Consider the following 55468-nt stretch of genomic DNA (forward strand, 5'->3'; position numbering starts at 1 on the left):
GCCACGATTATGCCATTACTTAGGCGCTCGGTTGATCCAGATCGAACGCTTTATGCAGTGCGCGCACCGCAAGTTCCATGTATTTTTCGTCGATCACGACCGAGGTCTTGATTTCGCTGGTCGAGATCATCTGGATGTTGATGCCCTCTTCGCTCAGCACGCGGAACATCTTGCTGGCGACGCCCACGTGGCTGCGCATGCCGATGCCCACGATGCTGACCTTGCAGATCTTGGTGTCGCCGACGATCTCGGTCGCACCCAGCGAAGGCATGACCTTCGACTGCAGCAGGTCGACCGTCTTCGCGTATTCGTTGCGATGCACGGTGAAGCTGAAGTCGGTCTTGCCGTCCTTGCTCAGGTTCTGGATGATCACGTCGACTTCGATGTTGGCGTCTGCCACGGCACCGAGGATGTGATACGCGATGCCGGGCTTGTCGGGCACGCCGAGCACCGAGATCTTGGCTTCGTCGCGGTTGAATGCGATGCCGGATACGACGGCTTGTTCCATGTTTTCGTCTTCCTCGAAAGTGATCAGCGTGCCGGACTTGGCCTCTTCATTGATGTCGATGTCCCACGGCGTGAAGCTCGAAAGCACACGCAGCGGCACCTTGTACTTGCCGGCGAATTCCACCGAGCGGATTTGCAGGACCTTGGAGCCCAGGCTCGCCATTTCGAGCATTTCCTCGAAGCTCACGGTCGTCAGGCGGCGCGCGTCGGGCTCGACGCGCGGGTCGGTCGTGTAGACGCCGTCGACGTCGGTGTAGATCAGGCATTCGTTCGCCTTCATGGCCGCGGCAATGGCCACGGCAGAGGTGTCGCTGCCGCCACGGCCGAGCGTGGTGATGTTGCCGTCGTCGTCCACGCCCTGGAAGCCGGTGATGACCACCACCCTGCCCGCGTTCAGGTCGGCCATGACGCGCGCATCGTCGATGCTTTCGATGCGGGCCTTGGTGTAGGAGTTGTCGGTGCGCACCGAAACCTGCCAGCCGGCGTAGCTGACCGACTCGACGCCCTCTGCCTGCAGCGCGATGGCCAGCAGCGCCGACGACGCCTGCTCGCCGGTCGAGGCCAGCATGTCGAGCTCGCGGTTGTGCGCCACGCCGGGCTTGCTGGGCGCCAGCTCCTTGGCCAGGCCGAGCAGGCGGTTGGTCTCGCCGCTCATGGCACTCGGAACCACGATCATCTGGTGGCCTGCGCGCGCCCACTTGGCGACGCGCTTGGCGACATTCTTGATGCGCTCGGTCGAGCCCATCGACGTACCGCCGTATTTGTGAACGATCAATGCCATGGGTGAAATCAGAGAAAAGAAAAGGGCCGCTTGAAAGGCGGCGCCCTGCAAGCTGTCAGAGCAAAGTCTTCGGCGAGGGCGGGGCATTGTACCAATGCAGGAAATCGCCCTTCCGCTCGATGAATCCCGCGGCCACCTTGAGGTGGATCCGGTGGCCGCGCGTGGTGCAGGCGCGGACCTGGCTGAGCAGCTGGTCGAGCTGCGCCGCACTGGGGGCGCCGCCGTGGGCCTGCATCAGCCAGTGGCGCAGCACATTGGCCTGCCGGGCATGCGACAAAGTCTGCAGCGTCGCGATGCGCGGCGGGTTGCCCACCGTCTCCATGTCTTGCGCTGCGAGCTCGTCCAGCAGTTCCTGGGCCTGGGCGGCATGGCCGATGCTGCGGGCGAAGGTGGCGCGAAACTGCGGAAAAGCCTGCGCCAGCGCCGGGAGCACCACGGCGCGAATCCGGTTGCGGGTGTAGCGCGCGTCGCCGTTGGTCGGGTCTTCGATCCACGGCAGGCCGCGCCCGGCCAGCCATTCACGGATGTCAGCACCTGCCACGGCCAGCAGAGGGCGATGGATTTCCAGCCCGCCCCGCTGCGCGCGCGCCGGCATCGCGGCCAGCCCCGGAAGACCCGCACCGCGCGAAAGCGCCAGCAGCAGGGTTTCGATCTGGTCATCGGCATGGTGGCCCAGCGCTATCGATTGGATAGCCGGCGAGCTCCCGTCCATGCGCACCATCTCGGCAAACGCGCTGTAGCGGGCACGGCGGGCGGCATCCTCCGGGCTGTCTCCGCGCGCATGCCGCGCATCGACGCGATGCACGCGCAGCGGCACGGCCAGACGCTCGCAGACGTTCCGGCAATGCCGTTCGAAGTCGTCGGCCGCGGCCTGCAGCCCGTGATGCACGTGGAAGGCAACAACCTCGCCCGGCCGGCGCGTCGCGCAGGCGGCCAGCAGGGCCGTGGAGTCGGCACCGCCGCTGAAACCCACCGCCAGCGGCCAATGCGCCGGCTCGAACGCGGCCATGGCGCGTTCGAAAGCGGAGTCCATGGCGGAGGCTGCGTTACCTGCCGTTGTCGGCCTTGGTGTCGTTGAAACGGCCGTAGCTCTGCAGGCGCTCGTAGCGGCGCTCCAGCAGTTCCTTCGGCTTCAGGTCGCTGACCTGGCGGAAGGCGTCGTTGAGCGCGCGCTTGAGGAACGCGGCCATCTGGCGATGGTCGCGGTGCGCACCGCCGACGGGCTCGTTCACGATCTTGTCGACCAGCCCCAGCGCCTTGAGGCGGTGCGCGGTGATGCCCAGTGCATCGGCCGCTTCCTGCGCCTTGTCGCTGGTCTTCCACAGGATGGAAGCGCACCCCTCGGGGCTGATCACCGAGTAGATGGAATACTGCAGCATCACCAGCTGGTCGCCGACCGAAATGGCCAGCGCGCCGCCGGAGCCGCCCTCGCCGATGATGGTGACGATGATCGGCACCTCGAGCTGCGCCATCTCGAAGATGTTGCGGCCGATGGCTTCCGACTGCCCGCGCTCCTCCGCGTCAATGCCGGGGTAGGCGCCGGGCGTGTCCACGAAGGTGAACACGGGCAGCTTGAACTTCTCTGCCGTCTTCATGAGGCGCAGGGCCTTCCGGTAGCCCTCGGGCTTGCTCATGCCGAAGTTGCGCGCGGTGCGCTCCTTGGTGTCTCGGCCCTTCTGGTGGCCGAGCACCATGCACGGCACGCCGTTGAAGCGCGCCAGGCCGCCCACGATCGACAGGTCGTCCGCAAAGTGCCGGTCGCCATGGAGCTCCACGAAATCGGTGAAGATTTCGTTGACGTAGTCGAGCGTATAGGGGCGCTCCGGATGCCGGGCGATCTTGGTGATCTGCCAGGGCGTCAGGTCGCTGTAGATGTCCTTGGTGAGCTGCTGGCTTTTCTTGCCGAGCTGATCGATTTCTTCAGAAATGTCGACCGCCGATTCGGTCTGCACATAGCGCAATTCTTCGATCTTTGTTTCGAGTTCAGCAATGGGCTGCTCGAAGTCGAGGAAGGTTCGTTTCGCCAACGTCTTCTCCTGTGTTCAATATGCGACTGGAACCGGGTCCAGTGATCGCCAAATATACCAAGTCGCCACGCTGCAATACGGGGCCCAGGCCACGGCCACGTCGCGGGCATCGCTGCGGCTGACCGGATCGCCCGAAAAATAATTGACGCTGATGCCGTTGAGCAGCCCCAGGTCGTCCACAGGCAGCACGTTCGGGCGCATCAGGTGGAAGATGAGGAACATCTCGGCGGTCCAGCGGCCGATGCCTCGGATGGCCACGAGCTCCTCGATGATGAGCTCGTCCGACATGTCTTTCCACGAATCGACGTGCACCAGGCCCGAATCGAAGTGCAGGGCCAGGTCGACCAAGTACTCGATCTTGCGTGCCGAGAGGCCCGCACCGCGCATGTCGTCGACCTTGAGCTTGAGCACGTTGGCCGGCGTCAGCTTGCGGGGCAGCGCCGCGAACTTGTCCCAGACCGTCTGCGCCGCCTTCACCGAAATCTGCTGGCCGACCACGCTGCGCGCCAGCGTGGTGAACGCGTCGCCGCGCGACTCCAGGCAGGCGTCGCCGAACTTCGGGATCAACCGCTTCATGACGCGGTCTTTCTTGGAAAGGTGCTTGCACGCCTCCTCCCAATAGTCCGGCGTATAGATCTGTACGCTGGACTTCTTGGTGGCGGGCATGGGGTTCGTCGTACCGTTCACTGCGCGGCCGCCCAGGTGGTTCCCGTGGGCGAGTCCTTGAGCACGATGCCCTGCTCGAGGAGTTCCTGGCGAATGCGATCGGCTTCGGCGAAATTCTTCGCCGCCTTGGCAGCGGCACGCTCGGCGATGCGGGCCTGTATGGCCGCGTCGTCCAGCGTGCTGCCGGCCTGCAGGAACGCCCGCGGATCGCCCTGCAGCAAGCCCAGCGAACCGGCCAGCGCCTTCAGCAGGCCCGCGGTCTCGGCGGACTTGGTGCGGTTGACTTCGCCGGCCAGCTCGAACAGCACGGCAATGGCTTCGGGCGTGCCGAAGTCCTCGTCCATGGCCGCCTTGAAGCGCGCGGCATAGGGCTGGGTCCAGTCGATGGCGACTTCGGCCGGTGCGACGAGATCGAGCGCGGTGTACAGGCGCTTGAGCGAATTGCGGGCGTCGTCCAGGTGCGCGTCGCTGTAGTTGAGCGCGCTGCGGTAATGCGTGCGCACCAGGAAGAAGCGCAGGCTCTCGGCGTCGTACTTCTGCAGCACTTCGCGGATGGTGAAGAAGTTCCCCAGGCTCTTGGACATCTTCTCGTTGTCCACGCGCACGAAGCCGTTGTGCACCCAGAAGCGCGACAGCGGCTTGCCGTTGGCGCCTTCGCTCTGGGCAATCTCGTTCTCGTGATGCGGAAACTGCAGGTCGGCGCCGCCGCCGTGGATGTCGAAGGTCTCGCCCAAGGTCGCGCAGCTCATGGCCGAGCACTCGATGTGCCAGCCCGGCCGGCCGGTGCCATAGGCGCTTTCCCATTTGGCGTCTGCGGGCTCAGTCGGCTTGGCGGCCTTCCAGAGCACGAAGTCGAGCGGGTCCTGCTTGCCGTCGAGCACGGCCACGCGCTCGCCCGCATGCAGTTCGTCGAGCGACTTGCCCGACAGCTTGCCGTAGCCCGGGAACTTGCGCACCGCGTAGTTCACGTCGCCGTTCTCGGAGCGATAGGCCAGGCCCTTCTGCTCCAGCTTCTGGATGATGCCGAGCATCTGCGGCACGTACTCGGTGGCGCGCGGCTCGATGGTGGGCGGCTCGATGCCGAGCGCGCCGATGTCCTCGTGCATGGCCGCGATCACTTCGTCGGTCAGCTGGCGGATGGTGATGCCGCGCTGCACGGAGCGGGCGATGATCTTGTCGTCGATGTCGGTGATGTTGCGCACGTAGGTCACGGCATAGTCGCTGGCGCGCAGCCAGCGCTGCACCACGTCGAACGCCATCATCATGCGGGCGTGGCCGATGTGGCAGAAATCGTAGACCGTCATGCCGCAAACGTACATGCGCACCTGTCCGGGTTGCAGGGGGGAGAATTCCTCCAATTCACGCGACAGCGTGTTGTAGATGCGCAGACTCATGAGATTCGGAAAACGTCGCTTCGCGCACGTGCGGCACGGGCGAACGACGATGTTTTTCAGGGGTGACGGGGGCTGTGGTCGCGAGGGGTTGGACATGGCCCCTCGGCTACAATGCAACCTAGTATAAACGGCTGCTGCCGAGTATCTCCCGGGTGTTCCCCAAGCCCGCACTTCCCACTCCGAGGCTTCATGAAGCACGCCGCTTTCTCCAGACTCTCCCTTGCTTTCGTCCTGCTGTTCAGCCTGTGGGGCGCCGCGCACGCCAATGAGTATGACGACGTGAACACGCTGCTGCGCCAGGGCAAGCCGGCCGAAGCGCTCGCCAAGGCCGACACCTACATTGCCGGCAAGCCGCGCGACCCGCAGATGCGCTTCCTGCGCGGCGTGATCCTCACCGAGCAGAACAAGCAGGACGAGGCCATCGCGGCCTTCACCCAGCTCACACAGGACTTCCCCGAACTGTCCGAGCCCTACAACAACCTCGCCGCGCTCTATGCGTCGCAAAGCAAGTTCGACCAGGCGCGCTCGGCGCTCGAACAGGCCATCAAGCTCAACCCGAACTACGCCACCGCGCACGAGAACCTTGGCGACGTGTACGCCCGCCTCGCGGCCCAGGAATACGTTCGCGCCCAGCAGTTCGCCAGCACCAACCCGAGCGTCGCGCCCAAACTGGCGCTGATCCGCCAGATCTTCACGCCCAAGACCGAAGCCGAGGCCGCCGCGCTGCCTGCGGCGCCGGTGGTCATCCGCAAGCCGGTCGGCCGCACCAGCAAGTAAGCGAGCGAGGTCTCCCGCGCGACGGCGACCGATTCGTCGTGCGCCCCCCGCTCTCCCCCATCCGCACACGGAGCATCACTTGACGATCCACGCACTCTCCCGATTCAGCCGCCGCAGCGCCCTGGTGCTGGCCGCCGCACTCACGTTCGCCGCCGCGGGGCATGCTCAGACCGCCTCCCCGCGCGTCAAGCTCGCCACCTCGGCCGGCGACATCGTGGTCGAACTCGACGCCGCCAAGGCACCGAAGTCGGTGGAGAACTTCCTGCAGTACGTCAAGGACAAGCACTACGACGGCACGGTGTTCCACCGCGTCATCGACGGCTTCATGATCCAGGGCGGCGGCTTCACCGCCGACCTGAAGCAGAAGCCCACCCGTGCGCCCATTCCGCTGGAGGCCGGCAACGGCCTGAAGAACGACAAGTACACCATTGCCATGGCCCGCACCGGCAACCCCGATTCGGCCACCTCGCAGTTCTTCATCAACGTGAAGAACAACGACTCGCTCAACGCACCCAGCCCCGACGGCTACGGCTACACCGTGTTCGGCAAGGTCGTCTCTGGCACCGACGTGGTCGACAAGATCCGCGCCGTCCAGACCGGCAACAAGGGCGGCATGCAGAACGTGCCGGTCGAGCCCGTCACCATCAAGTCCGCCACCGTGGTGGCGAAGTAATCCGTTTTCCGAAGAAGGAGTCCCTCATGAGCAACCCACAAGTCGAACTGCATATCAAGAACTACGGCGTCATCACGCTCGAACTCGACGCCGCCAAGGCGCCCAAGTCGGTCGAGAACTTCGTCTCGTACGTCAAGAAGGGCCACTACGACAACACGGTGTTCCACCGCGTGATCCCCGGCTTCATGGTGCAAGGCGGCGGTTTCGAGCCCGGCATGAAGCAAAAGCCCACCGGCGCCGAGATCGAGAACGAAGCCAACAACGGCCTGAAGAACGACAACTACACCGTCGCCATGGCCCGCACCAGCGCGCCCCACTCGGCCACGGCCCAGTTCTTCATCAACGTGTCGGACAACGGCTTCCTGAACCACACCGCGCCTTCGGCCCAGGGCTGGGGCTATGCCGTGTTCGGCAAGGTCATTGCCGGCACCGAAGTGGTCGACAAGATCAAGGCCGTGAAGACGGGCCGCAAGGGCTTCCATGACGACGTGCCGCTCGAAGACGTCGTGATCGAGAAGGCCGTCGTCACTGCAGAGTGATCGCGAGCCCCCGGTGGCGGCAGCGATGACGGTGTTCAATGAACTGGTGGCGCCCGCCACCTGGCGCACTGTCGACCTGATCTCCGACCTGCACCTGCAGGCCGGCGAGCCCGCCACTTTCGAGGCTTGGCAGGGCTACCTGCAGACCACGCCGGCCGACGCGCTGATCATCCTCGGCGACCTGTTCGAAGTATGGGTCGGCGACGATGCCGCCGCCCAGCCCGGCTTCGAGGCGCAATGCGCCGAACTGCTGCGCCGCACGGCGCAGCGGCTGCCGGTGTACTTCATGCACGGCAACCGCGACTTCCTGATCGGCCCCGCACTCGCGGCACGGTGCGGCTTCACGCTGCTCGACGACCCCACGGTGCTGGTGCTGCATGGCCAGCGATGGCTGCTGAGCCACGGCGACGCCCTCTGCCTCGAAGACACCGACTACCTCAAGTTCCGCGCCCAGGTGCGCACGCCCGCGTGGCAGGCCGCGTTTCTCGCGCGCCCGCTCGAGGAGCGCCGTGCGCTCGCGCGTTCGATGCGGGTGCAGAGCGAAGACCGCAAGCGCGATCCCTCCGTCGTCTGGGCCGACGTCGACACCGCCGCCGCGCGCCAATGGCTGCGGCAGGCCCAGGCCCACACGCTGGTGCACGGCCACACGCACCGCCCCGCCGACCACGACCTGGGCGAAGGCATGCGCCGCATCGTGCTGAGCGACTGGGACGCAGCCGCGCATCCGCCGCGCGCGCAATTGCTCTGTCTTTCCCCCGCCGGCGCCCAGCGCGTCGACCTGCGCTAGCCGCGCCGCCGCCGCCGATGTTCAAGTGGCTGCGCCGGTTGCGCGCCCTGCCCCCGATTCCCGATGCCGCATGGCAGGCGGTGCTCATGCGCTACGCCTTCCTCGCCGATCGCCCCGCCGCCGACCTGCAAAGGCTGCGCGCCCTCACCGCCGAGTTCCTGCGCGACAAGGAATTCCACGGCGCCCGCAACTTCAGCATCACCAATGAGGTGGCGCTGGCCATCGCCGCGCAGGCCGTGCTGCCGGTGCTGCATCTCAAGGGCGGCCTGGCCTGGTACGACGACTTCGTCGGCATCGTGGTGCACCGCTCCGAGGTCGTGGCCCGCCGCAAGGTGGTCGACGACGCGCAGGTCGTGCACGAGTACAACGAAGTCGTGGCCGGCGAGGCCATGGACCGCGGCCCCGTCATGCTGAGCTGGGACGACGTGCTCGCGAGCAGCATCACCTCGGACCGCGGCTACAACGTCGTGATCCACGAGTTCGCCCACAAGATCGACATGCGCAACGGCGACGCCAACGGCTGCCCGCCGCTGCCCGCCGGCTTTGCCGGCAAGCGCAGTGCGCGCGAGGCCCGCGCGGCGTGGATGGCCGTGATGAAGCCCGCCTACGAAGACTTCCGCGAAAAAACCATCCTGGCCGAACGCTTCGGCGCCGAGCCACCCTGGCTCGACGCCTACGGGGCGACATCGATCAGCGAGTTCTTCGCGGTCGCCTGCGAGGCCTATTTCGTGAACCGCCCGAATTTCAGCCGGGACTTCCCCGAAGTGCTCGCGATCTTCGATGAATTCTTTCTGCCTAAAAGGCCCCAATCCCAAGCCTGATCTCGATTGCTTGCTATTTATTTGATAGCGCTCCAGCCTTTACCATTGACGGGTTATCAACTCGCAAAAAAGGTAAACAACATGAGGGATTGGCTCTATCAACTCACTGGCAAGGCATGGCTCGCGCTGGTGATCGGCATCGGGATTCTGGGGTGGGCGGGCTACGCGCAATTCAAGGCCAACGCTGACACGCACGGCACCGCGGTCGAAGACCTGGTGGCCAGGAGCGGCACCATCGTCAGCGGCAGCGAAATCACGGAAACCACCAAGCGCCGGCGCGGCGGCAGCACCACGCGCCATTACTTCGTGCTCGATGCCAAGCTGGCCGACGGCAGCACCGAGAAATGGCGCGTGGACTACGCGGTCGGCCGCAGCAAGCTCGAGCCGCTGATCGACGAAGCAGTCGACGTACGCGTCGATCCCTCGGACAACAACCTCGTCTACGAGGTCAAGCTCAAGGGCCAGCCCGTGGTGTCGCTGGCCGATGTGCAGAAGATCATGGAAAACAAGGACAAGGCAGCCGCATCCAGCGCCACCGACAAGGGCACGCTGATCGTCGGCGCCGTTGCCCTGCTGCTGGGCATTGGCGGACTGCTCCTCCGGCGCCGCATCGCCAGCGGCCATGCGGCCGAACAGGCGGCGGCGGTGCAGACGCCAGTGATCGGCGAGAAAGTCTGACCCTCCCCCTGTCTGGCTCGCAGCCCAATGAAAAAGACGCCCGAGGGCGTCTTTTTTCATGGCCGAAAGAAAAGGCCGGCCTTACTTGCGCAGCAGTGCCTTCAGCGCATTCTGCAGGCGGCGGGCGCTCGCGGCGTCGTGCGCGGCGGCCAGCACCTTGCCGGCATCCTGGCCCCAGGTCTGGGCCGGCGCCGGATCGCCGCGCTTCGTCAGCAGCTTGAGCTGCAGCGCACGGCGTGCGTCGAGCTGCTCGGCGGGCGTCGGCACTTCGGCTGCCATTTCGAGGCGCAACAGCGCTTCGGCGGCATCGCTGGCGGCAGCGGTCGGCGCGGAGCCGATGGCCTGCGACCAGCCGGTGCGCACCGCCGGCGTCACCGCGCGGCCCAGTTCCTGGACGCTCGGCAGACGCGCCGCATCGCGCTGCTCCCAGGCGCCGAGCACCTGCGTCAGGGCTTCGCCGTGCGCCTGGGCGGCAAGCTTGCGCAGCGCCATGTCGGCGCGCTCGAGCGCTTCGCGCTGGGCGCGGAAGGCCGCGTCGCCGAGGCGCGGGCCGCGATCTTCACGCGGCGGACGGTCGCCGAAGCGGCCGCCAGGGGCGCCGCGATCACCGCGGTCACCGGAACGCGGCGCGCCGCGGTCGCCACCGGGGCGACCCGGGCCGCCCGCACCCGGCCGGCCGGCATCGCGCCGGTCACCGAAGCGGCCGCCGGCACCGCGAGCGGCGGGTGCCGCCTCGGCCTTCTTGCTGCTCGGACGGTCGTCGCCGCGCATGGCCACCACCGGCTTGGGAGCGGGCTTCGCCGCGGCGGCAGGGGCTTGCGCAGCGGCGTCGGTGCGTGCCGATGCATCGGCGCCATCGGCGGGCGCCACCAGATCGGCCGAAGCAGCGGGCGCCTCGGTGTGCGTGCCGGGCGAGGCTTCCGCGTCGCTCGGGCTGGGTGCCTGTTCGGCGCTCTCGCCGAATTCGGCGGCGGCCTGGCCCGGAGCCACGACCTCGGTCGCGCCGACCGACGGGCCGTCGCTCGCGGCGGCTGCCTGCTCGGCCTTTGGAGCCGGCGGCGGGGCTTCGCCGCGCAGCGCCGCTTCCAGGCGGGCGATGGCGGCGCGGATCTTCTGCACGTCGCCGCCGGCGTTGGCGGCATCGAGCGCCTTCGAGGCGTCGAGAACATGGCGGTCGTGCTCGCTCATGGCGGCCGACGCCTTTTCGCGCTCGGCCGTCTTGCGGTTGAAAGCCTCGTCGATGGGCGCGCGGAAAGCGTCCCACAGCTTCTGTTCGTGGCGGCGGTCGAGCGGCACGCTCTGCGCCTCGGCCTGCCAGCGCTGCTGCAGCGCCTTGACGGCGTCGATGCGCAGCATCGGCTGGGCGCCGAGCTCGGTCGCCTCGGCGATCATGGCCTGGCGGCGCTCGACGCTCGCCTTCTGCGCGGTCTCGAACGGTGCGCGGGCGGCGCCGAAGGCTTCGTTCCATTGCGGCTGCAGCTCGGCGAACACCTTCTCGCCCACATGGCCGGCATCGCGCCAGCGGTCGGCGAACTGGTGCAGCGCCCGGTTGTGGGCCTTCAGATCGGTGGCGCCGGCGTGTTCCGCCGCCCAGGCCTTGACCTCTTCGATCAGCGCCACGCGATGGGCGCGGTGCTCGGCGGCGTCGGCGCGAACCTTCTCCAGCCAGGCCTCGACCACCTTGTGGGCCTCGTTGCAGGCTTCGTCGAAGCGCTTCCACAGCGCGTGGTTCGGCACGCCGCCCTGGTCGGCCTGCTTCCACTGGTCGCGCAGGGCGCGCAGCGTTTCCTGCATCTTGCGGCCGCCGAGGGCCTGGCCTTCGGGACGCTTGAGCAGGCCTTCGGCCTTGGCGACGAGGTCTTCGCGGACCTTGTCGGCGCTCCAGCGCTGCCAGCCTTCGAGTTCGCCGGCGGCCACGAGCGCGGCATGCACGCGGGCTTCGAGCGGCGCCTCGACCAGCTTTCCGTGTTCCTTGAGCACGGCGCGCAGCGCGGCTGCGGCGCCGGCGCTGGCCTTGCCGTGGCCTTCGGCGGTTTCCTGCTCGAGCTTGGCGAGCGCGGCCTGCACCGCGTCTTGGGCGGCGGCGCGCACGGCCGGATCGACCTTGGGCGCGGCAGGGCGTGCCGGAGCGGCCACCTTGGGAGCCAGGACTTCACCGCGCGCGGCGCGCAGTTCGTCGGCCCACACGGGCACCGGCGGCAGCGGCGCCGCTGCGTCGGCGGAGGCGGCAATGGCCAGGGCCAACGCGCTATGGAAGGAATCGGACACCACCAGCAGCTGCGACTTCGACGATTCGAGTTGCGGCGCGAACTTGGCGTCCAGGCTGGTCCAGTTGGCATCGCCGGTGATTTCGGTCGCCTGCTGCTGCCAGTGGGCCACGTCGGCGCGCAGCGATTCCTCGGCGGCCTGGGCGTCCTGCCAGCCCTTGGTCGACAGCACTTCGAAGCGCTGGGCCAGCAGCACTGCGGCTTCGCGGTGCACCTGCGCGCGGTGCTGCAGGTCTTCGATGCCCTTGACGCGCTCCGCCAGCTTGAGCTTCAGGCCGGCCAGCGGTTCGCGCGACAGCGGTGCGCCGGCCTTGGCGGCGTCACGCTGCCACGCCAGCGCGTCCGCGATGTTGAGCTTGGACTGTGCAAGCAGCGCCTCGGCCTTCTGCGCCCATTCGGCGGCGATGGCCTCCTGGCCCTTGGCGCGCTTGAGTTCGTCGAGTTTTTCGCGCAGCAGGCGTGCAGCGCCCTTGTCGCGTCCGCTCAGCTCCTTGAAGACCTCCTGCATCTGCTCGGGCGCGGGGTTGCCAGCGAGCCAGTCGCGGATGCGCGCGGCGCGCTCGCCGGAAGTCGGCGCGGTGAAGGCGCCGCCGGTCAGCGTGTCGAGGGCCTGAATGTCGTGTGGCTTGGAAGAAGTAGAGGTCACTGCGCGAAATCGTTGTCTTAGTAGAGAAAGCGAAGGCGCCGGCAAAGGCCGGCGCACATCGACATTTTCACCCACTTGCGGCCGGCCGCCGAATTCCGCCCTGGAAACGTGGCGAGCCCGGGGTTGCTGGCTGGGAGATTGACGGACTACATATATAGCAAGCCGTGGAGAAAAACCAAGTCCCGAAGCGCTTGCGCCGCGTCACTTCATGGTGAGGCTGAGCTCGGCGCCCGGCTTCCAGTCGGCGCCGCTGGCGGTGGTGCGCACCGCGCCCAGGAACAGGCGCTCGCTCGGCACGCTCTTCGCAAGCAGGTAGTCGCGCACGGCCGCGCCGCGCTCGACCGCCAGCTGCCGCATCGACTCCTCGTCGACCGGCACGCTCGCGAACAGCAGGTTTTCCATGTCCTTGAGCGGCAGGTCCTTGGCAAGGCCGACGAGATTGCGCGGCTTCGTGATGTCCGCGCGCTTGTAGACGGCGGTCAGCAGCTCGGGGTATTCGGCATCGGTGACGGGCGGCACGTCGGTGCCGGCCTGGCCGCCGCGCACCGCGACGCGGCGCTTCTCCGCCAGGGTCAGCTGGCGCACGCGCTGGCGCTGGTAGGCGTCGCGCTCCTTTTCGAGGCTGGCGGTGCCCGCGACCGTCATCTGCAGCGTGGGCCGGTCGGTCAGGGCCTTCGCGACCTTGTCCAGGCTTTCCTTGGCGGCGGCGCTCAGGTCCGAGCTGCCGGCGTCGAAGGTGATGGCGCTCGACTCGCCGCTGCCGCCGCCCAGGCCACCGGTCAGCAAACTGAACGGCGCGGTCACGGCCTTGACGATCAGGTTGACCACCGCCTTCCAGATGAGCGGGCCGACGCTGAACTGCGGGTCGTTGAGCGAGCCGCTCAGCGGCAGGTCGACGTCGATCACGCCGTTGCGGTCGGCCAGCAGGGCCACCGCCAGCTTCACCGGCAGGCTGGCGGGCGCGCCCGCCACTTCGTCGCCGAACTGCAGCTGGTTGAGCACCAGCTTGTTGGTGGCCGTGAGCTGGCCGTCGGCCGCCACCTTGTAGTTGACGTCCATGCTCATCTTGCCGCGCTCGATGCCGTGGCCGGCGTAGCGCACCGAGTACGGCGACAGCGGCGCGAGGTCGAGGTCGCGCATCTTGGCGGTGATGTCGAGTTCGAGCGGCTTGACCAGCGGATTGAGCTTGCCGGTGATTTCCAGTGCCGCGGTCTGCTGCGCCTTGCCGCGCAGTTCGAGGTCGGCCAGCGCGGGCCGTCCGCCCTCGCCCTTCGGCGGATTGGACGAGAACGAACTGAGCTTGCCGGTCAGCTCGCTGAGGTCGGCCGAGTAGTTGGGCTTGACGAACAGGTCAGTGAAGTCGATCTTGCCGTGCACCAGGCTCATCGGGCCGAAGTTGATGACCGGCGCCAGGCCCGTATCGACCGCTGCCGACGCTGCCGGCGCCGCGGCGATTGCCGCCGGCCTGGCGGGTTCGGGCGCGCCGCCGACCATTTCCTCGGCCGATACCGAGCGACCTGCGGGCTTCTGCGCCGCCGCCCGGGCCGCCGTTGTGGTGGTGGTCGTTCCGCCCGGCCCCTTGCGGGTGCTGGCCTCGCCGGCCGCGGCGGCCGCGGCGTTGGCTTCCGCCTCGCCCTTCTTGGTAAGGCTCAGCAGGTTCAGCCGGCCGGTCGGGTCGACGATCACGCGGGCGAAGAAGTCCGTCAGCGTGGTCTCGCGCACATCGACCGCCGGGGCCGTGTTTGGCGCCATGCTGACTTGCAGGCCGCGCAGGCTCAGCGTCTTCCAGCTCAGCAACTGGTTGTTGTTGCGGTCGAAGCCCGGCGACTGCGTGAGAGAAATGCTGTTGGCCCGGAAGTCGTCGAGCGCGGAATCGCCGGCCAGCTTGATGCTCATGCCGGCAGGCGTGGCCGCGTAGCGCACGGTGCCGCGATAGCTCGCGAAGGCGCGGCGGATGTCGACGTTGAGCGCGTCGGCGTAGTAGGCCTTGAAGGCATGCGCCGGGAACGACGCCACCTCGAGCCGCCCCTCGGCCGCCAGCGGCTTGAGCACGACGTTGCCCCTGTAGTCGAAGCGCCCCGGCTCGGAGCGCCCGGAGCCGATGCGGCCCGACACTTCCAGCGGCGAAGTGGCGTTCGTTTCGGGGGCGAGCTTCTGGGCGAGCAGCTTGAACGCGGTGACTTCGATCGTCACCGGGGTCGCGGAAGCCTTGTCTGAATAAGAGAGCGCCCCGTTGTCGACGGCCAGCTTGCCGATGGTCAGCGCCCAGGGCTTGGTGTTGGCGCCGGGCTGCGGCGCCTCGGCGGCGGCGGGCTTCGGCGCCGCCACCTTGGCTTCGGCTTCCTTGGCGCCGTCGCCGGCCGGCGTCTTGAGCCAGCGCTCGAACATCCAGCGCTTCTCGTTGTCGCGCTCGATGCGCACCTTGGGATTGGTGGCGGTGAACGAAGCCACGTTCAGCGTGTGGTTCGTCATGTCGGCCTCGGCGTCGACCAGCTCGAAGCGCCCGACGCTGGCCAGCGCGGTCTTGGCCTGCGTCAGCGCGAGCCCGTCCGCGGCCAGGCGGCGGGCCTTGAACTTGAGGTTGGGCTGGGCCCAGGCGATGTCGATCTGGCCGCTGAGCTTGCCGTCGAGCGTGGGCTCCAGGCTCTGCGCCAGATAAGGCGCGGCCAGCGACAGCGGCAGCGCATCGACCTCGGTTTCCACGTTGGCCACCTTGTCGGTGGCGCTGCCCTTGAACTTGAGCGAGGCGCCGGCAATGGCGGTGCTGCCGTTGAACTGGGCCGGCTTGTCCATGGGCCAGGTGACGCCGGTGACATCGAATCCGAGTTCGGTCACGTCGATGGCCGCGGCGGGTTTGACTGTTTCGTCGCGCCAGCCGATACGGCCGCCGCTCAGCGCGAACTTGTCGACCTGCACCTTCAGCACCGGCTTCTCGGCCGGCTGGCCGGCTGGCGGGTTCGCGGGCGCCGCCGGAAGGGGCGCGGCCTTTTCGGTCGCGCCGGTGGCGGGGTCGGTGGCCAGCAGGTTGAGCTGGCCGGCGGCGTCGCGCGCCACCGCCAGCTGCGGATTGACCAGCGCGATCTCGCTCAGGTGGAACACCGACTCCAGCGGCCGCACGTCGTCCAGCGCGAGCTTGAGCGACTCGAAGGCCAGCAGGTCGCGCCCGCGAGCGTCGGCCACCTTGGTGGTGTGCGCCTCGACGGTGCCGGTGATCTTCAGTCCGTTGGTGGCGCCGTGCTCGAAGCCGATCTTCAGGTCGGCGTCGAGGCTGCCCGCCTGCAGGCGCACCGGCAGTCCGCCCGGGATGTAGCCGAGGTACGGCACCAGGTCGAGCCCCTTGAACTGCACGTGCGCGTCCGTCTTGCGGCTGTCGGCGAAGGGGGTGGTGAGAGCGGCGGAGTCGAACTTGCTGCCGTTGAGCACGAACGCCAGCTTGGGCTCTGTATTGATGTCGCGCTTCGAATCGAGGTTGCTCAGGAAAGGCACCTTGAGCACGAAGTCGCGCAGCTCATGCTTGCGCTTGACGGTCTGGTCGTCGAAGTCGACCGAGCCGCCATTGATCGCTATGTTGTAGACCGCGAAGCGCGCCGGCTTGGCCTTCGGGTCGGCGGGCGGGCCGGCCGACAGCCTGGCAAGGATGTCGTCGATGTCGTACTTGCCGTCGGCCTGGTGCGTGAGCAGGACGGACGGCGCGTCGATGGCCACGGCGTCGATCACCGGTGCGAGGCGGAAGATGGATTGCAGCTCGGCATCGGCATAGATGCGCTGGACGGCCAACTGCGACCTGCTGCCATCGGCGGTGGCTATGCGCAGATCGTTCAACGTGAGCTCCAGCGTCCAGGGCTTGAAGTCGACCTTGCCGACGGTCACTTGCCGGCCAAGCTTCTCGCTTGCGATCTTCTGGAGCTGGCTCTTGGCGATCGGCGGCACCGCCAGCCAGGCGATGACCCAGAAGGCCAACAACGACAGCAACGCGACGATCCCACGCCGCACCCATTTGTTCTGTTTGATCGAAGCTACGTCCATCGCCGGAGTGTGCCGCAAAGACGCTTCAACTCCCCGTTGGCGCAGCAACCGCAGCCGCGCTTCGGAAGAAATACCGCAAACACCGGAGAAGCTGCTGCGCAGTGCGCAGAAAAAGAAAGCCCGATGGCTCGACGAAGGTCTTGCCACCGGGCTTGATGGCGGGCGCTAGACCCATGCCATCGTTTCGCGCGACCGGAAGTCAATGGTTCCCGCCGTGCTGGCAGCAAGAGATTGCCACCGTGGATCCTCGGTCGTTCGAGCCCTCGACTTACACCTCAGGCTGCCTGACCTCGGAAAAATGCCTGAAAACCTCAGGCCCGTTCAGATTAGGCGCCGCACCCTTGCTTTGCAAATGCAATTTACAAAGGGATTTCACCTAAGACAAAACACCTCGAAACCATGAACTTTTTAAACAACTATTAGCATAAAGATGCAATTCCTTATGCTTGACCAGGTATTAACCCACGCTAGAATCCGGCCTGCCCTGACTGCCTGACGCAGAGGGGCCTCCCTGAATCCGCTGCCGAATCCCAACCGGCTTGATCAGGTCGCCGCGCTCCCAACCCACCTCCACTCCATGCGCGGAGCCTGATTCGTACCAATCCAAGCGCCGCTGCCTTCATCCATCGCCCTCACCGGCTTTGCGTATCAGGTGCCGCACAGAAAGGAAGAGCGATGAACAAGGCGTTCGATGCCACAGCCCGCGGGCTAAGGACCTTCGTGTCCGATGTGGCAGACGGCTTTTTTGAAATCACCCACAACGGGTTTGCACTGGTCGGCCTGGCCATCGTGTTCGCGGCCCTCGCCCTCGTGGCGCGGCCCGACCTGCGCAAGACCGGCGAAGAGCAACTGATGGGCTGGCTGCAGTCGCGCAAGCCCGCGCCTGAAGCCACCGACCTCGAGCCGACCGCCATCGAGCGCACAACCGCCGCGAGCCCCAGCGACCTGCCCAAGCAGCAGGCCGCCGTGGCTTACTGGCTGAGCAAGAAGTACAGCGTGGCGCCCGAGCCGCTGAGCGTGCTCGTCGCCGAGGCCTACAACATCGGCAAGCGCACCAAGCTCGACCCGACGTTGATCCTGGCCATCATGGCCGTGGAATCCAGTTTCAACCCCTTTGCCCAGAGCCACGTCGGCGCCCAGGGCCTGATGCAGGTCATGACCCGCGTGCATGGCGACAAGTATGAAAGCGCGGGCGGCACGCTCACCGCCTTCGACCCCGTGACCAACATGCGCGTCGGGGTCAAAGTGCTGCAGGAATGCATCGCCCGCGCCGGATCGCTCGAAGGCGGCCTGCGCTACTACGTGGGCGCGGCCAACCTCGAAGACGACGGCGGCTACGCCGGCAAGGTGATGGCCGAGCACGAGCGCCTGCTGCAGGTTGCCAGCGGCCGCGCGCCGTCGGTGCTGCCGCCCCGCACGACCGTGCGCGCGCAGCCGATTCCGGTCGTGACGCCCGCACCCGCGCCGGTCAAGGCCGATGAAGGCTCCGAACCCGCCAAGGTCGCCCTGCTTTCCGGCGTTTCCTGAAGCTGTCCTGGCCGGGTGTGAGCTACACTCGGCCTCGTACGCGACTGGCGATAGGCGCAGCACCCGAAAAAGGTGCCCCGCGCTGACGTGGAATACCACTGGGAAGCGTACCGCCTGGCCACAACAGGCGTTCAGCCGTTCGCCTGGGCAGCCCTTGTTTGGTTGAAGAACAAGGACCTCGTCTTCAAAGGACTGCCATGTACCAACGCAATATCCTGGTCGAACAGACCGATCCCGAAATCTGGGCCGCCATTCAAGCCGAAAACGCGCGCCAGGAACACCACATCGAGCTGATCGCCAGCGAGAACTACGCCTCGCCGGCCGTCATGGCCGCCCAGGGCTCGCAGCTCACCAACAAGTACGCCGAAGGTTACCCGGGCAAGCGCTACTACGGCGGCTGCGAGCACGTCGACGTGGCCGAGCAGCTGGCCATCGACCGCGTCAAGCAGATCTTCGGCGCCGACGCCGCCAACGTGCAGCCGCATTGCGGCGCTTCTGCCAACGAAGCCGTGATGCTCGCCTTCCTGAAGCCCGGCGACACCATCATGGGCATGAGCCTGGCCGAAGGCGGCCACCTGACCCACGGCATGCCGCTGAACATGAGCGGCAAGTGGTTCAACGTGGTGAGCTACGGCCTCGACGCCAACGAAGCCATCGACTACGACGCGATGGAACGCAAGGCGCACGAGCACATGCCCAAGCTGATCATCGCGGGCGCTTCGGCCTACTCGCTGCGCATCGACTTCGAACGCTTCGCCAAGGTGGCCAAGGACGTCGGCGCGATCTTCATGGTCGACATCGCCCACTACGCCGGCCTCGTGGCCGCGGGCGTGTACCCCAACCCGGTGCCGCACGCCGACATCGTCACCTCCACCACCCACAAGAGCCTGCGCGGCCCGCGCGGCGGCATCATCCTGATGAAGTCGCAGCACGAGAAAGCCATCAACAGCGCGATCTTCCCCGGCCTGCAAGGCGGCCCGCTGATGCACGTGATCGCCGCCAAGGCCGTCGCGTTCAAGGAAGCCATGTCGCCCGAGTTCAAGGCCTACCAGCAACAGGTGGTCAAGAACGCTCAGATCGTGGCCGACACCCTCACCGAGCGCGGCCTGCGCATCGTGAGCGGCCGCACCGAAAGCCACGTGATGCTGGTCGACCTGCGCGCCAAGGGCATCACCGGCAAGGAAGCCGAAGCCGTGCTGGGCAGCGCCCACATGACGATCAACAAGAACGCGATCCCCAACGACCCGGAAAAGCCGATGGTCACCAGCGGCGTGCGCATCGGCACTCCCGCCATGACCACCCGCGGCTTCAAGGACGAAGAGGCCCGCATCACCGCGAACCTGGTCGCCGACGTGCTCGAGAACCCGCGCGACGCGGCGAACATCGACGCCGTGCGCGCCAAGGTGCATGCGCTGACGAGCCGTTTCCCTGTCTACCGCTGAGCCGGAAGTCCTGACCGCATGAAATGCCCTTTTTGCGGTCATCTTGAAACGCAGGTCGTCGAGACCCGCGTTTCGGAAGACGCCGACTTCGTCCGCAGGCGCCGCCAGTGCAGCGCCTGCGACAAGCGCTTCACCACCTACGAGCGGCCCGACGTCAACTTCCCGGTCGTCGTCAAGAAGGACGGCAGCCGCGCCGACTTCGATTCGTCGAAGGTGCGCGCCTCGATGATGCTGGCGCTGCGCAAGCGCCCGGTGAGCATCGAGCAGATCGACAACGCCCTGCTTCGCATCGAACAGAAGCTGCTGGCCAGCGGCCTGCGCGAAATCGACTCGACCAAGGTGGGCGAGCTCGTGATGCGCGAACTCAAGAAGCTCGACAAGGTCGCCTACGTGCGCTTTGCATCGGTGTACCGCAGCTTCGAGGACGTGGACGAATTCAGGCAGTTGCTGCGCGACATCTGAGCCGCGACGGCAACCGCCGCAGCACTCTCACAGGCACCTCAACGGTTCCAGCAAAGCTGCACCAGCGCACTCGATGCGTCGGTGCTATTGCCGGCCAGCTTGACGCCCTGGTGGTTGACCGTGAGCGTCCCGCACTCGTCGTTGCGCGAAGCCCGCGCAGGAACGGCTTGCAAGGTGTAGCTGGTCTCGTTTCTTGAGACAAAGCTGATGGCATAGTTCGCCGTGCCGGACGGTGGCGACTGCCCCAGTCCTGCCGGCAGCGCGACGGTCGGCGGGGGGTAGCGTCCATTGGCGGTCATGTAGCGCTCGGTCCACTGCGCCGCCTGCAACAGCTGTTGCTTGGCATCGGCGCGCTTGGCCCGCAGCACGTAGCGCGTGTAGCAGGGGTAGGCAATGGCGGCGAGGATGCCGATCACCGCCGTTACGATCATCAGCTCGATCAACGTGAAGCCGCGCGAGCGGATCTGTTTGCGGCGCGGCGGCTTGGAATAGCTGTTCATGGTTTGCCTCGGCTGCGCCATCAGTTCGACGGCGACAGCAGATTGCGCCAGCCGAAACGGCGCACGATGTCAGGCCTTATCGGCGCCTTGCACTCGCCGGCCGCATTGCAGATCACGTCCTTGCCCTTCTCCCGGCCCTGCGGCTCGAAGACGATGTCGTCCTTGCCCGAGCTGTTACGGAAACCGAGATAGCTGGTCGTGGTGGTGGTGGCTGTGCCGTAGTCAATGCCGTCGGGCGCGGAGCCGTCGAAGAAGTCGACCACCATCGACCATCCGTCGTCGTTGGTGCCCGCAGTACAGTCGAGCGCGTTGCTGCCGGAGCCGGGAACGGTGCTCGAGAACAGGCCGGCGCTGCTGCTCAAGGCGTCGCCCGGATAGACGATGCGCTCCTTGGCGGCCGGCAGCTGAAAATACCAGCCACGCTTGGCGCGCGAGCCGCTGTAGCTCACGCTGTTGTTCGAGACGTTGCGGAACTCGCCACCGTCTGTCTCGACAGTGGTGCCACCGACGGTCTGCGCCACCAGGTCGGTCAGCACGGCCGTGCCTGTCGTGCCGTTGGCCCCGTCCCGGATGCCGTAGAGATACTGGTTGGCGGTATTGCTGTCGTCACCGACGGCGAACAGCCTTCCCGTGCCGAACACCACCATGTAGCCGCCGAGCGGATGGCCGGCGACCACCGGCGCCGCGGTGATCGGCTGCGTGGCGCCGGCCGCGAACAGCGGCACGTTGTCGAGGCTCGATGCAGTGGGTGCGGAGCCCAGGGTCGCTTTCCACTTGCTGCCGTCGCGGTCGCTCAGGTCGAAGCGCCACATGTTGCCCAGCAGGTCGCCCGCATAGGCGAGGTCGACCTTGCCGTCGCCGTCACGGTCGATCACCCGCGGAGCCGACAGTCCGTTGCCGGTGCCCGCGCCCTGCGTGACGGGCGCCGGGATCTTGAGGATCGATTGGTCGCCGTCGAGATACTGGATCCACAGCATCGCCTTCTCGCTCGTGCTGTTGTAGCCGTTGCCCAGGATCACGGCCTTGCGGCCGTTGTTCAGCGGGGCCAGTTGCAGTGCGCGCCTCGAGAAGGAGTCGAGCGCGGGTTGCTGAAACTGATGGCCCAGGTCGTCGTCGGAAAGCGCGGTCGTGTCGATGAGTGCCGTTTCGCGGGCCATGGTCTCGTCGATGTCCTGGGGCTTGGTGACGTCGAGCACGAAGTAGCCCTTGCCGCCCGCCCCCAGCGTGCCCACGAGGAAAGACTTCCATGCAGCCACTTTCTCGGCATCGGTGGTCGAGGCGGTGGCGGTCGCACCCATGTAAATGTCAGCCACGAAGGGGCTGCCGTCGACGTAGTACCTGTGCGAATAACTGCCTTCGCTGAGCCGCTTGAGCTTTGGCGCGGCCGCCGTGCCGTAGAGCCCTTCGGGCACATAGGCGAACGCTTCCTGTCCAGAGCCCGCGTCGAAGGCGTGCAGCATGCCGTCGTTGGCGCCCACGTAGACCATCGGCGTGCGGGCGATCGAGGCAAATTTGGCATAGGCATCGCTGGTGAAGCCGCTGTTGGGCTTTCCCGCGTACCAGACGCCGGAGCCCACGATGTCGCCAAGCACATGCCCGCGTTTGCGCAGTTGCAGGCCCGCGCCCTCGTTGCTGCGGTCTCCGCGCAGGAAGTCGAGCACGGCCCGCCCGAGCGCGGTGTCTTTGTCATCGGTGCTGGTGGTTCCCTTGAGCGCGGCTTTTTGCGTGTCGCTCAGGTTGGCCCAGCGGAACGGAATTCCGGTGCCCCTTGTCGCAGCGCTGGTAGCCGTTGCAGCAGCGGTGCCCGAGAAGCTGAGCACCTTGCGGTTGCTGCCGTGCGCGCCCGCCGCCGCCATGCGGGTGTCGAGCAGGTCGCGTGCGGACCATTGGGCCACGCTCGCCAGCCGGCCGTCGGCGCCGAACCTGGTAGCGGTGAGCGTGCCCGACCAGTTGGCCATGTCGTAGCCCGCCCTGTAGACCGCCGTGCCGGTCGAAACCCTGGAGGCGCTGGCCGAAATAGAAACAGCCGTGATCGGGCGATCCACCGAGCCGGGGTAGCTTACGCTGCAGCTTAGCCTCGGCGCCGGTGCCAGCGGGTACTGCGCTGCGTAGCCGACGCCCTGCGCCAGCATCAGGCCGGACACTGCGGCAGCCCTCAAGAAACATTTGATCTTCATGCTTCGCCCTGCCACGCTGTTCAATTCATCCTGGCGGCGACCGGATCAGGATCGAAGGCCATCTGCAATTCGACCTGCGTGCCGCCCGCAGTGCTCGCGCTGCGAGTGCCCGTGGCGACCGCAGTGATCCGATACAAGGGATATTTGCCGTTCTTGCGGTCGATGACCTCGATCCAGTACTTCGCATTGCGCAGCGCCGGATTGCCGGCGTGGGGTGCCCCGGTGAATTGCCCATATGACGCGTGCTCGCTCGCATACGGATTGCGGCTCCAGAACCGGTAGGCCTCGCTCCCGGACGCCGCCGCGACCGAATCGGGCGCGGCGAAGTAGCAGATACCTTGCTCGCAGCTGTTGGCGCCGTCGTTCATGTAGACGGTCACCCAACCGGTGTCGCGGTCGGGAAAGACGCGGCCGTCTTCGGCCCTGCGGCAGGGCGACTTCGGGAGTCCGGCGCAGGCAACGTAGGTCTCGGTCGAGTCGGCATAGGCCAGCTGCCGGATGTCTCGCTCGGCGTCGAGCAGCGCCGCCTCGGCAGCCTCGAAGGCCCGCTGATGCTCGCGCTGGTTGCCCGCCACCGACTCGAGCAACAGGGCGGTCCGCGCACCGGCCAGCGCCAGCAGGGCCGAGAGCAGCAGCATGGTCAGCACGATGAAGAGCGAAAACCCGTGCTGCGCCGCAGGCGTGCGGCGGTCGACGAGGTGCCTCATGGCGCCTCCAGGTTGTTGCGCAGTGCGAAGACAGCCGTGTAGACGCGTCGCAGCTTGCCGTCACGGGTGGTTTTCGCCGCGCCGTCGCAGTCGGTGTAGTCACCGCCCGGATTGCTACTCGAGTTGCCCGCAAGTTGCAGGCAGACCCGTACCGTGCGGACCCGGTTGAAATTCTCGACGCCGGCTGCCGTCACGTAGCGCACCACTGCTTCGTTTCCCGCGCCGGCGCTCACGCCGTACATCACATCGAAGCGCTCCACGCCGTCGATGAGCGGCTGCGGTGCGGCATTGCCGCTGCCCCGACATCTCAGCGTCCCATTCTCGACCGCGAACTCGCTGGTGATCAACCGCACGTTTTCCGGGTCGGCGGGATGGGCCGCGTCGTAGGTGACGCCCGCCGCGCTCTTGGCGCGCTGACCCAGGCAGTCCTTGAAGTAGTCGGGGCTCGGCGCGTAGCCGACCTTCAGCGTGTCGTTCCCCGAACCGCTCTTCGACTCTTCTCCCTTGATGGCGAAGAACGCCGGTTCGTTCTTGAAAAGGGTGTCCTTGTCCGGGTTGACGTTGAAGTAATACAGCGGCTGCGTGGCGTCGAGAGGCGTGTAGCCGGCCTGCCGTATCTGCTGGCCCAACATCCTGAACGCCAACGCAGAGGACTGGTTGAGCACATGCACGTCGTCACCCGCCATGGCTGCGGTGCGGGTGCCGAGCATGCTCGCAACGGCGGCCAGCACCACCACCGAGCCGATGACCAGTGCGACGAGAAACTCGACCAGCGTGAAACCGGCATGCCGCGCGCAAGGGAAGAACGCCTTGCCGTTCATGGCTGCGGCGCCGCTACGACGAGTTCGATACACGCCTTGCGCTCCGGACAGTTCCACTCCGGGTCCGGCGCGATCGGGTTGGCGACGGCAGGCTCGTCCCAGGCGATATGCACGAACAGCAAACCGCCGGCCGTCGCCTTGCTCTGTATGTCGGCCAGTCCACCCGGTAGCGCGTCCGCCGCCGCGCGCTTCCAGCGCCACAGATCGTCGGCCGCGAGCTGGGTGGCGCTGCAATGGGCGCCGGCCCCGACGCATGAAGGCTCGGGACCCGTTGGGTCCGCTGGCGACCAGTCGGTCACGTAGGGGCTGTCCGCTACAGCGCCTGGAAAGCGGTTGGCACGTATCCGGTCGGCGATGTCGCCTGCCAGTCGCACCACGATGCTCCGGTTGCTGGCGCCCGCGCTTTCGGAAAGCACGCGCAACTGGAAGCCGGCCAGCACGAGCAGGCCGAACGAAAGCACGACAACGGCCACCATGACCTCGATCATCGAAAAGCCCGCTTGCCTCAAGCCCTGCCCATGCGGCTTGCGAGTCGGAGCGCTCAGCACTTGTCGCGCCCCTTGGCCACTCGAAGGCGCCCGGCACGCGAAACGCACAACATCACGGCGCGGGACGATCCGGCCTTTCCTGTCGGGTAGAGGCGGAAGCTGTCACCGCCGTCGGAGTCGCCCATGGCGTCGAACGACATGACGCCGGGCGCGGTTTTCCTCACCTCGACCCGCGCATCGGGCTCCTGGCGCCTGAGGGTTTCCACGGCGTCGCCGCTTCCGACCAGGGTGTCCCAGCCACAACTCCAGCCTTTGTCGACGCACCCGGGACGCGCCCGGATAGTCACGGTCTTTCCGCGCCGGGCCGCCTCGAAGCGCGCGTGGCCCACGCTCGCCGTCAGGGCCGAGGCCATGCCCTCGACGCGATACTTTTCAACCAGGCTGACGAAACTTGGCAGCGCCACTGCCAGCAAGATGATCACCAAAGCAATTGCAACCATCATTTCGACGAGGGTGAAGCCCCGTCGCCTACCGCTATGGCGCGCATGCGCCCGCGAGGACGCGCAAAATCCGTTGTTCATGTTGTACGTTCCGCCGCGTCGCATTCCAGTGCTCCGGCGGATAGCTCCCTGACTCTTCGATATTCGGAAAATTCTATTTTTCAATTCCTGCCGACGCGCCAATTCGATGACGGACGGTCAAGAAAAATGGACAAATGGCTTCCCGTTTTCAATTGCCTTGAAAATTCAATACTCAGGCAATTCAAGTTAAAAGAAATGACAAATCAAACCGCGAATTTCATGATTCAGGCGCTGAATCTCGCGCGCCAGGCCGGCCCCGAGACCGATCCCAATCCCCGCGTCGGCTGCGTGCTGGTCGCCGCGAACGGCGACGTGATCGGCCAGGGCCACACCCAGCAGGTCGGCGGCCCGCATGCCGAAGTCATGGCGTTGCGCGATGCTGCGGCGCGGGGCAATTCCGCCGTTGGCGCGACTGCCTGGGTCACGCTGGAGCCCTGCGCCCACCATGGCCGCACCGGCCCTTGCTGCGACGCGCTGATCGCGGCGGGCGTGAGCCGCGTCGTCGCGTCCCTCACCGACCCCAACCCGCTGGTCGCCGGGCAGGGATTCGAGCGGCTGCGCGCCGCGGGCGTCGAGGTCGAAACCGGGCCGGGGGCGCAGGAGGCTAGGGAACTCAACATCGGCTTCCTGAGCCGCATGGTCCGCAAGACCCCGTGGGTAAGGATGAAAGTCGCCGCGTCGCTCGACGGCAAGACCGGTCTCGAGAACGGCGTGAGCCAGTGGATCACCTCGGAAGCCGCCCGCGCCGACGGCCACGCCTGGCGGGCCCGCGCCAGCGCGGTGCTGACCGGCGTCGGAACCGTGCTTGAGGACAACCCGCGCCTGGATGTGCGCCTGGTCCGGACCCCGCGCCAGCCGCATCTGGTCGTGGTGGACAGCCGGCTGCAGACGCCGCCCGACGCGAACATCTTCATCGAAGGCCGCGCCGTCTGGATCTACGCGGCCAGCCACGACGACGAGAAAGCCAAGGCGCTGAAGGCAAGGGGCGCCACCGTCACCTGCCTTCCCGATGCCAATGGCAAGGTCGACCTGGGCGCCATGCTGAAAGACCTGGCGGCGCGCGGCGTGAACGAACTGCACGTCGAATCGGGCCACAAGCTCAACGGCTCGCTGCTGCGCGAAGGCTGTGTAGACGAATTGCTGGTCTACCTGGCGCCCAAGCTGATCGGCAGCGGCCTGGACATCGCGAGCCACCTGCATTCGGACGGTCCGCTGACTTCGCTGGCCGGCGCCCTGCCCCTCGAATTCAAGTCCGTCGACATGCTCGGCCCCGATCTGCGCATCGTGGCCCGGATCGCCGGGAGGGACGCGTTCTAGCCTCCGGCGCACGAGCGGCCGCCGCCGGGCCGCCCCAAGGCGGACCGCGCCTCCCCCTCGGGGGGTGGCGAATTACATGGCGCAAAGCGCCATGAAGAGCCGGGGGGCTCACGATGTCTGCGAAAATGCCGGGATGTTCACCGGAATCATCACCGGCGTGGGGCGCATCGCCGCCATCCACGACCTCGGCACCTCCTCCTCCTACGGCAAAAGACTCAGCATCGAGGCGCCCGACGGCTACCTCGACGACGTCGGGCTGGGCGACAGCATCGCGCTCAACGGCGCCTGCATGACCGTTACCACCCTCGTCCCCGAAAAACGGCAGTTCACCATCGACATTTCGGCCGAGTCGCTCGACAAGACGGCCGGCCTGACCGACGAAGGCAGCCGCATCAATCTCGAGAAGGCCCTGCGCGCCAGCGACCGCCTCGGCGGCCACATCGTGTCGGGCCACGTGGACGGCATCGGCAGCGTGAGCTTCTTCGAGCCGGTCGGCGAAAGCTGGGAGCTGCGCGTGGTCGCGCCGCAGGCGCTGGCCCGCTTCCTGGCCTACAAGGGCTCGATCACCATCAACGGCGTGAGCCTCACCGTCAACAAGGTGGCCGACATCGAAGGCGGCGCCGAGGTCAGCATCAACCTGATCCCGCATACCGTCGACAACACCTCCCTCGGCGGCCTGAAGGCCGGCTCGAAGGTCAACCTAGAAATCGATACCGTGGCGCGCTACGTGGAGCGCATGCTCCAGGCCGGCGTGCTGGTGCCCCCGTCTTCCACGTATTCCAAGGACACAGCCGAATGAACGCCTCCGTCACGCCGATCGGCGTCCCCCGCGCCGCGCGCGCCCCAGCCCCGATTTCGCCGGTAGAGGACATCGTGGCCGACCTCGCCGCCGGCCGCATGGTGATCCTGGTGGACGAGGAAGACCGCGAGAACGAAGGCGACATCGTCATCGCCGCCGACCACATCACGCCCGAAGCCATCAACTTCATGGCCCGCCATGCGCGCGGCCTGATCTGCCTGACGCTCTCGCGCGAGATGTGCGAGCGGCTGCAGCTGCCGCCGATGGTCCAGCGCAACGGCGCCAAGCATTCGACCGCGTTCACCGTGTCCATCGAGGCCGCCGAAGGCGTGACCACCGGCATCTCGGCCGCCGACCGCGCGCGCACCGTGCAGGCCGCCGTGGCGCCCAACGCCGTGGCCGCCGACCTGGTGCAGCCCGGCCACATCTTCCCGCTGCAGGCGGTGGACGGCGGCGTGCTCATGCGCGCCGGCCACACCGAAGCCGGCTGCGACCTGGCCGCGATGGCCGGCTGCTCGCCCGCCTCCGTGATCTGCGAGGTGATGAACGAAGACGGCACCATGGCCCGCCTGCCCGACCTGCAGATCTTCGCGGCCGAGCACAACATGAAGATCGGCACCATCGCCGCGCTGATCGAGCATCGCAGCCGCGTCGAGTCGCTGGTCGAGAAGGTCGGCTGCCGCGAGATCCAGACCAACTGGGGCGCCTTCACCGCCCACGCCTTCATCGACAAGCCCAGCCGCGGCGTGCACCTGGCGCTGGTGCGCGGCAAGTGGGCGCCCGAAGACACGGTGTCGGTGCGCGTGCACGAGCCGCTGTCGGTGCTCGACGCGCTCGAAATCAACCGCTCGCTGCACTCGTGGAGCCTGGACGCCAGCCTCTCGCACATCGCGAACGAGGGCAAGGGCGTGGCCGTGCTGCTGAACTGCGGCGAAACCGCCGGCGAGCTGCTGGCCCAGTTCGACGGCACGGCGCGCCCCGCGCAAGCCCCCGAGCGCGGCCGCATGGACCTGCGCAGCTACGGCATCGGCGCGCAGATCCTGCGCGAATGCGGCGTGCACAAGATGAACCTGCTGGGCACGCCGCGTCGCATGCCGAGCATGGCGGCGGGCTACGGCCTCGAGATTGCCGGCTACCTCACGAAAGACTGACCAGACCATGCAAGGCGCAAATAAAGGCGAGAACACGCCACTCAACGGAAAAGGCCTGCGCATCGGCATCGTGCAGGCGCGCTTCAACGCCGACATCACCGACGCGCTGGCCTCGGCCTGCCTTTCGGAACTCGAGGCGCTGGGCGTGGCCGCCAACGACATCCACCACCTGCAGGTGCCCGGCGCGCTCGAAGTGCCGGTGGCGCTGCAGGCGCTCGCCGAGCGCGGCGGCTACCACGCGCTGGTGGCGCTGGGCTGCATCATCCGCGGCGAGACCTACCACTTCGAACTGGTGGCCAACGAATCGGGCGCCAGCGTGAGCCGCGTCGCGCTCGACTACCGACTTCCCATCGCCAACGCGATCCTCACCACCGAAAACCTCGAGCAAGCCGTTGCCCGGCAGACCGACAAGGGCCGCGACGCGGCCCGCGTGGCGGTCGAGATGGCGCAACTGCTGGCCACCCTTTCATGACCGAAGACACCTCCAAGCCCCTCAAGCCCGCGAAGCCCGCCGATGGCGCCAAGCCGCGCCAGTCGCGCGTCGGCCTCACGAGCACCGGCGCGCGCAAGGCTTCGGCCAAGTCGAACCGCAGCCGCGCACGCGAGTTCGCGCTGCAGGCGCTCTACCAGCACCTGGTGGGCCGCAACGACCCGACCGACATCGACCACTTCACGCGCGACCTCGCCGGCTTCCACAAGGCCGACGCCCTGCACTACGACGCGCTGCTGCACGGCTCGATCGAAGGCGCCGAGCAACTCGACGCGCTGATCCGCCCGCTGCTGGACCGCAAGTTCGAGGAAATCTCGCCCATCGAGCACGCGGTGATGTGGATCGGCGTGTACGAGTTCCAGAACTGCCTCGACGTGCCGTGGCGCGTGGTGCTCAACGAGTGCATCGAGCTGGCCAAGGAATTCGGCGGCACTGACGGGCACAAGTACGTGAACGCGGTGTTGAACGGCCTGGCGCCGCAGCTGCGCCCGCTTGAAGTGGAAGCCGACCGGGCTTCGGGGAAAGCGAAGGCATGAGGAGTGCCGCCCGGCCGCCCGAAGGCGCTCGCCCCCTCGCTTGCGAGGGGGTAGGCGAAGGCGTGCAACGCCGCAGCCTGGGGGTGCGATGAGAATTTCTACGCGCGCGCAGCGCATCGAGCCCTTCTATGTGATGGAAGTGGCGAAAGCCGCCGGCGCGTTGGCGCGCGAAGTCGCCCACACCGACCGGCCGATGATCTTCCTGAACATCGGCGAACCCGACTTCACCGCCCCGCCGCTGGTGCAGGAAGCCGCCGCCCGTGCGGTGCGCGCCGGCGCCACGCAGTACACGCAGGCCACCGGGCTGGACCATCTGCGCGAACGCATCAGCGCGTGGTACCGCCAGCGCTTCAACATCGACGTGCCGGCCCGGCGCATCGTCGTCACCGCCGGCGCATCGGCCGCGCTGCAACTGGCCTGCCTCGCGCTGATCGAGTCGGGCGACGAAATCCTGATGCCCGACCCGAGCTACCCGTGCAACCGCCACTTCGTGAGCGCCGCGGACGGCAAGGCCGTGCTGGTGCCGACCACGGCCGAGGAGCGCTTCCAGCTCACCGCCGCCAAGGTCGAGGCCGCCTGGACCGACAAGACGCGCGGCGTGCTGCTCGCCTCGCCGTCCAACCCGACCGGCACCTCGATCGCGCCCGACGAACTGCGCCGCATACACGAAGTGGTGTCGACGCGCGGCGGCATCACGCTGATCGACGAGATCTACCTCGGCCTGTCCTATGACGACGCCTTCGGCCAGACGGCGCTGGCCATCGACGACAACGTCATCAGCATCAACAGCTTCAGCAAGTACTTCAACATGACCGGCTGGCGCCTGGGCTGGCTGGTGGTGCCCGAAGTGCTGGTGCCGGTCGTCGAGCGCCTGGCGCAGAACCTCTTCATCTGCGCGAGCACGGTGTCGCAGTACGCCGCGCTCGCCTGCTTCGAGGACGCGAGCATCGCCGAGTACGAACGCCGCCGCGCCGAATTTAAGGCCCGCCGCGACTGGTTCATTCCGCAACTGAACGCCCTGGGCCTGAACGTGCCCGTGATGCCCGACGGCGCCTTCTACGCCTGGGCCGACTGCACCGGCTTCGCCGGGAAGCTGGGCATTTCGGGCAGCTGGGACTTCGCCTTCGAAACCATGAAGCGCGCGCACGTGGCCGTGACGCCGGGCCGCGACTTCGGCACGGCCGAGACCGGCAAGTTCATCCGCTTTTCCACCGCCAGCTCGATGGCGCACCTGCAGGAATCCATCGAGCGCCTGCGGCTCATGGCCGAGACCGCGGCCTCATGAGCTACGCGTTCGCGATCCGCGTCTACTGGGAAGACACCGACGCCGGCGGCATCGTCTTCTATGCCAACTACCTGAAGTTCATGGAGCGCGGCCGCACCGAGTGGCTGCGCTCGCTGGGCGTCGAGCAGCGCAAGCTGCGCGAGGAAACCGGCGGCCAGTTCGTGGTGAGCGAAACGCAGCTCAAATATCATCGCCCGTCCCGGCTCGACGACGAACTCCTGGTTACAGCCGATCTTCAACAACTCGGCACCGCGTCGTTGATAATCGGTCAGCGCGTGCTATCAAAAACAGAGCAAGAGCGTACAGGTGCCGCGGCACCCGTCTTGCTGTGCGAAGGCACGATCCGCATCGGCTGGGTGGACGCAGCCACCTTGCGTCCAGCGCGCATACCGAAACAAGTCACGGGAACCCTCGAGCGCTACAGCGGCTCCATGACTCAACCTATCAAGCCATGAACCAAGATCTTTCAATCATCAATCTCCTGCTCCATGCGAGCTTCGTGGTTCAACTGGTCGTGCTGCTGCTGGTGATCGTCTCGATCGCCAGCTGGGCCGCGATCATCCGCAAGTACTTTGCGCTGCGCCGCATGCGTGCGCTCAACGACGACTTCGAGCGCGAGTTCTGGTCGGGCACCAGCCTCAACGAGCTTTTCGCCTCCGCCGCGCAGAACGCCAAGTTCGCCGGCCCCATGGAGCGCATCTTCGCCTCGGGCATGCGCGAGTACCAGAAGCTGCGCGAGCGCCACGTGAGCGACCCCGCCACCCTGCTCGACGGCGCCCGCCGCGCAATGCGCGCGAGCTTCCAGCGCGAACTGGACGCGGCCGAGCAGAACCTCTCGTTCCTGGCCACCGTGGGTTCGGTCTCTCCCTACGTCGGCCTCTTCGGCACGGTCTGGGGGATCATGCATGCCTTCACCGGCCTGGCCGCCCTCACCCAAGTGACGCTGGCCACCGTGGCCCCCGGCATCGCCGAAGCGCTGGTGGCCACCGCCATCGGCCTGTTCGCCGCCATCCCGGCCGTGGTGGGCTACAACCGCTTCGCCCGCGAGATCGACAAGATCGCCATCGCCCTCGAAACCTACATCGAGGAGTTCTCCAACATCCTGCAGCGCAACCTGTCGGCCAACCCGGCCGCCGGCGGCGCTGCATCGTCGGTGGCTCCGGCCAACCGCTGAGCGGAGGCGCGACGCATGCCCGCCGTTTCATCCCGGGGCCGAGGACGCCGCACGATCAACGAGATCAACATGGTCCCGTTCATCGACGTGATGCTGGTGCTGCTGATCATCTTCATGGTCACCGCGCCGCTCATCACGCCGAGCGTGATCAACCTGCCCACGGTCGACCGCGCCAACAAGCAACCCGACAAGCCCATCGAGATCGTCATCAAGAGCGATGACGAAGTGCAGATCAAGAAGGACCCGTCCACCGGCACCGGCGGCACGTCGATCCCCATGACGCAGATCGGCACCGCGGCCAAGCAGGCCCAGGGCGGCGACAACGACCGCCCGGTGGTCATCAGCGCCGACAAGTCGGTGAAATACGAGACCGTGGTGAAGGCCATGAACCAGCTCAAGCGCAGCGGCGTCGAGCGCGTGGGCCTGTCGGTCACCACCACGGGCGGCAAATAAGGCATGTCGCTCGCACTGGATCGCCCCGAGTTCGCGCCGCCGCCGCAGCGCGGCACGCCGCGCGCCGTCGTGCTGGCCCTCATCGCGCACGGCCTGCTGATTGCCGCGCTCACCTGGGGCGTGCGCTGGAAGAGCGAGGCCGACGAAGGCGCCGTCGACGCGGAGCTGTGGTCGTCCACGGTGCAGCAGGCGGCGCCCCGCCTGCAGGCACCGCAGGCGCCGGCCCCCGTTCCCGCGCCGCCGCCGCCCGCCCCGGCGCCGCCTCCGCCGCCGCCCGTGGCCAAGGCACCCGAGCCCGCGCCCGCGCCCAAGGCGCCCGACATTGCCCTGGAGCGCGAGAAGAAGCTCAAGGAGCAGAAGGAACAGAAAGAACGCGAGCTCGAGCAGCAGCAAAAGCAGCTGCAGAAGAAGAAGGAGCTCGAAGCCAAGCAGCGCGCCGAAGACGAGGCCCAGCGCAAGAAGGAACAGCAGCAGAAGCTGGCCGAGCAGAAGAAGCAGCAGGAGGCCGAGGCCAAGCAGGCAGAAGCCAAGAAGGCCGAGGCCGCAGCCAAGCAGGCCGCCGCCGACCGTGCCGCCACGCTCAAGCGCATGCAGGGCCTGGCCGGTGCCAGCGGCAGCGACGACTCCAAGGGCACGGCCATGCGCTCCTCGGGTCCGTCGAGCGGCTATGCGGGCCGCATTGCAGCGGCGGTTCGCCCGAACATCACCTTCCCCGATGCCGACACCGTGAACGGCAACCCGGCGGCGGAGTTCGAGGTGAGCCTGGCACCCGACGGCACCATCGTCGGCGTCAAGCTCAGCAAATCGAGCGGCCTGCCCGGCTGGGACGACGCCGCCGAGCGCGGCCTGCGCAAGACCGACAAGCTGCCGCGCGACACCGACGGGCGCATCTTCCCGTCGCTGATCGTGTCGCTGCGGCCCAAGCGCTGATCCGCGCTCGCGCCTAACGCGCAGCTAAGAAAACGGGCCCCTTCCGGGTGACTTGCACGTCACCCGGAACTCGATAATCAGGGCTCATGAATCCCACCGGCCGCATCCGATACGGCAGCAGTCCACTGCTCGCCAGCCCCACCCCCGTGTGGCGCAGCAAGTTCATCGTGGCCAGCATCGCTTTCGGCTTCATGCTGCTGGCGGCACGCGCGGCCTACGTGCAGATCTTCAACAACGACTTCTTCCAGCACCAGGGCGAAGTGCGCTACCAGCGCACGCTGGAGCTTCCGGCCAACCGGGGCCGCATCCTCGACCGCAACGGACTGATCCTGGCCTCCGACATTCCGGCGCCCAGCATCTGGGCCATTCCCGAGGACATCGAGCGCGACGACCCGGCGGTGCTGGCCAAGCTCCAGCAGGTGGCCAAGCTGCTGGGCATGCCGCAGAAGGAACTCGACAAGAAGCTGGAAGACGAGGACAAGAGCTTCGTCTGGATCAAGCGCCAGGTCGACCAGTCGGTCGCCAAGCAGGTGGCCGCGCTCAACCTCAAGGGCATCTACCTGCGCCGCGACTACCGCCGCCAGTACCCCGAAGGCGAGGCCGCCGCCCACCTGGCCGGCTTCACCAACGTGGAAGACGTGGGGCAGGAAGGCGTCGAGCTGGCCTTCAACCAGGAGCTGGCCGGCAAGTCCGGCTCGCGGCACGTGCTGAAAGACCGGCTGGGCCACATCGTCGAGGACACCGAGGACCAGGTGCCGCCCACCGAGGGCCACGACATCCAGCTGAGCATCGACGACCGCGTGCAGTTCGTCGCCTACGAGAAGATCCGCGACGCCGTGGTCACCAACAAGGCGCGCGCAGGCAGCGTGGTGGTGGTCGATGCCCGCACCGGCGAGCTGCTGGCCATGGCCAACTACCCCAGCTACGACCCCAACGACCGCCGCAACCTCACGGGCGAGCAGTTGCGCAACCGCGCCATGACCGACGTGTTCGAGCCCGGCTCGACCATGAAGCCGATCACCGTCGCCACCGCGCTGCAACTGGGCCGCGTCACGCCCAAGACCATCATCGACACCAATCCGGGGCGCATCACCGTGTCGGGCGCCACCATCCACGACGACGAGAATTTCGGCGTGCTCACGGTCGAGGGTGTGATCCAGAAATCCAGCAACGTGGGCGCCACCAAGATCTCGCAGCGCATGTCGGCGCAGGAAATGTGGAACTCGCTCACCGCGGTGGGCCTGGGCCAGAAGCCGCAGACACCCTTCCCCGGCGCCGTGACCGGGCGGCTGCGCCCGTGGAAGTCGTGGCGCCCGATCGAACAGGCCACCATGTCCTACGGCTACGGCCTGTCGGCTTCGCTGTTCCAGATCGCGCACGCCTACACGGCCTTCGCGCACGATGGCGAGGTGATTCCGGTGAGCCTGCTGAAGAACAACGGCGAGGAGCCGGCCGGCGTGCAGGTGTTCTCGCCGCTGGTGGCGAGCCAGGTGCGGCAGATGATGCATTTGGCCGCGGCGCCCGGCGGCACCGCGCCGCTCGCGCAGACGGAGGGCTACTCGGTCGGCGGCAAGACCGGCACCGCGCACAAGCAGGTCGGCAAGGGCTACGCGAGCAACAAGTACCGCGCCTGGTACACGGGCATGTCGCCCATCGACAAGCCGCGCATCATCGTCGCGGTGATGATCGACGAGCCCGGCGCGGGCAAGTACTTCGGCGGCCTGGTCGCGGCGCCGGTGTTCAGCCAGGTGGTGCAGCAGACGCTGCGCATCATGAACGTGCTGCCGGACCTGGCCGTGACGCCGCAGTCGCACTGAGCCCGTCTTCCGGGCGACGGAAGACGATCAGGGCGCCAGGCTGAGGCGCTTCACGTCGAGCTCGATCTTGTTGCCGAACCGGTCCTTGTCGAGCTCGCCGGTGATCTCGACGCGCACCTTGTCGTCGATCTTCACGCCGGGCGGGAAATGCTTGGCATCGATCTCGACCTTCATGCGGCCGCTGTCGTCCGCGAAGGTGTAGTGCTCCCCGCCGTCGTGCGAGACGATGAAGCCGCGCAAGGTGGCGTGCTGGTCGTCCTTGCCGGTTTCCAGCAGCTGCTTGACGTTCATCGCCGGCACGGTGCTCGGGCCTGCGTACTGGGCCGAGGCGGCGAACGGCAGCGCGAGGGCCAGTGCGAGAACGAGGGCTGGTTTATTCATGGCGAGTTCCTCCTTGAACTTCGGGTTGAAAAGCACGAGGAGGATCGTAACGAGCCGATGAAAAGGCCCACGCGCCGAAGGCGCTTCAAGGCGCCCTTGCTCGCCCGGTCAGTCGTACACGATCTGCGCCTTGCCGGCCTCCGCCTGCGCGGTCCAGCTGGCCAGCGCCGCGTCGGTCGGGAAGAACCTGGCGCGCTCGCCCAGCTGCAGCTCGACCTGCGCACCGCCGCGCGCCATCGACAGCCGCACCGGCAGGCCCTGGACCAGGTCGCCGACCTCGGTCTGCTCGGTGCGCGGCGGAAAGTCCTTGACCAGGCGTGCGATGTCGGGCGCCTTGCCGTTCACCGCCACGCGCAGGAACTTGCCGAAGCGGCAGCGCGCCGTGGCCAGGTCCCACACCTGCTGCACCTGGAAGCGCGCCTCGAAGCCGCCGCGCGCCGGCTGCAGCCGGCCGCTGACGATGACGAGTTCGTCGTCCTTCAGCGTGTTGCGGTTGGCGTTGATGGTCGCCTCGTCGGCGGTGGCGTCGATGGCTTCCGACTTGTCGTCGAGCTTGAAGATCGCCAGCCGGCCGCGCTGGCCGTTGATGACGCGGAAGTCGCTCACGATGCCGGCAATGACCTGCTGGTCGCGGCTGTCGAGCAGGTCGCCGATCTCGCGCTTGCAGAAGCGCCGCACCTCGTGCGAGACCTCGTCGAACAGGTGGCCCGACAGGTAGAAGCCGACGGCCGTCTTCTCGAACGTCAGGCGTTCCTTCACGCCCCACGGCGTGGCGTCGACCAGGTCGGGCTCCGCGGTGGCCGAGCCGTGCTCGCAGTCGCCGAAGATGTCGGCCTGCGAGGCATTGGCCGCGGTCGCGCTGGCGAACTCGAAGGCGCGGTCGACCGAGGCGATCAGCGACGCGCGGTTCTGCTGGATGGAGTCGAAGGCGCCGGCCTTGATGAGCGCTTCCACCGTGCGCTTGTTGATGCGCTGGCGGTCGATGCGCACGCAGAAGTCGAACAGGCTCTTGAACGGGCCGCCCTCTTCGCGCGCCCGCACTACGGCCTCGACCGCGAGCTGGCCCGTGCCCTTGACGGCACCCAGCCCGTAGCGGATGACGCGGTCGGTCACGGGCTCGAAGCGGTAGTTGCCGCGGTTCACGTCCGGCGGCTCGAAGGTGATGCCGAAGTTCTTCTGGGCGTCTTCGAACAGCAGCTTGAGCTTGTCCGTGTCGTCCATTTCCACGGTCATGTTGGCGCAGAAGAACTCGGCCGTGTAGTGGACCTTCAGCCAGCCCGTGTGGTACGCCAGCAGCGAGTAGGCGGCGGCGTGCGACTTGTTGAAGCCGTAGCCCGCGAACTTCTCCATCAAGTCGAAGATTTCGTCGGCCTTGTCCTGGACGATGCCGTGCGTGGCGAGCGCACCGGCGCGGAACTTCTCGCGGTGCTCGGCCATTTCCTCGAGCTTCTTCTTGCCCATGGCGCGGCGCAGCAAGTCGGCGCCGCCGAGCGAGTAGCCGCCCAGGATCTGCGCGGTCTGCATCACCTGCTCCTGGTAGACCATGATCCCGTAGGTCTCGGAGAGCATCTCGGCCACGGCCGGGTGCGGATACTCCACTTCTTCGCGGCCGTGCTTGCGCGCCACGAAGCTGGGAATCAGGTCCATCGGGCCCGGGCGGTACAGCGCGTTCAGCGCGATCAGGTCTTCCAGCCGCGTGGGGCGCGCGTCCTTCAGCATGCCCTGCATGCCGCGCGATTCGAACTGGAACACCGCTTCCGTCTTGCCTTCGGAGAACAGCCTGTACGTGGCCGCGTCGTTCAGCGGGATGTTCTCGAACGCGAAGTTCTCCTGGCCCTTGTGGCGCTTCATGATGAACTCGCGCGCAATCTCCAGGATGGTGAGCGTGGCGAGGCCCAGAAAGTCGAACTTCACGAGGCCGATGGCTTCGACGTCGTCCTTGTCGTACTGGCTCACGGCAGACTCGCTGCCGGGCTGCTGGTAGAGCGGGCAGAAGTCGGTGAGCTTGCCCGGCGCAATGAGCACGCCCCCGGCGTGCATGCCGATGTTGCGCGTCATGCCTTCGAGCTTCTGGGCGAGCTCGACCAGCATGCGCACTTCTTCTTCCTTCTCGATGCGCTCCGCGAGCTGCGGCTCCATCTCGATGGCGTAGTTGTTCTTGTCGCCCTCGATCTTCTTCTCGGGCGGGTACTGCAGGGTGACCGACATGCCGGGCTTGTTCGGGATCAGCTTGCTGATGCCGTCGCAGAACATGTAGCTCATGTCCAGCACGCGGCCCACGTCGCGGATGGCCGCGCGCGCGGCCATGGTGCCGAAGGTGGCGATCTGGCTCACGGCGTTGCGGCCGTACTTGTCCTTCACGTAGTCGATCACGCGGTCGCGGTTGCCCTGGCAGAAGTCGATGTCGAAGTCGGGCATCGAGACGCGCTCGGGGTTCAGGAAACGTTCGAACAGCAGCTTGTATTCGAGCGGGTCGAGGTCGGTGATCTTCAGCGCATAGGCCACCAGCGAGCCGGCACCCGAGCCCCGGCCCGGGCCCACCGGGCAGCCGTTTTCCTTGGCCCACTTGATGAAGTCGCCCACGATCAGGAAGTAGCCCGGGAACCCCATGTTCAAGATGGTGTTGATCTCGAACTCGAGGCGCTCGACGTAGCGCGGGCGCTCGGCATCGCGCCTGGCCTCGTCGGGGTAGAGGTGCTTCAGGCGCGCCTCCAGCCCCTCGAACGACTCCTGGCGGAAGAACTCGCCGATCGGCATGCGCACGCCGTCGCTGATGAACGGCGTGGGAAAGTCCGGCAGCTGCGGCTTGCCCAGCACCAGCGTCAGGTTGCAGCGCTTGGCGATCTCGACCGTGTTGGCCAGCGCGCTCGGCACGTCGGCAAAGAGCGCCTGCATCTCGGCGCTCGACTTGAAGTACTGCTCTTCGGTGAAGCGGCGCACGCGGCGCGGGTTGCCGAGAATCTCGCCTTCGGAAATGCACACGCGCGCCTCGTGCGCCTCGTAGTCTTCGCGGGCCGCGAACTGCACCGGGTGCGTGGCCACCACCGGCAGGCGCAGCCGCGCCGCGAGCTGCACCGCGGCAATGACGTGCGGCTCGTCTTCGGGACGGCCGGCGCGTTGCAACTCGATGTAGAAGCGGTGCGGAAAAATCCCCGCCAGTTGCAGCGCCAGTTCGGCGGCGCGCTCGCCCTGCCCCTGCAGCAGCGGCTGGCCGAGCGGTCCGGCCTGCGCGCCCGACAGCGCGATCAGCCCGCCCGCCAGCTCCTGCACCCATTCCAGCTTGCAGGCCGCCTGCGACTGGCCGCGCGCCACGTTCTGCGTCCAGGCCCGCGCCAGCAGCTCGGAGAGGTTCAGATAACCCTCCATGTTCTGCACCAGCAGCACGATGCGGGTCAGCGCGCCGGGCTCCTTGCCCAGCCCGTCGATGAAGATTTCGGCGCCGATGACCGGCTTGACGCCCTTGCCCCGCCCCTGCTTGTAGAACTTGACCGCGCCGAACAGGTTGTTCAGGTCGGTGATGGCCAGTGCGGGCTGCTTGTCGGCAGCCGCGGCCTTGATGACTTCATCGATTCGGTTGGTGCCGTCGACGACGGAAAACTCGGTGTGCAGGCGCAGGTGAACAAACATCCGGCCATTGTAGAAAGCACCGCATCCACCATGTGAGTTAGCGATACGAATAGCCCCCCCGGCTTGCCACTTCGTGTGCTTCGCCACCCCCCGAGGGGGAGGCTCGGTGCCTTGGGGCGGCCCGGCGGCACCTAGAATCCCGCCCCGTGCAAGAGATTTTGAATATCGCGGCCTACAAGTTCGTGGCCATCGACGACAGCCCCGTGCTGCGTGAAGACCTGCGCGCCCGCGCCCAGGCCCTGGACCTCATGGGCACCATCCTGCTGGCGCCGGAGGGTATCAACCTGTTTCTGGCGGGTTCGGCCGACGGCGTCCGGGCTTTCCTGGCCCATCTGCGCGCCGATGCCCGCTTCGCCGGCCTCGAGGCCAAGGAGAGCTGGTCCGCATCGCAGCCGTTTCGCCGCATGCTGGTGAAGCTCAAGCGCGAGATCATCCGCATGGACCACCCGGCGATCCAGCCCGCCGCCGGCCGGGCACCCGGCGTGGACGCCCCCACCCTCAAGCGATGGCTCGACCAGGGCCATGACGACCAGGGCCGCGAAATCGCCCTGCTCGACACCCGCAACGGCTTCGAGGTCGACGAAGGCACCTTCGACGGCGCGATCGACTGGCGCATCACCAAGTTCACCGAATTCCCGCCCGCCCTGAAGGAGCACCGCGCCGACTTCGCCGGCAAGACCGTGGTGAGCTTCTGCACCGGCGGCATCCGCTGCGAGAAGGCGGCCATCCTGATGCGCGAGGAAGGCATCGAGAACGTGCTGCAGCTCGAAGGCGGCATCCTCAAATACTTCGAGCAGGTCGGCGGCGCGCACTACCACGGCGACTGCTTCGTGTTCGACGGCCGGCGCGCACTGGCGCCCGACCTGAGCGCCCGCGCGGCCGACGCCAGTGCACGCGCGGCGGAAGACGTCGACCTGAACCTCGGCCTGAAGAACTGAACCACCGGCAGCTTTCAATGCGCATCCTCCTGGTCGAAGACGAACTGGACATGGCCTCCTGGCTGATCCGCGCATTGACCCAGAGCGGCTTCGTCGCCGACCACGCGCCCGACGCGCGCACCGCCGAAGCCTTCATGGCCGGCACCGAATACGACGCCATCGTGCTGGACCTGCGCCTGCCCGACAAGCACGGCCTGAGCGTGCTGGCCGACATGCGCAACGCCGACGACCGCACCCCGGTGCTGATCCTCACGGCGCAGGGCGCCCTGCAGGACCGCGTGCGCGGCCTGAACCTGGGCGCCGACGACTTCCTCTCCAAGCCTTTCGAGCTGGTCGAGCTGGAGGCGCGCCTGTCGGCGCTGGTGCGGCGCAGCCGCGGCAAGCAGCACCCGCGCCTGCAGTGCGCCTCGCTCTCCTACGACAGCCAGAGCCACGCCTTCACGCTGCGCGGCACGCTGCTGTCGCTCACGCCGCGCGAGCAGGCCGCGCTGACCGCATTGCTGATGCGCAGCGGCTCGCCGGTCGGCAAATCGCAGCTCTTCGCCAAGGTGTTCACCAACGACAGCACGGCCGGGCCGGACGCCATCGAAGTGGTGCTGCACCGCCTGCGGCGCAAGCTGGCCGACAGCGACGTACGCATCGTCACCGTGCGCGGCCTGGGCTACATGCTCGAGGGCATTGCCGATGGATCCGCAGCCTCGGCCGCCAACCCCGTCGCCGGCGACTGAGCCGCAGCGCTTCGGCATCCGCACGCGGCTGCTGGCGCTGTTGCTGCCCGGGATGGTCACGCTGCTGGCGCTGGACAGCTGGAACGACTACCGCGCGCTGACCGACTCGCTGGTGGCCGCCTACGACCAGAGCCTGCTCGAGCCCGTGCAGGCGCTGGCCAACGGCATCGTGGTGGCGAGCGACGGCAGCGTGCGCGTGCAGGAGCCGTTCTCGATCCAGGCCATGTTCGAGTCGACGCACCTGCGCTACAAGTACCTGCACGTGGGCGTCCAGCGCATTCCCAAGGGCGGCACGCTCGATGTGAACTCGCCCGAATCCACGCTCATGGGCGTGCCCGGCCTGCCCCGGCCCGCGGCCCGCCCCGCCGACGGCTTGCCGGTGTTCTACGACGCGGTGCACGAGCAGCACCGCGTGCGCGTGGCCGCGCTGCGCCAGACGGTGTACGACCACGTCCACCCCGGCGTGGCCTACAGCGTGCTGATACAGGCGGCCGAAGGCATCGGGCCGCGCACCGAGGCCCAGTCGGAGTCGCTGCGCCAGGAGCTGCTGCGCGACACACGCATGGTGCTGGTGATGGCGCTGCTGGTGTGGCTGGGCGTGGCCTGGACCCTGCGCCCGCTGGAGCGCCTGCGCCGCTCGCTGCGCGAGCGTTCGCGCGACGACCTGAAGCCGCTCGACGCCAACGGCGTGCCCAAGGAAGTGGTGCCGCTGGTCGATGCGGTCAACCACCACATCGCGAGCCACCGGCGCATGGTGGAAGAGCAGTCGCAGTTCCTGGCCGACGCCTCGCACCAGCTGCGCACGCCGCTGAGCATCCTGTCGATCCAGGCCGGCTACGCGGTGCGCGAGACCGATCCGGCACGCATGCGCGAGTCGCTGCATGCCATCGTCGCGCAACTGGCGCGCACCCGGCGCCTGAGCGAACAGCTGCTCGCGCTGGCCCATGCCACCACCGAAGGCGAAGCCGCCCGGGCCGAGCCGGCGGTGGTCGACCTCAACGCCATCGCGCGTGGCGTCGTGCTCGAGTACTTGCCGCTCGCGCGCGAGAACGACCAGGACCTGGGCTGGGTCGATGCGCGCAGCGATGCAGCCGCCGCCGACGATGAAGGCGAAGACGGCGAGACGCCCGTGCTGCCCGTGCTGCCGGTCCTCGCCAACGCGGCCGAGCTCCATGAGGTGCTCGCGAACCTCGTGCACAACGCGCTCAAGTACACGCCGCGCGGCGGCAACATCACCGTGACCGTGCGGCGCGATGCGTCGTCCGCGCTGGCGGAGGTGTGCGACAACGGCCCCGGCATCGCGCCCGAGCGGCGCGCGAGCGTGTTCGAACGCTTCCACCGCGACCCGGCCGTGGATGCGGGCGCGGCACACGGCGCGGGCCTCGGCCTGACCATCGCGCGCGGCTACGCGCGGCGCAACGGCGGCGACATCGAGCTCGACAGCGCGGGCATGCCCGAGAGCAACACCGGCGGCGGACTGCGCGCCACGCTGAGGCTGCCGCTGCACCTCGTCTGAGGGCCGTTTTGCTAGGGTTTCACCGGATACACCGGTACGTGATTACACGTATTTTGAGGCTCCGCAGGCTGCTTGCGCCCCACCCGAAAGGGGATTGAAAGCCTCGATTCCTAGACTGCCCTCCTTCCAAATCGAAGGAGACTTATGCAGCACCAGCTCGGTGAAGATCCGGCCTCGCACGCGCCCCGGCCCGCTTCCAGATTCAAGAAAGACTACTACGGCGGCGCCCTGCTGATCGTCATCGGACTGGCCGCGGTCTACGCCGGCATCGGCTACCGCGTGGGCGAGCTCGCGCACATGGGCCCGGGCTTCTTCCCGGTGGCGCTGGGCGCGCTGCTGGCGCTCACGGGCCTGCTCATCGCGCTGTCCGCGCGCGGCGACAAGCCCGTATCCGAAGAGGCCGTCTCGCACGGCCATCCGGGCGGCATGCCCGACATCCGCGGCGGTGTCTGCATCATCCTGGGCATCCTCGCGTTCCTGCTGTTCGGCGAGTACGGCGGCCTGCTGCCGGCGACCTTCGCCATCGTGTTCATCTCGGCGCTCGGCGACCGCGACAACACGCTGACCGAAGCAGTGCTGCTCTCGCTCGCGATGTCGTTCATCGCGGTGGTCGTCTTCTGGTGGGCGCTCAAGCTGCAGCTCCCCCTGTTCCAGTGGGGAGGCTGAGATCATGATCGGTCAATCGCTACATGACCTGTGGTTCGGCTTCGGCGTTGCCTTCCAGGGCTCGAACCTGCTGTGGTCCTTCTTCGGCGTGCTGGTGGGCAACCTGATCGGCGTGCTGCCGGGCATGGGCGCGCTGCAGGCCATCTCGATCCTGCTGCCGCTCACCTACGTGATGCACCCGGTGCCCGCCATCCTGATGCTGGCCGGCATCTTCTACGGCTCGCAGTACGGCGGCGCCATCGGCGCCATCCTGATGAACATGCCGTCCCACCCGCCGCATGCGGTGACCTGCCTGGACGGGTACCCCATGACCAAGCAGGGCAAGGGGGGCGTCGCGCTCGGGGTGACGATGATCGCCTCGTTCTTCGCGGCCTCCGTCGGCATCATCGTGATGATCTTCGCCTCGCCGCTGCTGGTGCAGATCGCGTTCAAGTTCGGCCCGACCGAGATCTTCTCGATCATGCTGCTGGGCCTGCTGGCCGGCTCCACCATGTCGCGCGGCTCGCCGCTCAAGGGCGTGGCCATGACGCTGTTCGGCCTGCTGTGCGGCGTGGTCGGCACCGACGTGAACAGCGGCAGCTTCCGCTTCGCGTTCGGCCTGCCTGAGCTCAGCGACGGCCTGGAACTGGTGGCGATCTCGATGGGCCTGTTTGGCGTGGCCGACTTCCTGCTCAACGTGAACCGCATGAAGGCCATCGGCGACACCGGCACGCTCAAGCTCAGCGACATGCGCCCGAGCAAGGAAGAGCTCAAGCGCGCCTTCCCCGCCATGATCCGCGGCACGCTCGTCGGCACGGTGTTCGGCGCCATGCCCGGCACCGGCCCGACCATCACCACCTTCATCGCCTATGCGCTGGAGCGCAAGGTGTCGAAGACGCCGAACAAGTTCGGCACCGGCATGATCGAAGGCGTGGCCGGGCCCGAAGCCTCCGCGCACTCGAAGACGCAGGTCGACTTCATCCCGACCATGAGCCTGGGCATTCCCGGCGACGCGGTGATGGCGCTGATCCTGGGTGCGCTGCTGATCCAGGGCATCCAGCCCGGCCCGCAGCTCATCACCGAGCATCCGGACATCTTCTGGGGCCTGATCGCCTCCTTCTGGATCGGCAACGTGATCCTCGTCATCCTGAACGTGCCGATGATCGGCGTGTGGGTGAAGCTGCTGAAGGTGCCCTACAAGTACCTGTTCCCTGCCGCGATGTTCTTCATTGCAACGGGCGTGTACAGCACGCAGAACAGCCTGTTCCAGATCTGGGAAGTGCTGGTGTTCGGCATCGTCGGCGCGGTGCTGATGACGCTGGAGTTCTCGGTCGCGCCGATCCTGCTGGGCTTCGTGCTCGGGCCGATGGTGGAAGAGAACTTCCGCCGCGCGCTGCTGCTCTCGCGCGGCGACATGTCGGTGTTCGTGACGCGCCCTATCAGCGGCACCTTCATCGGCCTGTGCGCGCTGCTGCTGCTGGGCGTGGGCTACTCGGCATGGCGCGGTCGCGGCGGGCGCAAGGCCATGGTGGATCTGCCCAAGCCGCCTGAGGGCGCACCGCCCGCGGAAGCTGCCTCGATGGGCGGCGGCGGCAAGTAAGCCGAACCTGCTCTCCGCTCCACGAAGAACAAGGCCCGCTGATGCGGGCCTTTTTCATTTTCGAGGGGGCCTGTCTCAGACAGGTGTGGTGCCGGTATCCGGCTCGCGCACGCCGAAGGGCTTGCCCGGCAGCGGAATGAACTCGGTTTCTCCGGGCACGTGGCCCATGCGTTGCGCCGCCCAATCGGCACCGGCCTCGAGGATGCGCTCGCGCCGGCTGGAAACGAAGTTCCAGGTGATGTAGCGCGGCCCATCGAGCGGCTCGCCGCCGATCACCATCAGCCGCACGGCGGTGTCGGCCGTGAGCACCGCGCCCTGCCCGGCGGGCAGCACGGCCATGGTGTGCGCGGCCACCGGTTCGCCGTCGACTCGCTTCGGCATCGACCGTGTACACGGCCAGTTCCGGCGCCAGCGCGGGCAGTTCGAAGCGGCCGCCGGCCGGCAATGCGATGTCGAGGTACAAGGTCTGCGACAGCGTCTTGACCGGAGAGCGCACGCCGAAGGCTTCGCCCACCAGCACGCGCACGTCGACGCCCTGCACCACCACTTCCGGGATGGCGCCGGCGGGCGTGTGTTCGAAGCTCGGCTCGACCTCTTCATGCGCCTGCGGCAGCGCGGCCCACAGTTGCAGGCCGTGGTTCTCGTAGGTGTCGGCCTTGAGGCGGTCGGGCTTGCGCTCGGAGTGCACGATGCCGCGCCCCGCGGTCATCCAGTTGATGGCGCCGGGCAGGATCTCCTGCACGCTGCCGAGGCTGTCGCGATGCATCATCGCGCCCTTGAAGAGGTAGGTGACCGTGGACAGCCCGATGTGCGGATGCGGCCGCACGTCGTGCTCGCTGCCCGGCACTTCGGTGGCGGGGCCGAAGTGGTCGAAGAACACGAACGGCCCGACCGAGCGGCGCTGCGCCGCCGGCAGCAGCCGCCGCACCTTGAAGCCGCCGCCCAGGTCCTTGTCGTGCGGTCGAAGCAGTTGAGTCTCTGGACTGGCGTCGGTCATCGTGTTCTCCGTGATGAGTGAGTGATCGGCTTCGTTCGTCGCGGCCCATTCGCGGGACAGCGTGGGACCGGCTTTGCCGGGCCGCCGGTGTCGCCCCCGGTGAGGGGGTTGGCGAAGCGACACACGAAGTGCGCGAAGCCTGGGGGTGGTTTCAACCCCGCGACTTTGCCACCGCTGCGATGCGCTCGCCGAATGCGCGGGCGGTGTCGAAGTCGCCCTTGAGCATTTCGGCGGGGCTGGCGTCGGAGGGCGATTGTGTCAGCAGGCCGCCGTAGCCGCCCACGTAGTTCATCGAGTCGCGCGTGGCGGCCTTGTTGTTGGTCGGCAGGATGCCCATGCTGACCCAGATGCCGCTGTGCTGCATGGCCAGGGTCCAGAGGTAGGTCAGCGTGGTGACCTTGTCGCCGTTCATGGTGGCGCTGTTGGTGAACCCGGCGAAGAGCTTGTCTTTCCAGCCCTGCGTGTACCAGACCTTGGACGAGGCGTCGGCGAACTTCTTGAACTGCCAGCTCACGCCGCCCATGTAGGTGGGCGAGCCGAAGACGATGGCGTCGGCCGCGGCCAGCGTTTCCCAGCCGCCTTCGGGCAGGTTGCCGTCGGCGTCGATGGCGAGCAGTTGCGCGCCTGCGCCGTCTGCCACGGCTTGAGCCACGCGTTGGGTGTGGCCGTAGCCGGAATGGAAGACGATGACGATGTTTGCCATGAGATTTTTCTCCGAGATGAGATGAATGTTCGTTGTTCGGGGTGCTCTGCGCAGCGAAATAAAGGAGGAGCCCGAAGGGCGGGGGACATTCGCGGAGCAGAGTACCCCGTCGGCGTGATCGCCCCGCCAGACTCAAGCTTACTTTTTATCGATGCTGAAACGACCGGCACCGAAGGCTGCGAAAGCAAGCAGGCCGCCGGCGATCGCGATGTTCTTGTTGAAGTTGATCTGCTGCATCATCTTCATCGCTTCAGGTGCGGACCAGTACTTGTGGAAGAACAGCGCCGTCGCAACGGTGAAGATCGCCATCACGATGGCGGTCCAGCGCGTCTTGAAGCCCAGCAGCAGCGCGATGCCCAGGCCCAGCTCGATGATGATCGCGATCACCGCGGCCACCTCGGGCAGCGGCAGGCCGGCGGAGGTGATGTAGCCGACCGTGCCGCCGAAGCCCATGAGCTTGCCGAAGCCGGCGGGAATGAACAGGTAGGCGATCAGGATGCGGCCAATCAGCGCCAGCGTGTCTTGTGCCGAATTGGTGGTGTTTGTGGTTGCCATGTTTGAAGAACTCCTCGGTTGTTGAAATTGAAAAAGGAACGGAAAAAAAGCCGGGCGAGGGGCGCCCGGCAAGGGGGATCAGGCGGCCAGGTCGAACACCAGCACTTCGGCGTCCTTGCCGTCGGCCAGCGTCAGCTGCGATTCGCCCTCGAGCATCGCGGCGTCACCGCCCGAGAGCTTCTGGCCGTTCACTTCGAGCTCGCCGCGCACCAGGTGCACATAGCTCTTGCGCGCCGGGTCGAGCGGCAGGCTGGCTTTTTCCTCACCGTCGAGCAGGCCTGCGTAGAGGCGTGCGTCGGCATGCACCTTCACCGAGCCGTCGCTGCCGTCGGGCGAAGCCACCAGGCGCAGCTTGCCGCGCTTCTCGGCGTCGCTGAACTGCTTCTGTTCGTAGCCGGGCTCGATGCCGCGCACGTTCGGCTGGATCCAGATCTGCAGGAAGTGCGTGGTCTCGTCGGCCTTGTGGTTGAACTCGCTGTGCATCACGCCGCGGCCCGCGCTCATGCGCTGCACGTCGCCGGGCGGAATGCTCTCCACGTTGCCCATGCTGTCCTTGTGCGCCAGCTCGCCCGACAGCACGTAGCTGATGATCTCCATGTCCTTGTGGCCGTGGGTGCCGAAGCCGGCGCCCGCCGCCACGCGGTCTTCGTTGATCACGCGCAGGTTGCCGAAGCCCATGTGGGCCGGGTCGTAATAGTTGGCGAAGGAAAAGCTGTGGAACGAGCGCAGCCAGCCATGGTCGGCATAACCGCGTTCCTGTGATTTACGGACTTGCAACATCGTCGAACTCCTTTTGGCCCTGCCCCGTGGGGATGAACGGGCCTTCTTCGTATGCCGCGCCGGATGCGCAGCGGATGTAAAGAACTTTAGGTCCGCACCCCGTTCGGAAAGACGCCGCGTTTTGATGGCACCATTCAAATAATTTGATCAATGGATCCACGATGCCCAGTCCCCGAGACGTACTGACCCCCGACGCCCTGGCCATGCTCCAGACCGTGGTCGCCACGGGCAGCTTTGCCGCCGCCGCGCGCACGCTGGACCTGGTGCCCAGCGCCCTGAGCTACCGCGTGCGGCAGATCGAGGACGCGCTCGACGTGCTCCTGTTCGACCGCAGCGCGCGCCAGGCGCGGCTGACCGAGGCCGGCGCCGAACTGCTGCGCGAGGCCGACCGGCTCCTCCATGAAATCGACGCGGTGGCCAACCGCGTGAAGCGGGTGGCCACCGGCTGGGAGCCGATGCTGACCATCGCGGTCGACAGCGTGATCGCGCGCGACCCGCTGCTCGACCTGGCCACCGCCTTCTTCGCGCTCGATCCGCCCACGCGGCTCAAGCTGCGTGACGAGACGCTGATGGGCACCATCGAGGCGCTAACCAGCGGCGAGGCCGACCTGGCGATCGGCGCGGTGCTCGACGCGGCCAGCCTGGCCTTCACCGCCACCGGCATCCGCAGCCGGTTGATCGGCGAGCTGCGCTTCGTCTACGCCGTGGCGCCGCACCATCCGCTCGCACGCCTGCCCCAGCCCCTGAGCGACGCCGTGATGCGCGAGCACCGCGCGGTGGCCGCCGCCGACTCCACGCGCCACGGCACGCCGATGACGGTCAACCTGATGGGCGGGCAGGACGTGCTGACGGTGCCGAGCATGCAGGCCAAGATCGCGGCGCAACTGCATGGGCTGGGCGGCGGCTTTCTTCCCGAGCCGATGGCGCGGCCGTACATCGAGGCGGGGCACCTGGTCGAACTGAAGACCGAGCGCATGCCGCCGCTGGGCGCCCTGCACTGCGCATGGCGCGTGCGCAGCGCCGGCAAGCCGGGCCGTGCGCTCGAATGGTGGCTCGCGCAGTTCGAGCATGAAGGCACCCGGCGCGCATTGCTCGAACGGCACCGCGGTCGATGAGCATGACCCGGAATCGCGCCGCCGCGCTAAGGGTGTGCCCTCAGGCAAAGCCCCCTGCGGACCGATGTAGAGTGCAGACACATCCAACCGCCTCCCATCCAGAAGAAAAGAGTCCGTCATGACCTCTCGCGCAACTGCAAAACCCGCCGACCGCCACCGAACCCCGGCCACCCCGCGTTCCACGCCCCCGTCACGGCACTACGCCGTCGTCGGCGCCGGCATTGCCGGCGTGGCTTGTGCCCGAACCCTGGTGCAGGCCGGCCACAAGGTCACGGTGTTCGAGCGCGAGGCCACGGCCGGTGGCCGCATGGCCAGCGTCGACACCGCTTTCGGCCGCTTCGACAGCGGCGCCCAGTACTTCACCGTGCGCGACCCGCGCTTCGCGCTGGCCCTCGAGAACACGCCCGGCGTCTGCAAGCGCTGGAGCGCCAACCTCGTGCGCGTGCTCGACGCCCACGGCCGCGTGGCCGAGGCCGCACTGCCCTCGCTCGAATCGCATTGGGTGGCGCAGCCCGGCATGGACGCGCTGGTGGCCCACTGGGCCAAGCCGCTGGGCGACAGCCTCGTCACCGGCACGCAGGTCACGCAGATCGAGCCCGATGCGCTCGACCCCAAGCGCTGGCAGCTGCGCACCGCGGGCGCCGACGACTCCCTTCACGTCTATTCCGGTTTCGACGCCGTGCTGCTCGCCGTGCCGCCTTCGCCCGCGCGCGCGCTGCTGGATGGCGACAGGCTCTCCGCCCGGCTCGCCGCCAAGGTCGAGCCGGTGCGCATCGCGCCCTGCTGGACGCTGATGATTGCCTACCCCCAGGCCAACCAGCCCAACATGTCGCATCTCGGCCCGCAGTGGAACGCGGCGCGCAGCACCCACCACCGCGTGGCCTGGCTGGCGCGCGAATCGTCCAAGCCCGGCCGCGAGCCGGTCGAGCGCTGGACGCTGCAGGCCAGCGCCACCTGGTCGCAGGAACACCTGCGCGACACGCCCGCACGCGTCGAAGCCAAGCTGCTGCGCGCCTTCGCCGAGATCACCGGCATCCATGCCACGCCCGCGCACGCCCAGGCGCTGCGCTGGAACGAAGCCCAGACGCAAGTGCCGGTGGGCACCACGCACCTCTGGGATGCCAAGGCCCGCATCGGCGTGGCCGGCGACTGGTGCATCGGGCACCGGGTGGAAGACGCTTTCGTCTCGGGCCTGTCGCTCGCACTCGCCGTCATCTGAACGGGAGATGAGGGAGACCGGCCGCTTCGCCCCCTCGCCCACCGGCCCGCTGCACGCGGGCTCGCTGGTGGCCGCGCTTGCCAGCTGGCTCGACGTGCGCGCGCGCGGGCCGCAGGCACGCTGGCTGGTGCGCATCGAAGACGCCGACACCGAGCGCTGCCTGCCCGGCATGGGCGAGCGCATCCTCCGGCAGCTCGCCGACTGCGCCTTGCTGCCCGACGAGCCCCCGGCATGGCAGACGCAGCGCACCGCGCACTACGAGGCCGCGCTGGCGCGGCTGCAGGAACTTGGGCTGGCCTACCCCTGCGGCTGCTCGCGCAAGGACATCGACGAGGCGCTCGCGCGGCTCGGCCAGCGGCATGAGCGGCACGGCGAGCGGGTGTACCCCGGCACCTGCCGCGACGGCCTGCACGGCAAGCCGGCACGCGCCTGGCGCTTTGCCACAGAGAAATTCGCGGGTGGCGAAATCTGCTTCACCGACCGCCGCCTCGGCCGCCAGTGCCAGGACGTCAGCCGCGAGGTCGGCGACTTCGTGCTGCGGCGCGCAGACGGCCCCTGGGCCTATCAGCTCGCCGTGGTGGTCGACGACGCCGACCAGGGCGTGACCGACGTGGTCCGCGGCGAGGACCTCACCGACAACACGGCCCGGCAGATCCTGCTGCAGCGCGCGCTCGGCTTTCCCACGCCGACCTACCTGCACACGCCGCTGGTGCGCGCAGCCGACGGCGACAAGCTTTCCAAGCAGAACGGCGCCACCGCCCTCGACACCGGCACGCCGGCAGCCGCGCTGGCCGCGCTCGACACCGCCGCGCGCGTGCTCGGCCTGCGGCCCGCCACGGCCACCGATTGCGCGGGCGCGCTGGCCGCCTGGGTGCCCGAATGGCGCGATCTCTACAATTCGCGGCCGTAATGAACCTTCCCGACACCGTGCCCAACGACCTCCCGCGCAGCGAAGAAGCGCCTGCCCCCGACGACGCGGACAAGCCGCATCCGCTGCATCGACGCCTCAAGAGCTTCGTGAAGCGCGGCGGCCGCACCACCGAAGGCCAGGCGCGCGCCTTCTCCGAACTGGGCCCGCTGTACCTGGTGCCCTACAAGCCCGAGCCGCTCGACCTGACGGCGGCCTTCGGCGGCCGCGCCGGCCCCACGGTGCTGGAGATCGGCTTCGGCATGGGCGAGGCCACCGCGCACATCGCGACGGTGCTGCCCGAGACCAACTTCTTCTGCTGCGAAGTGCACGAGCCCGGCGTGGGCGCGCTGCTCAAGCGCATCGGCGAGCAGTCGCTGTCGAACATCCGCATCTGCGCGCACGACGCGGTCGACGTGCTCGACCACATGCTGCAGCCCGGCACGCTGGCCGGCGTGCATGTGTTCTTTCCGGACCCATGGCACAAGAAGCGCCACAACAAGCGCCGCCTGATCCAGCCCGAATTCGTGACCAAGCTCGCGCAGCACCTGCGCTCCGGCGGCTACATCCACTGCGCCACTGACTGGCAGCCCTATGCCGAGCAGATGCTCGAGGTGCTGTCGGGCGAGCCTCTGCTGCGCAACACGGCCGAGGGCTACGCGCCCAAGCCCGACTACCGCCCGCTCACCAAGTTCGAGAACCGGGGCATCAAGCTGGGCCACGGCGTGTGGGACCTGGTGTTCGAGCGCAAGGCCTGAAACGCCGGTCCCGGCTCGCTGCCTAGTCGAGCAGGAACGTGAGCGGCACGCGCATCTGCGTGCGCACCGCGTGCCCGCCAGCGTCGCGCGCCGGCTCGAAACGCCATTCAGGCACCACGGCGAGCACCGCCTTGGCGAACAGCGGGTGCGAGGCGTACTCGATGCGCACATTCTCGGGGCGCCCCGACTGGCCGACCACGAAGACCAGCACCACCCGGCCCGGGATTTCCTGCCGAGCCAGTTCAGCCGGATAGGCAGGCGGACGCTTCTTCAGTGCCACCGCCTGGGTCACCGCGCCATCGCTGGCCACGGCTTCGGGCGGGCGGAGCGGCGCAGGCGGCGCAGTCGAAACCGGCGGTTCGGGCGGCGCGGCAATCATGATTTCCGCAGCAGGCGCTTCCGCCACCGTGGGCGGCCCGGGCCGCACCGCCTCCGGCGCTGTCGCCATGCATCCCGCCAACACGAACGACCCGCACAAACCGATCCATCTGACAGCTCTTTTCATCCACGAATTCTGTCGCCGGTTCCTTGCCTTCCGCCATGGTCCTGAAATTGCTACACTTTTTTACTACCGTAAATAAAGGTGTCTCATGAACACGTCACGCAGGGATTGGCTGGGAAAAGCATACGGTGCACTGCTCCTGGGCAACGGCCTGGGCCTGGGCAGCGCAGCAGGACCCGCACTGGCGCAAGCCACACGCTCGTCAGCATCGGCTGCCGGCGCGCCACGGGTGGTGCTGCTGGGCCAATCGGTGCCGCTTACCGGCACCGCCTATGAGATCGGCACCGCATTCGCCGCCGGCAGCCGGCTGGCGGTGAGCGATTTCAATGAACGCAACGCCGCCAGCGGCCTGCAGCTGAAGCTGCTGCAGCTCGACGACGGCTATGACGCCGCGCGCGCCACCGCGAACGCGCGCACCCTGCTGGCCACCCACAAGGCCGACATGCTGTTCGGCTTCGTCGGCACCGCCAGCAGCGAAGCCGGCGCCAATGTGGCCACGCAACAGGGCAGCCTGCTGTTCGCGCCCTTCGCGGCCTCCGACGCGCTGCGCGGCGCCGACCACCCCAACGTGTTCCACGTACGCCCCGGCATGATCGACGAGGCCCTGAAGATCGTGCGCCAGTGCGCCACCGTGGGGCAGACCCGTGTCGCGCTGGTCGGCGACGACGACGCCATGGGCCGCGCCGGCCTGGCGGCCGTGCAGCAGGCCGCGAGCGAACTCAAGCTGCCGCCGCTGGTGGCGACCGCGCTGGTGCCGGCCGACGGCGGCAAGCTCGACGCCGCGCTGAAGGCCGTGCAGCAGCAGTCGCCCCAGGCCATCGTGCTGGTGTCGCTTTCGGGCACCACGGCCAACGCCATCCGCAAGCTGCGCAAGAGCGGCTACACGGGCAACTTCATGGCCTTCTCGATCGTCGGCATCGACCCGCTCTACGCCACGCTGGGCAAGGACATCGGCGGCATCGTCATCTCGCAGGTGGTGCCATCGCCCCGGCCCTCGGCCATCCCGATCGTCAAGGAGTACCTGGCGGCGGTCGACAACTCCGACCAGACCGCGTCTTACGAAGGACTCGAAGGCTTCATCGCCGCCAAGGCCGCCGGCGAAGCGGTGCGCCGCGCGGGCAAGGGCTTCAGCAGCGCGAGCCTGCAGCGCGTGATGACCGGCATGACCGACTACGACGTCGGCGGCTTCCGCATCAACCTGCGCCCGGGCCTGCGCGACAACGTGCGCAGCATCGACCTCATCAGCATTTCATCGGACGGCCGCGTGCTGCGCTGAACCGCGAGCACGCATCGAACGTCACCTCAGCCGGTGCGCACCAGCGCCTGCAGCGCATCGAGCGACAGCAGCTCGATGCGCCCGTAGCCCAGCGCAACCACGCCCTCTGCCGCCAGCGCATTGAGCTCCTTCGACAGCGTCTGGCGCGTCACGCCGAGCATCATCGCCAACGCCTCCTGCGGCAGCGCCACGTTGCTGCGCGTGTGCGGCGACTGCGTGGCGTCGCCGCGCGCCAGCACCAGCAGCCGGTGCGCCACGCGGGCGCGCAGGCTGCGCAGCGTGGCGTCTTCGGCCAGCCCGTAGAGCATGCGCACGCGCGCGGCCAGCATCGCCGCGATGGCGTTGGCGAACACGCCGTCTCGCATCAGCTGCACGAAGGCCTCGGGCGGCACCACCAGCAGGTCGAGCGCTTCGAGCGCGGTGGCGTCGTGCGTGCGCGGCGAGCCGTCGATCAGCGTGATCTCGCCGAACCAGTTGCCGGGCTCCAGCACAGCCAGGATGGCCTCGCGCCCGTCCTGGCGCAGCGATGAAATCTTGATGCTGCCGGCCACCAGCCCGTAGAAGCCGCCGCCCGCCGCGTTGATGGTGTCGCCCTGGCGGAACACCATGGCGCCGCGCCGCACATGCAGCAGTTCGGCCGCGCCCACCAGCGCTTCGCGCTGCGCGCGCGGAATGCTGGTGAACCACGGATTGCCTTCCAGCGCCGCGCGGTGCGGGGGCGAAAGCCGGGTTTTGGGAGCAGCGGCCATGGGCGGGGAGCCGCGCGAGGCGGGGGTTTACCAGAACACCGCATTGTCAAATTCTTGACAGTTCAGCGTCAAGCACGGGCATACAGTGGCCGCTACCCCAAGTACGGAGACTCCCACGATGAACGCACGCGCAAGTTTCAAGAGCATGCAGGAGAGCACGCGCGAAGACTGGCAACTGATCGGCGGCGAATTCATGCAGTTCACGGGCGGCCTGCCCGCGCGCGTGATCAAGCATCTGCAGATCCTCGAGGGCGACTACGGCGGCTTCCCGGTCGACCGCTACACCCATTCGCTGCAGACCGCCACGCGGGCCCTGCGCGACGGCCGCGACGAGGAATACGTGGTGTGCGCGCTGCTGCACGACATCGGCGACACGTTGGGCAGCTTCAACCACCCCGACATCGCCGCCGCCATCCTGAAGCCCTTCGTGAGCGAGGCCAACCACTGGATGGTGCAGAACCACGGCATCTTCCAGGGCCACTACTTCTTCCACCACATCGGGCTGGACCGCAACATGCGCGACAACTTCAAGGACCATCCGCACTACGAGCGCACGGCCGAGTTCTGCGCGCTCTACGACAACCCCGCCTTCGACCCCAAGGCCGAGACGCTGCCCATCGGCGAATTCGAGCCCATGCTGCGCCGCGTGATGGCGCAGCCCAGGCAGAGCATCTACAAGGCCGCGCTGACCGAACCCGCGGCCGCCTGACATCGACAAGAGGAAACCATGAACGCCTTCTCCCAACCCGAAATCCAGAAGCTCGTCTCCGCCGAGGAGTGGCAGCTTCGCGTCGACCTCGCCGCCTGCTACCGCCTGGTGGCGCTCTACGGCTGGAGCGACCTGGTGTTCACGCACATCAGCGCGCGCATCCCGGGCCCGGAGCATCACTTCCTGATCAACCCCTACGGCCTGATGTTCGACGAGATCACCGCGTCGAGCCTGGTCAAGGTCGACCAGCAGTGCAACAAGATCATCGACTCGCCCTACCCTGTGAACCCGGCGGGCTTCGTGATCCACAGCGCGGTGCACGCCGCGCGCGAAGACATCCAGTGCGTGCTGCACACCCACACCAAGGCCGGCATTGCCGTGAGCGCGCAGAAGAACGGCGTGCTGCCCATCAGCCAGCAGTCGACCTTCGTGCTGGCATCGCTGGCCTATCACGACTACGAAGGCGTGGCCTTCCGCGACGACGAGAAGCCGCGCCTGCAGGCAGACATGGGCAACG

The 55468-nt window shown here is 67.5% G+C and carries 54 protein-coding genes, 1 pseudogene and 1 riboswitch (1 of these 56 running past the window's edge); of the genes and pseudogenes, 34 read left to right on the plus strand and 21 right to left on the minus strand.

What is annotated here, in order from left to right; translation table 11 throughout:
* Positions 1 to 19: 19 nt before the first annotated feature.
* From C4F17_RS07570 to cysS, 5 genes are read right to left on the minus strand one after another with little or no spacing between them, the layout of a single operon-like run.
* Positions 20 to 1288 (minus strand): aspartate kinase, encoded by a 1269-nt coding sequence (locus tag C4F17_RS07570; protein WP_081270920.1) that lies wholly within the window; start codon positions 1286 to 1288, stop codon positions 20 to 22.
* A gap of 55 nt (positions 1289 to 1343) precedes the next feature.
* A complete protein-coding gene (tilS, locus tag C4F17_RS07575; RefSeq protein WP_106934822.1) occupies positions 1344 to 2321 on the minus strand; it encodes a tRNA lysidine(34) synthetase TilS in 978 nt (325 codons plus the stop codon).
* A 13-nt stretch (positions 2322 to 2334) separates the two neighbouring features.
* Complete coding sequence (locus tag C4F17_RS07580) at positions 2335 to 3315, minus strand: acetyl-CoA carboxylase carboxyltransferase subunit alpha (protein ID WP_081270922.1); 981 nt, start codon at positions 3313 to 3315, stop codon at positions 2335 to 2337.
* Positions 3316 to 3330: 15 nt separating this feature from the next.
* Complete coding sequence (locus C4F17_RS07585; protein ID WP_106934823.1) at positions 3331 to 3981, minus strand: DNA-3-methyladenine glycosylase family protein; 651 nt, start codon at positions 3979 to 3981, stop codon at positions 3331 to 3333.
* 17 nt (positions 3982 to 3998) lie between these two features.
* Complete coding sequence (cysS, locus tag C4F17_RS07590) at positions 3999 to 5375, minus strand: cysteine--tRNA ligase (RefSeq protein ID WP_081270924.1); 1377 nt, start codon at positions 5373 to 5375, stop codon at positions 3999 to 4001.
* Between the two features lie 189 nt (positions 5376 to 5564).
* Between cysS and C4F17_RS07595 the strand changes: the two genes are divergently transcribed.
* From C4F17_RS07595 to C4F17_RS07620, 6 genes are all read left to right on the plus strand, one after another.
* A complete protein-coding gene (locus C4F17_RS07595) occupies positions 5565 to 6152 on the plus strand; it encodes a tetratricopeptide repeat protein (protein ID WP_081270925.1) in 588 nt (195 codons plus the stop codon).
* 79 nt (positions 6153 to 6231) lie between these two features.
* A complete protein-coding gene (locus tag C4F17_RS07600; RefSeq protein ID WP_106934824.1) occupies positions 6232 to 6825 on the plus strand; it encodes a peptidylprolyl isomerase in 594 nt (197 codons plus the stop codon).
* A gap of 26 nt (positions 6826 to 6851) precedes the next feature.
* Positions 6852 to 7364 (plus strand): peptidylprolyl isomerase, encoded by a 513-nt coding sequence (locus C4F17_RS07605; protein WP_081270927.1) that lies wholly within the window; start codon positions 6852 to 6854, stop codon positions 7362 to 7364.
* A gap of 25 nt (positions 7365 to 7389) precedes the next feature.
* On the plus strand, positions 7390 to 8151 hold the full coding sequence (locus tag C4F17_RS07610) for a UDP-2,3-diacylglucosamine diphosphatase (RefSeq protein ID WP_106934825.1): 762 nt from the start codon (positions 7390 to 7392) through the stop codon (positions 8149 to 8151).
* 17 nt (positions 8152 to 8168) lie between these two features.
* On the plus strand, positions 8169 to 8972 hold the full coding sequence (locus tag C4F17_RS07615) for a zinc-dependent peptidase (RefSeq protein ID WP_106934826.1): 804 nt from the start codon (positions 8169 to 8171) through the stop codon (positions 8970 to 8972).
* A gap of 81 nt (positions 8973 to 9053) precedes the next feature.
* Positions 9054 to 9650, plus strand: coding sequence for a hypothetical protein (locus C4F17_RS07620; protein WP_106934827.1), 597 nt, complete (start codon positions 9054 to 9056; stop codon positions 9648 to 9650).
* Positions 9651 to 9731: 81 nt separating this feature from the next.
* Here C4F17_RS07620 and C4F17_RS07625 read toward each other — a convergent pair whose 3' ends face one another.
* On the minus strand, positions 9732 to 12563 hold the full coding sequence (locus C4F17_RS07625; RefSeq protein ID WP_106934828.1) for a DUF349 domain-containing protein: 2832 nt from the start codon (positions 12561 to 12563) through the stop codon (positions 9732 to 9734).
* 201 nt (positions 12564 to 12764) lie between these two features.
* Positions 12765 to 16589 (minus strand): DUF748 domain-containing protein, encoded by a 3825-nt coding sequence (locus tag C4F17_RS07630; RefSeq protein ID WP_106934829.1) that lies wholly within the window; start codon positions 16587 to 16589, stop codon positions 12765 to 12767.
* Here C4F17_RS07630 and C4F17_RS33110 point away from each other — a divergent pair.
* From C4F17_RS33110 to nrdR, 4 genes are all read left to right on the plus strand, one after another.
* Positions 16507 to 16758, plus strand: a complete 252-nt coding sequence (locus tag C4F17_RS33110; RefSeq protein ID WP_199851997.1) for a hypothetical protein — start codon at positions 16507 to 16509, stop codon at positions 16756 to 16758. The two genes, C4F17_RS07630 and C4F17_RS33110, sit on opposite strands and share 83 nt — an antisense overlap.
* 506 nt (positions 16759 to 17264) lie before the next feature.
* The gene (locus C4F17_RS07635) at positions 17265 to 18116 is read left to right on the plus strand and encodes a lytic transglycosylase domain-containing protein (RefSeq protein WP_081271168.1); all 852 of its coding nucleotides are present in this window, start codon (positions 17265 to 17267) and stop codon (positions 18114 to 18116) included.
* 30 nt (positions 18117 to 18146) lie between these two features.
* A riboswitch (ZMP/ZTP riboswitch) is annotated at positions 18147 to 18272 on the plus strand.
* Between the two features lie 41 nt (positions 18273 to 18313).
* Complete coding sequence (glyA, locus tag C4F17_RS07640) at positions 18314 to 19558, plus strand: serine hydroxymethyltransferase (protein ID WP_081271167.1); 1245 nt, start codon at positions 18314 to 18316, stop codon at positions 19556 to 19558.
* 18 nt (positions 19559 to 19576) lie between these two features.
* Positions 19577 to 20020, plus strand: a complete 444-nt coding sequence (gene nrdR, locus C4F17_RS07645; protein WP_106934830.1) for a transcriptional regulator NrdR — start codon at positions 19577 to 19579, stop codon at positions 20018 to 20020.
* 38 nt (positions 20021 to 20058) lie between these two features.
* Here nrdR and C4F17_RS07650 read toward each other — a convergent pair whose 3' ends face one another.
* The 6 genes from C4F17_RS07650 to C4F17_RS07675 are packed head-to-tail and all read right to left on the minus strand — an operon-like array spanning position 20059 to position 25294.
* Positions 20059 to 20520, minus strand: a complete 462-nt coding sequence (locus C4F17_RS07650) for a type IV pilin protein (RefSeq protein WP_106937477.1) — start codon at positions 20518 to 20520, stop codon at positions 20059 to 20061.
* A 20-nt stretch (positions 20521 to 20540) separates the two neighbouring features.
* The gene (locus C4F17_RS07655) at positions 20541 to 22679 is read right to left on the minus strand and encodes a pilus assembly protein (protein WP_234382647.1); all 2139 of its coding nucleotides are present in this window, start codon (positions 22677 to 22679) and stop codon (positions 20541 to 20543) included.
* Positions 22680 to 22717: 38 nt separating this feature from the next.
* Positions 22718 to 23404, minus strand: a complete 687-nt coding sequence (locus tag C4F17_RS07660; RefSeq protein WP_106934832.1) for a PilX N-terminal domain-containing pilus assembly protein — start codon at positions 23402 to 23404, stop codon at positions 22718 to 22720.
* A complete protein-coding gene (locus tag C4F17_RS07665) occupies positions 23401 to 24225 on the minus strand; it encodes a PilW family protein (protein ID WP_106934833.1) in 825 nt (274 codons plus the stop codon). The genes C4F17_RS07660 and C4F17_RS07665 overlap by 4 nt, the downstream gene beginning before the upstream one ends.
* Positions 24222 to 24821: a type IV pilus modification protein PilV gene (gene pilV, locus C4F17_RS07670; protein WP_442805198.1), complete on the minus strand. Its 600-nt coding sequence runs from the start codon at positions 24819 to 24821 to the stop codon at positions 24222 to 24224. The genes C4F17_RS07665 and pilV overlap by 4 nt, the downstream gene beginning before the upstream one ends.
* Positions 24767 to 25294 carry a GspH/FimT family pseudopilin gene (locus C4F17_RS07675; RefSeq protein WP_106937478.1) on the minus strand — a complete coding sequence of 176 codons (528 nt, stop codon included), beginning with the start codon at positions 25292 to 25294 and terminating at the stop codon, positions 24767 to 24769. The genes pilV and C4F17_RS07675 overlap by 55 nt, the downstream gene beginning before the upstream one ends.
* A 195-nt stretch (positions 25295 to 25489) precedes the next feature.
* Here C4F17_RS07675 and ribD point away from each other — a divergent pair, with 195 nt between their 5' ends.
* The 11 genes from ribD to C4F17_RS07730 all read left to right on the plus strand — a co-directional run bounded on the left by ribD (position 25490) and on the right by C4F17_RS07730 (position 35246).
* On the plus strand, positions 25490 to 26611 hold the full coding sequence (gene ribD / locus C4F17_RS07680) for a bifunctional diaminohydroxyphosphoribosylaminopyrimidine deaminase/5-amino-6-(5-phosphoribosylamino)uracil reductase RibD (protein ID WP_106934834.1): 1122 nt from the start codon (positions 25490 to 25492) through the stop codon (positions 26609 to 26611).
* Positions 26612 to 26744: 133 nt separating this feature from the next.
* Positions 26745 to 27410, plus strand: coding sequence for a riboflavin synthase (locus C4F17_RS07685; RefSeq protein WP_106934835.1), 666 nt, complete (start codon positions 26745 to 26747; stop codon positions 27408 to 27410).
* On the plus strand, positions 27407 to 28561 hold the full coding sequence (gene ribBA / locus C4F17_RS07690) for a bifunctional 3,4-dihydroxy-2-butanone-4-phosphate synthase/GTP cyclohydrolase II (RefSeq protein WP_106934836.1): 1155 nt from the start codon (positions 27407 to 27409) through the stop codon (positions 28559 to 28561). Before C4F17_RS07685 ends, ribBA begins: the two co-directional genes overlap by 4 nt.
* A 7-nt stretch (positions 28562 to 28568) precedes the next feature.
* Positions 28569 to 29033 carry a 6,7-dimethyl-8-ribityllumazine synthase gene (gene ribH, locus C4F17_RS07695; protein WP_081271157.1) on the plus strand — a complete coding sequence of 155 codons (465 nt, stop codon included), beginning with the start codon at positions 28569 to 28571 and terminating at the stop codon, positions 29031 to 29033.
* A complete protein-coding gene (gene nusB / locus C4F17_RS07700) occupies positions 29030 to 29587 on the plus strand; it encodes a transcription antitermination factor NusB (protein WP_081271156.1) in 558 nt (185 codons plus the stop codon). The genes ribH and nusB overlap by 4 nt, the downstream gene beginning before the upstream one ends.
* 88 nt (positions 29588 to 29675) lie before the next feature.
* A complete protein-coding gene (locus tag C4F17_RS07705) occupies positions 29676 to 30872 on the plus strand; it encodes a pyridoxal phosphate-dependent aminotransferase (protein WP_106934837.1) in 1197 nt (398 codons plus the stop codon).
* A complete protein-coding gene (locus tag C4F17_RS07710; RefSeq protein ID WP_106934838.1) occupies positions 30869 to 31327 on the plus strand; it encodes a YbgC/FadM family acyl-CoA thioesterase in 459 nt (152 codons plus the stop codon). The genes C4F17_RS07705 and C4F17_RS07710 overlap by 4 nt, the downstream gene beginning before the upstream one ends.
* Positions 31324 to 32046 carry a protein TolQ gene (tolQ, locus tag C4F17_RS07715; RefSeq protein ID WP_081271153.1) on the plus strand — a complete coding sequence of 241 codons (723 nt, stop codon included), beginning with the start codon at positions 31324 to 31326 and terminating at the stop codon, positions 32044 to 32046. Before C4F17_RS07710 ends, tolQ begins: the two co-directional genes overlap by 4 nt.
* A 15-nt stretch (positions 32047 to 32061) precedes the next feature.
* Entirely contained in the window at positions 32062 to 32499 is a 438-nt protein-coding gene (locus C4F17_RS07720) for an ExbD/TolR family protein (protein WP_081271152.1), read from the plus strand.
* A 3-nt stretch (positions 32500 to 32502) separates the two neighbouring features.
* Complete coding sequence (locus tag C4F17_RS07725) at positions 32503 to 33429, plus strand: cell envelope integrity protein TolA (RefSeq protein WP_106934839.1); 927 nt, start codon at positions 32503 to 32505, stop codon at positions 33427 to 33429.
* An 86-nt stretch (positions 33430 to 33515) separates the two neighbouring features.
* Entirely contained in the window at positions 33516 to 35246 is a 1731-nt protein-coding gene (locus C4F17_RS07730; RefSeq protein WP_106934840.1) for a peptidoglycan D,D-transpeptidase FtsI family protein, read from the plus strand.
* A 27-nt stretch (positions 35247 to 35273) separates the two neighbouring features.
* On the opposite strand, the gene C4F17_RS07735 is transcribed toward C4F17_RS07730, so the two are convergent.
* Positions 35274 to 35627, minus strand: coding sequence for a YgiW/YdeI family stress tolerance OB fold protein (locus C4F17_RS07735; RefSeq protein WP_106937479.1), 354 nt, complete (start codon positions 35625 to 35627; stop codon positions 35274 to 35276).
* Between the two features lie 108 nt (positions 35628 to 35735).
* Positions 35736 to 39254 (minus strand): DNA polymerase III subunit alpha, encoded by a 3519-nt coding sequence (gene dnaE, locus C4F17_RS07740; RefSeq protein WP_106934841.1) that lies wholly within the window; start codon positions 39252 to 39254, stop codon positions 35736 to 35738.
* 146 nt (positions 39255 to 39400) lie between these two features.
* Here dnaE and C4F17_RS07745 point away from each other — a divergent pair, with 146 nt between their 5' ends.
* The 5 genes from C4F17_RS07745 to C4F17_RS07765 all read left to right on the plus strand — a co-directional run bounded on the left by C4F17_RS07745 (position 39401) and on the right by C4F17_RS07765 (position 44681).
* Positions 39401 to 40192 carry a sulfurtransferase gene (locus C4F17_RS07745; RefSeq protein ID WP_106934842.1) on the plus strand — a complete coding sequence of 264 codons (792 nt, stop codon included), beginning with the start codon at positions 39401 to 39403 and terminating at the stop codon, positions 40190 to 40192.
* 17 nt (positions 40193 to 40209) lie between these two features.
* Positions 40210 to 40920, plus strand: coding sequence for a response regulator (locus tag C4F17_RS07750; RefSeq protein WP_106934843.1), 711 nt, complete (start codon positions 40210 to 40212; stop codon positions 40918 to 40920).
* Positions 40877 to 42436 carry a sensor histidine kinase gene (locus C4F17_RS07755; protein WP_106934844.1) on the plus strand — a complete coding sequence of 520 codons (1560 nt, stop codon included), beginning with the start codon at positions 40877 to 40879 and terminating at the stop codon, positions 42434 to 42436. The genes C4F17_RS07750 and C4F17_RS07755 overlap by 44 nt, the downstream gene beginning before the upstream one ends.
* Positions 42437 to 42580: 144 nt before the next feature.
* Positions 42581 to 43102, plus strand: coding sequence for a tripartite tricarboxylate transporter TctB family protein (locus tag C4F17_RS07760; protein ID WP_199851927.1), 522 nt, complete (start codon positions 42581 to 42583; stop codon positions 43100 to 43102).
* 4 nt (positions 43103 to 43106) lie between these two features.
* Positions 43107 to 44681, plus strand: coding sequence for a tripartite tricarboxylate transporter permease (locus tag C4F17_RS07765; protein WP_081270106.1), 1575 nt, complete (start codon positions 43107 to 43109; stop codon positions 44679 to 44681).
* Positions 44682 to 44756: 75 nt separating this feature from the next.
* Here the strand turns inward: C4F17_RS07765 and C4F17_RS07770 are convergent.
* The 4 genes and pseudogenes from C4F17_RS07770 to C4F17_RS07785 form a co-directional block, all read right to left on the minus strand.
* Positions 44757 to 45678 (minus strand): annotated as a pseudogene (locus tag C4F17_RS07770) (pirin family protein).
* 151 nt (positions 45679 to 45829) lie between these two features.
* On the minus strand, positions 45830 to 46381 hold the full coding sequence (locus C4F17_RS07775; RefSeq protein WP_081270108.1) for a flavodoxin family protein: 552 nt from the start codon (positions 46379 to 46381) through the stop codon (positions 45830 to 45832).
* 138 nt (positions 46382 to 46519) lie between these two features.
* Positions 46520 to 46936, minus strand: a complete 417-nt coding sequence (locus C4F17_RS07780) for a DoxX family protein (protein WP_081270109.1) — start codon at positions 46934 to 46936, stop codon at positions 46520 to 46522.
* A gap of 78 nt (positions 46937 to 47014) precedes the next feature.
* Positions 47015 to 47716, minus strand: coding sequence for a pirin family protein (locus tag C4F17_RS07785; RefSeq protein ID WP_106934845.1), 702 nt, complete (start codon positions 47714 to 47716; stop codon positions 47015 to 47017).
* Positions 47717 to 47877: 161 nt separating this feature from the next.
* Between C4F17_RS07785 and C4F17_RS07790 the strand changes: the two genes are divergently transcribed.
* From C4F17_RS07790 to trmB, 4 genes are all read left to right on the plus strand, one after another.
* Positions 47878 to 48831, plus strand: a complete 954-nt coding sequence (locus C4F17_RS07790) for a LysR family transcriptional regulator (RefSeq protein WP_081270111.1) — start codon at positions 47878 to 47880, stop codon at positions 48829 to 48831.
* Between the two features lie 118 nt (positions 48832 to 48949).
* Entirely contained in the window at positions 48950 to 50050 is a 1101-nt protein-coding gene (locus C4F17_RS07795) for an NAD(P)/FAD-dependent oxidoreductase (protein ID WP_081270112.1), read from the plus strand.
* Positions 50051 to 50057: 7 nt separating this feature from the next.
* Positions 50058 to 50960, plus strand: coding sequence for a tRNA glutamyl-Q(34) synthetase GluQRS (gluQRS, locus tag C4F17_RS07800; protein WP_106934846.1), 903 nt, complete (start codon positions 50058 to 50060; stop codon positions 50958 to 50960).
* Positions 50960 to 51715 carry a tRNA (guanosine(46)-N7)-methyltransferase TrmB gene (gene trmB / locus C4F17_RS07805; RefSeq protein WP_106934847.1) on the plus strand — a complete coding sequence of 252 codons (756 nt, stop codon included), beginning with the start codon at positions 50960 to 50962 and terminating at the stop codon, positions 51713 to 51715. The genes gluQRS and trmB overlap by 1 nt, the downstream gene beginning before the upstream one ends.
* A gap of 22 nt (positions 51716 to 51737) precedes the next feature.
* Here the strand turns inward: trmB and C4F17_RS07810 are convergent, their stop codons facing one another.
* Complete coding sequence (locus C4F17_RS07810; protein WP_159053617.1) at positions 51738 to 52094, minus strand: energy transducer TonB; 357 nt, start codon at positions 52092 to 52094, stop codon at positions 51738 to 51740.
* Here C4F17_RS07810 and C4F17_RS32710 point away from each other — a divergent pair.
* Entirely contained in the window at positions 52093 to 52296 is a 204-nt protein-coding gene (locus C4F17_RS32710) for a hypothetical protein (protein WP_159053618.1), read from the plus strand. The two genes, C4F17_RS07810 and C4F17_RS32710, sit on opposite strands and share 2 nt — an antisense overlap.
* 9 nt (positions 52297 to 52305) lie before the next feature.
* Positions 52306 to 53493, plus strand: coding sequence for an ABC transporter substrate-binding protein (locus C4F17_RS07815; protein ID WP_106934849.1), 1188 nt, complete (start codon positions 52306 to 52308; stop codon positions 53491 to 53493).
* 26 nt (positions 53494 to 53519) lie between these two features.
* On the opposite strand, the gene C4F17_RS07820 is transcribed toward C4F17_RS07815, so the two are convergent.
* A complete protein-coding gene (locus tag C4F17_RS07820) occupies positions 53520 to 54242 on the minus strand; it encodes a Crp/Fnr family transcriptional regulator (protein WP_081270117.1) in 723 nt (240 codons plus the stop codon).
* Positions 54243 to 54360: 118 nt separating this feature from the next.
* Between C4F17_RS07820 and C4F17_RS07825 the strand changes: the two genes are divergently transcribed.
* On the plus strand, positions 54361 to 54951 hold the full coding sequence (locus C4F17_RS07825; protein WP_081270118.1) for an HD domain-containing protein: 591 nt from the start codon (positions 54361 to 54363) through the stop codon (positions 54949 to 54951).
* Between the two features lie 18 nt (positions 54952 to 54969).
* Positions 54970 to 55468: the 5' portion of a class II aldolase/adducin family protein gene (locus tag C4F17_RS07830; RefSeq protein ID WP_081270119.1), read on the plus strand. Its footprint extends 269 nt past the window's final position; only the first 499 of its 768 coding nucleotides appear in the window; it begins with the start codon at positions 54970 to 54972; its stop codon lies beyond the right edge, outside the window.

The organism is Variovorax sp. PMC12 (genome assembly GCF_003019815.1).
Lineage (GTDB): Bacteria > Pseudomonadota > Gammaproteobacteria > Burkholderiales > Burkholderiaceae_C > Variovorax.

What these genes read in the sequence shown, in the direction of transcription:
- C4F17_RS07570 (WP_081270920.1), bottom strand. Translation starts at nt 1,288, where the DNA reads ATGGCATTGATCGTTCACAAATACGGCGGTACGTCGATGGGCTCGACC.
- tilS (WP_106934822.1), bottom strand. Translation starts at nt 2,321, where the DNA reads ATGGACTCCGCTTTCGAACGCGCCATGGCCGCGTTCGAGCCGGCGCAT.
- C4F17_RS07585 (WP_106934823.1), bottom strand. Translation starts at nt 3,981, where the DNA reads ATGCCCGCCACCAAGAAGTCCAGCGTACAGATCTATACGCCGGACTAT.
- cysS (WP_081270924.1), bottom strand. Translation starts at nt 5,375, where the DNA reads ATGAGTCTGCGCATCTACAACACGCTGTCGCGTGAATTGGAGGAATTC.
- C4F17_RS07595 (WP_081270925.1), top strand. Translation starts at nt 5,565, where the DNA reads ATGAAGCACGCCGCTTTCTCCAGACTCTCCCTTGCTTTCGTCCTGCTG.
- C4F17_RS07605 (WP_081270927.1), top strand. Translation starts at nt 6,852, where the DNA reads ATGAGCAACCCACAAGTCGAACTGCATATCAAGAACTACGGCGTCATC.
- C4F17_RS07610 (WP_106934825.1), top strand. Translation starts at nt 7,390, where the DNA reads ATGACGGTGTTCAATGAACTGGTGGCGCCCGCCACCTGGCGCACTGTC.
- C4F17_RS07615 (WP_106934826.1), top strand. Translation starts at nt 8,169, where the DNA reads ATGTTCAAGTGGCTGCGCCGGTTGCGCGCCCTGCCCCCGATTCCCGAT.
- C4F17_RS07620 (WP_106934827.1), top strand. Translation starts at nt 9,054, where the DNA reads ATGAGGGATTGGCTCTATCAACTCACTGGCAAGGCATGGCTCGCGCTG.
- C4F17_RS33110 (WP_199851997.1), top strand. Translation starts at nt 16,507, where the DNA reads ATGACCCAGAAGGCCAACAACGACAGCAACGCGACGATCCCACGCCGC.
- C4F17_RS07630 (WP_106934829.1), bottom strand. Translation starts at nt 16,589, where the DNA reads ATGGACGTAGCTTCGATCAAACAGAACAAATGGGTGCGGCGTGGGATC.
- C4F17_RS07635 (WP_081271168.1), top strand. Translation starts at nt 17,265, where the DNA reads ATGAACAAGGCGTTCGATGCCACAGCCCGCGGGCTAAGGACCTTCGTG.
- glyA (WP_081271167.1), top strand. Translation starts at nt 18,314, where the DNA reads ATGTACCAACGCAATATCCTGGTCGAACAGACCGATCCCGAAATCTGG.
- nrdR (WP_106934830.1), top strand. Translation starts at nt 19,577, where the DNA reads ATGAAATGCCCTTTTTGCGGTCATCTTGAAACGCAGGTCGTCGAGACC.
- C4F17_RS07650 (WP_106937477.1), bottom strand. Translation starts at nt 20,520, where the DNA reads ATGAACAGCTATTCCAAGCCGCCGCGCCGCAAACAGATCCGCTCGCGC.
- C4F17_RS07660 (WP_106934832.1), bottom strand. Translation starts at nt 23,404, where the DNA reads ATGAGGCACCTCGTCGACCGCCGCACGCCTGCGGCGCAGCACGGGTTT.
- C4F17_RS07665 (WP_106934833.1), bottom strand. Translation starts at nt 24,225, where the DNA reads ATGAACGGCAAGGCGTTCTTCCCTTGCGCGCGGCATGCCGGTTTCACG.
- C4F17_RS07675 (WP_106937478.1), bottom strand. Translation starts at nt 25,294, where the DNA reads ATGAACAACGGATTTTGCGCGTCCTCGCGGGCGCATGCGCGCCATAGC.
- ribD (WP_106934834.1), top strand. Translation starts at nt 25,490, where the DNA reads ATGACAAATCAAACCGCGAATTTCATGATTCAGGCGCTGAATCTCGCG.
- C4F17_RS07685 (WP_106934835.1), top strand. Translation starts at nt 26,745, where the DNA reads ATGTTCACCGGAATCATCACCGGCGTGGGGCGCATCGCCGCCATCCAC.
- ribBA (WP_106934836.1), top strand. Translation starts at nt 27,407, where the DNA reads ATGAACGCCTCCGTCACGCCGATCGGCGTCCCCCGCGCCGCGCGCGCC.
- ribH (WP_081271157.1), top strand. Translation starts at nt 28,569, where the DNA reads ATGCAAGGCGCAAATAAAGGCGAGAACACGCCACTCAACGGAAAAGGC.
- nusB (WP_081271156.1), top strand. Translation starts at nt 29,030, where the DNA reads ATGACCGAAGACACCTCCAAGCCCCTCAAGCCCGCGAAGCCCGCCGAT.
- C4F17_RS07705 (WP_106934837.1), top strand. Translation starts at nt 29,676, where the DNA reads ATGAGAATTTCTACGCGCGCGCAGCGCATCGAGCCCTTCTATGTGATG.
- C4F17_RS07710 (WP_106934838.1), top strand. Translation starts at nt 30,869, where the DNA reads ATGAGCTACGCGTTCGCGATCCGCGTCTACTGGGAAGACACCGACGCC.
- tolQ (WP_081271153.1), top strand. Translation starts at nt 31,324, where the DNA reads ATGAACCAAGATCTTTCAATCATCAATCTCCTGCTCCATGCGAGCTTC.
- C4F17_RS07720 (WP_081271152.1), top strand. Translation starts at nt 32,062, where the DNA reads ATGCCCGCCGTTTCATCCCGGGGCCGAGGACGCCGCACGATCAACGAG.
- C4F17_RS07725 (WP_106934839.1), top strand. Translation starts at nt 32,503, where the DNA reads ATGTCGCTCGCACTGGATCGCCCCGAGTTCGCGCCGCCGCCGCAGCGC.
- C4F17_RS07730 (WP_106934840.1), top strand. Translation starts at nt 33,516, where the DNA reads ATGAATCCCACCGGCCGCATCCGATACGGCAGCAGTCCACTGCTCGCC.
- C4F17_RS07735 (WP_106937479.1), bottom strand. Translation starts at nt 35,627, where the DNA reads ATGAATAAACCAGCCCTCGTTCTCGCACTGGCCCTCGCGCTGCCGTTC.
- dnaE (WP_106934841.1), bottom strand. Translation starts at nt 39,254, where the DNA reads ATGTTTGTTCACCTGCGCCTGCACACCGAGTTTTCCGTCGTCGACGGC.
- C4F17_RS07750 (WP_106934843.1), top strand. Translation starts at nt 40,210, where the DNA reads ATGCGCATCCTCCTGGTCGAAGACGAACTGGACATGGCCTCCTGGCTG.
- C4F17_RS07755 (WP_106934844.1), top strand. Translation starts at nt 40,877, where the DNA reads ATGGATCCGCAGCCTCGGCCGCCAACCCCGTCGCCGGCGACTGAGCCG.
- C4F17_RS07760 (WP_199851927.1), top strand. Translation starts at nt 42,581, where the DNA reads ATGCAGCACCAGCTCGGTGAAGATCCGGCCTCGCACGCGCCCCGGCCC.
- C4F17_RS07765 (WP_081270106.1), top strand. Translation starts at nt 43,107, where the DNA reads ATGATCGGTCAATCGCTACATGACCTGTGGTTCGGCTTCGGCGTTGCC.
- C4F17_RS07775 (WP_081270108.1), bottom strand. Translation starts at nt 46,381, where the DNA reads ATGGCAAACATCGTCATCGTCTTCCATTCCGGCTACGGCCACACCCAA.
- C4F17_RS07780 (WP_081270109.1), bottom strand. Translation starts at nt 46,936, where the DNA reads ATGGCAACCACAAACACCACCAATTCGGCACAAGACACGCTGGCGCTG.
- C4F17_RS07785 (WP_106934845.1), bottom strand. Translation starts at nt 47,716, where the DNA reads ATGTTGCAAGTCCGTAAATCACAGGAACGCGGTTATGCCGACCATGGC.
- C4F17_RS07790 (WP_081270111.1), top strand. Translation starts at nt 47,878, where the DNA reads ATGCCCAGTCCCCGAGACGTACTGACCCCCGACGCCCTGGCCATGCTC.
- C4F17_RS07795 (WP_081270112.1), top strand. Translation starts at nt 48,950, where the DNA reads ATGACCTCTCGCGCAACTGCAAAACCCGCCGACCGCCACCGAACCCCG.
- gluQRS (WP_106934846.1), top strand. Translation starts at nt 50,058, where the DNA reads ATGAGGGAGACCGGCCGCTTCGCCCCCTCGCCCACCGGCCCGCTGCAC.
- trmB (WP_106934847.1), top strand. Translation starts at nt 50,960, where the DNA reads ATGAACCTTCCCGACACCGTGCCCAACGACCTCCCGCGCAGCGAAGAA.
- C4F17_RS32710 (WP_159053618.1), top strand. Translation starts at nt 52,093, where the DNA reads ATGATTTCCGCAGCAGGCGCTTCCGCCACCGTGGGCGGCCCGGGCCGC.
- C4F17_RS07810 (WP_159053617.1), bottom strand. Translation starts at nt 52,094, where the DNA reads ATGATTGCCGCGCCGCCCGAACCGCCGGTTTCGACTGCGCCGCCTGCG.
- C4F17_RS07815 (WP_106934849.1), top strand. Translation starts at nt 52,306, where the DNA reads ATGAACACGTCACGCAGGGATTGGCTGGGAAAAGCATACGGTGCACTG.
- C4F17_RS07820 (WP_081270117.1), bottom strand. Translation starts at nt 54,242, where the DNA reads ATGGCCGCTGCTCCCAAAACCCGGCTTTCGCCCCCGCACCGCGCGGCG.
- C4F17_RS07825 (WP_081270118.1), top strand. Translation starts at nt 54,361, where the DNA reads ATGAACGCACGCGCAAGTTTCAAGAGCATGCAGGAGAGCACGCGCGAA.